56 protein-coding genes and 1 riboswitch (1 of these 57 cut by a window edge) are annotated in these 55,837 nt (G+C 73.1%); of the genes, 32 read left to right on the forward strand and 24 right to left on the reverse strand.

Annotated elements, in window-relative coordinates; genetic code table 11:
- From AAT21_RS38630 to AAT21_RS04995, 3 genes are all read right to left on the reverse strand, one after another.
- Positions 1-551 (reverse strand): TerD family protein (locus AAT21_RS38630; protein ID WP_235438676.1); only part of this gene is annotated, 551 nt, incomplete at its 3' end.
- 44 nt (positions 552-595) lie between these two features.
- A complete protein-coding gene (locus AAT21_RS04990; RefSeq protein WP_046775400.1) occupies positions 596-835 on the reverse strand; it encodes a hypothetical protein in 240 nt (79 codons plus the stop codon).
- Positions 836-1,014: 179 nt separating this feature from the next.
- Complete coding sequence (locus tag AAT21_RS04995; RefSeq protein ID WP_046775401.1) at positions 1,015-2,538, reverse strand: aldehyde dehydrogenase (NADP(+)); 1,524 nt, start codon at positions 2,536-2,538, stop codon at positions 1,015-1,017.
- Between the two features lie 137 nt (positions 2,539-2,675).
- On the opposite strand from AAT21_RS04995, the gene AAT21_RS05000 reads away from it, so the two are divergent.
- From AAT21_RS05000 to AAT21_RS05045, 10 genes are all read left to right on the forward strand, one after another.
- Positions 2,676-3,458 (forward strand): IclR family transcriptional regulator, encoded by a 783-nt coding sequence (locus AAT21_RS05000; RefSeq protein ID WP_046775402.1) that lies wholly within the window; start codon positions 2,676-2,678, stop codon positions 3,456-3,458.
- Positions 3,459-3,596: 138 nt separating this feature from the next.
- Positions 3,597-4,580, forward strand: a complete 984-nt coding sequence (locus AAT21_RS05005; RefSeq protein WP_046775403.1) for a hypothetical protein — start codon at positions 3,597-3,599, stop codon at positions 4,578-4,580.
- On the forward strand, positions 4,580-5,872 hold the full coding sequence (locus AAT21_RS05010; RefSeq protein WP_046775404.1) for a sensor histidine kinase: 1,293 nt from the start codon (positions 4,580-4,582) through the stop codon (positions 5,870-5,872). The genes AAT21_RS05005 and AAT21_RS05010 overlap by 1 nt, the downstream gene beginning before the upstream one ends.
- Positions 5,869-6,552, forward strand: a complete 684-nt coding sequence (locus AAT21_RS05015; protein ID WP_046775405.1) for a response regulator transcription factor — start codon at positions 5,869-5,871, stop codon at positions 6,550-6,552. Before AAT21_RS05010 ends, AAT21_RS05015 begins: the two co-directional genes overlap by 4 nt.
- A 62-nt stretch (positions 6,553-6,614) precedes the next feature.
- On the forward strand, positions 6,615-8,063 hold the full coding sequence (locus AAT21_RS05020; RefSeq protein ID WP_046775406.1) for a peptidoglycan D,D-transpeptidase FtsI family protein: 1,449 nt from the start codon (positions 6,615-6,617) through the stop codon (positions 8,061-8,063).
- A gap of 52 nt (positions 8,064-8,115) precedes the next feature.
- Positions 8,116-8,610 (forward strand): GNAT family N-acetyltransferase, encoded by a 495-nt coding sequence (locus AAT21_RS05025; protein ID WP_327152714.1) that lies wholly within the window; start codon positions 8,116-8,118, stop codon positions 8,608-8,610.
- Positions 8,611-8,725: 115 nt separating this feature from the next.
- Complete coding sequence (locus AAT21_RS05030; RefSeq protein WP_046775407.1) at positions 8,726-9,433, forward strand: DsbA family oxidoreductase; 708 nt, start codon at positions 8,726-8,728, stop codon at positions 9,431-9,433.
- Positions 9,434-9,503: 70 nt separating this feature from the next.
- A complete protein-coding gene (locus AAT21_RS05035) occupies positions 9,504-10,565 on the forward strand; it encodes an aminotransferase class V-fold PLP-dependent enzyme (protein ID WP_046775408.1) in 1,062 nt (353 codons plus the stop codon).
- A gap of 30 nt (positions 10,566-10,595) precedes the next feature.
- A complete protein-coding gene (locus tag AAT21_RS05040; protein ID WP_046775409.1) occupies positions 10,596-11,726 on the forward strand; it encodes an amidohydrolase family protein in 1,131 nt (376 codons plus the stop codon).
- A gap of 202 nt (positions 11,727-11,928) precedes the next feature.
- Positions 11,929-12,909, forward strand: a complete 981-nt coding sequence (locus tag AAT21_RS05045; RefSeq protein ID WP_046775410.1) for an SCO1860 family LAETG-anchored protein — start codon at positions 11,929-11,931, stop codon at positions 12,907-12,909.
- A 112-nt stretch (positions 12,910-13,021) separates the two neighbouring features.
- Here AAT21_RS05045 and AAT21_RS05050 read toward each other — a convergent pair whose 3' ends face one another.
- Positions 13,022-14,254 (reverse strand): CapA family protein, encoded by a 1,233-nt coding sequence (locus AAT21_RS05050; RefSeq protein WP_079025427.1) that lies wholly within the window; start codon positions 14,252-14,254, stop codon positions 13,022-13,024.
- A gap of 193 nt (positions 14,255-14,447) precedes the next feature.
- On the reverse strand, positions 14,448-15,869 hold the full coding sequence (gene cobC, locus AAT21_RS05055; RefSeq protein ID WP_235438677.1) for an Rv2231c family pyridoxal phosphate-dependent protein CobC: 1,422 nt from the start codon (positions 15,867-15,869) through the stop codon (positions 14,448-14,450).
- 128 nt (positions 15,870-15,997) lie between these two features.
- On the opposite strand from cobC, the gene AAT21_RS05060 reads away from it, so the two are divergent.
- Complete coding sequence (locus AAT21_RS05060) at positions 15,998-16,723, forward strand: ZIP family metal transporter (protein WP_046775411.1); 726 nt, start codon at positions 15,998-16,000, stop codon at positions 16,721-16,723.
- 11 nt (positions 16,724-16,734) lie between these two features.
- Here AAT21_RS05060 and AAT21_RS05065 read toward each other — a convergent pair whose 3' ends face one another.
- The 7 genes from AAT21_RS05065 to AAT21_RS05095 form a co-directional block, all read right to left on the reverse strand.
- A complete protein-coding gene (locus tag AAT21_RS05065; protein ID WP_046775628.1) occupies positions 16,735-18,159 on the reverse strand; it encodes a cobyrinate a,c-diamide synthase in 1,425 nt (474 codons plus the stop codon).
- 11 nt (positions 18,160-18,170) lie between these two features.
- The gene (gene cobO, locus AAT21_RS05070) at positions 18,171-18,770 is read right to left on the reverse strand and encodes a cob(I)yrinic acid a,c-diamide adenosyltransferase (protein WP_046775412.1); all 600 of its coding nucleotides are present in this window, start codon (positions 18,768-18,770) and stop codon (positions 18,171-18,173) included.
- A complete protein-coding gene (locus AAT21_RS05075; RefSeq protein ID WP_046775413.1) occupies positions 18,770-20,887 on the reverse strand; it encodes a putative cobaltochelatase in 2,118 nt (705 codons plus the stop codon). Before AAT21_RS05075 ends, cobO begins: the two co-directional genes overlap by 1 nt.
- A gap of 178 nt (positions 20,888-21,065) precedes the next feature.
- Entirely contained in the window at positions 21,066-22,586 is a 1,521-nt protein-coding gene (locus AAT21_RS05080; RefSeq protein ID WP_046775414.1) for a cobyric acid synthase, read from the reverse strand.
- On the reverse strand, positions 22,583-23,575 hold the full coding sequence (locus AAT21_RS05085) for a cobalamin biosynthesis protein (protein ID WP_046775415.1): 993 nt from the start codon (positions 23,573-23,575) through the stop codon (positions 22,583-22,585). The genes AAT21_RS05080 and AAT21_RS05085 overlap by 4 nt, the downstream gene beginning before the upstream one ends.
- A 37-nt stretch (positions 23,576-23,612) precedes the next feature.
- Positions 23,613-23,764: riboswitch (cobalamin riboswitch) on the reverse strand.
- A gap of 121 nt (positions 23,765-23,885) precedes the next feature.
- Entirely contained in the window at positions 23,886-24,107 is a 222-nt protein-coding gene (locus AAT21_RS05090) for a hypothetical protein (RefSeq protein ID WP_046775416.1), read from the reverse strand.
- A gap of 32 nt (positions 24,108-24,139) precedes the next feature.
- On the reverse strand, positions 24,140-25,408 hold the full coding sequence (locus tag AAT21_RS05095) for an inorganic phosphate transporter (RefSeq protein ID WP_046775417.1): 1,269 nt from the start codon (positions 25,406-25,408) through the stop codon (positions 24,140-24,142).
- A gap of 309 nt (positions 25,409-25,717) precedes the next feature.
- Between AAT21_RS05095 and AAT21_RS05100 the strand changes: the two genes are divergently transcribed.
- Positions 25,718-26,848 carry an alpha/beta hydrolase family protein gene (locus tag AAT21_RS05100; RefSeq protein WP_046775418.1) on the forward strand — a complete coding sequence of 377 codons (1,131 nt, stop codon included), beginning with the start codon at positions 25,718-25,720 and terminating at the stop codon, positions 26,846-26,848.
- Positions 26,849-26,963: 115 nt separating this feature from the next.
- Positions 26,964-28,391: a hypothetical protein gene (locus AAT21_RS05105; RefSeq protein WP_412180297.1), complete on the forward strand. Its 1,428-nt coding sequence runs from the start codon at positions 26,964-26,966 to the stop codon at positions 28,389-28,391.
- Between the two features lie 33 nt (positions 28,392-28,424).
- Here the strand turns inward: AAT21_RS05105 and AAT21_RS05110 are convergent, their stop codons facing one another.
- Together AAT21_RS05110 and ypfJ are read right to left on the reverse strand one after the other, a co-directional pair.
- Positions 28,425-28,820: a VOC family protein gene (locus AAT21_RS05110; RefSeq protein WP_046775630.1), complete on the reverse strand. Its 396-nt coding sequence runs from the start codon at positions 28,818-28,820 to the stop codon at positions 28,425-28,427.
- A gap of 62 nt (positions 28,821-28,882) precedes the next feature.
- A complete protein-coding gene (ypfJ, locus tag AAT21_RS05115) occupies positions 28,883-29,773 on the reverse strand; it encodes a KPN_02809 family neutral zinc metallopeptidase (RefSeq protein WP_046775419.1) in 891 nt (296 codons plus the stop codon).
- A gap of 286 nt (positions 29,774-30,059) precedes the next feature.
- Here ypfJ and AAT21_RS05120 point away from each other — a divergent pair, with 286 nt between their 5' ends.
- The 8 genes from AAT21_RS05120 to amaP all read left to right on the forward strand — a co-directional run bounded on the left by AAT21_RS05120 (position 30,060) and on the right by amaP (position 35,515).
- Positions 30,060-31,658, forward strand: a complete 1,599-nt coding sequence (locus AAT21_RS05120; protein ID WP_030962157.1) for an ABC-F family ATP-binding cassette domain-containing protein — start codon at positions 30,060-30,062, stop codon at positions 31,656-31,658.
- A 395-nt stretch (positions 31,659-32,053) separates the two neighbouring features.
- The gene (locus tag AAT21_RS05125) at positions 32,054-32,275 is read left to right on the forward strand and encodes a helix-turn-helix domain-containing protein (RefSeq protein ID WP_030010789.1); all 222 of its coding nucleotides are present in this window, start codon (positions 32,054-32,056) and stop codon (positions 32,273-32,275) included.
- Positions 32,276-32,432: 157 nt separating this feature from the next.
- Positions 32,433-33,212, forward strand: coding sequence for an enoyl-CoA hydratase/isomerase family protein (locus tag AAT21_RS05130; RefSeq protein WP_046775420.1), 780 nt, complete (start codon positions 32,433-32,435; stop codon positions 33,210-33,212).
- 131 nt (positions 33,213-33,343) lie between these two features.
- Positions 33,344-33,769: an Asp23/Gls24 family envelope stress response protein gene (locus AAT21_RS05135; RefSeq protein ID WP_107081198.1), complete on the forward strand. Its 426-nt coding sequence runs from the start codon at positions 33,344-33,346 to the stop codon at positions 33,767-33,769.
- A 17-nt stretch (positions 33,770-33,786) separates the two neighbouring features.
- On the forward strand, positions 33,787-33,972 hold the full coding sequence (locus tag AAT21_RS05140; RefSeq protein ID WP_046775422.1) for a hypothetical protein: 186 nt from the start codon (positions 33,787-33,789) through the stop codon (positions 33,970-33,972).
- 6 nt (positions 33,973-33,978) lie between these two features.
- Entirely contained in the window at positions 33,979-34,401 is a 423-nt protein-coding gene (locus AAT21_RS05145; RefSeq protein WP_046775423.1) for a hypothetical protein, read from the forward strand.
- On the forward strand, positions 34,398-34,961 hold the full coding sequence (locus AAT21_RS05150) for a DUF6286 domain-containing protein (RefSeq protein WP_046775424.1): 564 nt from the start codon (positions 34,398-34,400) through the stop codon (positions 34,959-34,961). The genes AAT21_RS05145 and AAT21_RS05150 overlap by 4 nt, the downstream gene beginning before the upstream one ends.
- Positions 34,958-35,515, forward strand: coding sequence for an alkaline shock response membrane anchor protein AmaP (amaP, locus tag AAT21_RS05155; RefSeq protein WP_046775425.1), 558 nt, complete (start codon positions 34,958-34,960; stop codon positions 35,513-35,515). The genes AAT21_RS05150 and amaP overlap by 4 nt, the downstream gene beginning before the upstream one ends.
- A gap of 68 nt (positions 35,516-35,583) precedes the next feature.
- On the opposite strand, the gene AAT21_RS05160 is transcribed toward amaP, so the two are convergent.
- From AAT21_RS05160 to AAT21_RS05180, 5 genes are all read right to left on the reverse strand, one after another.
- Positions 35,584-36,339 carry an SDR family oxidoreductase gene (locus AAT21_RS05160; protein WP_046775631.1) on the reverse strand — a complete coding sequence of 252 codons (756 nt, stop codon included), beginning with the start codon at positions 36,337-36,339 and terminating at the stop codon, positions 35,584-35,586.
- A gap of 10 nt (positions 36,340-36,349) precedes the next feature.
- Entirely contained in the window at positions 36,350-37,138 is a 789-nt protein-coding gene (locus AAT21_RS05165) for an SURF1 family cytochrome oxidase biogenesis protein (RefSeq protein ID WP_046775632.1), read from the reverse strand.
- Between the two features lie 177 nt (positions 37,139-37,315).
- Positions 37,316-37,549 (reverse strand): hypothetical protein, encoded by a 234-nt coding sequence (locus tag AAT21_RS05170; protein WP_007263378.1) that lies wholly within the window; start codon positions 37,547-37,549, stop codon positions 37,316-37,318.
- A 99-nt stretch (positions 37,550-37,648) separates the two neighbouring features.
- On the reverse strand, positions 37,649-38,629 hold the full coding sequence (locus AAT21_RS05175; RefSeq protein WP_046775426.1) for a DEDDh family exonuclease: 981 nt from the start codon (positions 38,627-38,629) through the stop codon (positions 37,649-37,651).
- Positions 38,630-38,774: 145 nt separating this feature from the next.
- Entirely contained in the window at positions 38,775-39,440 is a 666-nt protein-coding gene (locus AAT21_RS05180; RefSeq protein WP_046775427.1) for a TetR/AcrR family transcriptional regulator, read from the reverse strand.
- Between the two features lie 115 nt (positions 39,441-39,555).
- Between AAT21_RS05180 and AAT21_RS05185 the strand changes: the two genes are divergently transcribed.
- The 7 genes from AAT21_RS05185 to AAT21_RS05215 all read left to right on the forward strand — a co-directional run bounded on the left by AAT21_RS05185 (position 39,556) and on the right by AAT21_RS05215 (position 46,955).
- Complete coding sequence (locus AAT21_RS05185) at positions 39,556-40,353, forward strand: acetoacetate decarboxylase family protein (RefSeq protein ID WP_046775428.1); 798 nt, start codon at positions 39,556-39,558, stop codon at positions 40,351-40,353.
- A gap of 1 nt (position 40,354) precedes the next feature.
- Positions 40,355-41,239 carry an SDR family NAD(P)-dependent oxidoreductase gene (locus tag AAT21_RS05190; RefSeq protein WP_046775429.1) on the forward strand — a complete coding sequence of 295 codons (885 nt, stop codon included), beginning with the start codon at positions 40,355-40,357 and terminating at the stop codon, positions 41,237-41,239.
- A gap of 12 nt (positions 41,240-41,251) precedes the next feature.
- Positions 41,252-42,640 carry an amidohydrolase family protein gene (locus AAT21_RS05195; protein ID WP_235438678.1) on the forward strand — a complete coding sequence of 463 codons (1,389 nt, stop codon included), beginning with the start codon at positions 41,252-41,254 and terminating at the stop codon, positions 42,638-42,640.
- A gap of 107 nt (positions 42,641-42,747) precedes the next feature.
- Entirely contained in the window at positions 42,748-43,947 is a 1,200-nt protein-coding gene (locus AAT21_RS05200) for an amidohydrolase family protein (RefSeq protein ID WP_046775634.1), read from the forward strand.
- Between the two features lie 242 nt (positions 43,948-44,189).
- Positions 44,190-45,173 carry a sterol desaturase family protein gene (locus tag AAT21_RS05205; RefSeq protein ID WP_046775430.1) on the forward strand — a complete coding sequence of 328 codons (984 nt, stop codon included), beginning with the start codon at positions 44,190-44,192 and terminating at the stop codon, positions 45,171-45,173.
- A complete protein-coding gene (locus tag AAT21_RS05210) occupies positions 45,170-45,856 on the forward strand; it encodes a lysoplasmalogenase (RefSeq protein WP_052757639.1) in 687 nt (228 codons plus the stop codon). Before AAT21_RS05205 ends, AAT21_RS05210 begins: the two co-directional genes overlap by 4 nt.
- Positions 45,857-45,911: 55 nt before the next feature.
- Positions 45,912-46,955, forward strand: a complete 1,044-nt coding sequence (locus AAT21_RS05215; protein ID WP_046775431.1) for a zinc-dependent alcohol dehydrogenase family protein — start codon at positions 45,912-45,914, stop codon at positions 46,953-46,955.
- Positions 46,956-47,037: 82 nt separating this feature from the next.
- Here the strand turns inward: AAT21_RS05215 and AAT21_RS05220 are convergent, their stop codons facing one another.
- Entirely contained in the window at positions 47,038-48,579 is a 1,542-nt protein-coding gene (locus AAT21_RS05220; RefSeq protein WP_046775432.1) for a S8 family serine peptidase, read from the reverse strand.
- Between the two features lie 257 nt (positions 48,580-48,836).
- Here AAT21_RS05220 and AAT21_RS05225 point away from each other — a divergent pair, with 257 nt between their 5' ends.
- The 3 genes from AAT21_RS05225 (at position 48,837) to moaA (ending at position 52,000) form a co-directional block, all read left to right on the forward strand.
- The gene (locus AAT21_RS05225) at positions 48,837-49,202 is read left to right on the forward strand and encodes a DUF485 domain-containing protein (RefSeq protein ID WP_046775433.1); all 366 of its coding nucleotides are present in this window, start codon (positions 48,837-48,839) and stop codon (positions 49,200-49,202) included.
- On the forward strand, positions 49,199-50,833 hold the full coding sequence (locus AAT21_RS05230) for a solute symporter family protein (protein ID WP_046775434.1): 1,635 nt from the start codon (positions 49,199-49,201) through the stop codon (positions 50,831-50,833). Before AAT21_RS05225 ends, AAT21_RS05230 begins: the two co-directional genes overlap by 4 nt.
- Before the next feature lie 177 nt (positions 50,834-51,010).
- Complete coding sequence (gene moaA, locus AAT21_RS05235; protein WP_046775435.1) at positions 51,011-52,000, forward strand: GTP 3',8-cyclase MoaA; 990 nt, start codon at positions 51,011-51,013, stop codon at positions 51,998-52,000.
- A gap of 67 nt (positions 52,001-52,067) precedes the next feature.
- Here the strand turns inward: moaA and AAT21_RS05240 are convergent, their stop codons facing one another.
- Positions 52,068-52,319, reverse strand: coding sequence for a hypothetical protein (locus AAT21_RS05240; protein WP_030962190.1), 252 nt, complete (start codon positions 52,317-52,319; stop codon positions 52,068-52,070).
- 154 nt (positions 52,320-52,473) lie between these two features.
- Positions 52,474-52,815, reverse strand: a complete 342-nt coding sequence (locus AAT21_RS05245) for a DUF3099 domain-containing protein (RefSeq protein ID WP_046775436.1) — start codon at positions 52,813-52,815, stop codon at positions 52,474-52,476.
- Positions 52,816-52,990: 175 nt separating this feature from the next.
- On the opposite strand from AAT21_RS05245, the gene AAT21_RS05250 reads away from it, so the two are divergent.
- Complete coding sequence (locus AAT21_RS05250) at positions 52,991-53,269, forward strand: GlsB/YeaQ/YmgE family stress response membrane protein (protein WP_046775437.1); 279 nt, start codon at positions 52,991-52,993, stop codon at positions 53,267-53,269.
- A gap of 101 nt (positions 53,270-53,370) precedes the next feature.
- Here AAT21_RS05250 and tyrS read toward each other — a convergent pair whose 3' ends face one another.
- Together tyrS and AAT21_RS05260 are read right to left on the reverse strand one after the other, a co-directional pair.
- Complete coding sequence (gene tyrS / locus AAT21_RS05255; RefSeq protein WP_046775438.1) at positions 53,371-54,639, reverse strand: tyrosine--tRNA ligase; 1,269 nt, start codon at positions 54,637-54,639, stop codon at positions 53,371-53,373.
- A gap of 52 nt (positions 54,640-54,691) precedes the next feature.
- Positions 54,692-55,837: the 3' portion of a metallopeptidase TldD-related protein gene (locus AAT21_RS05260; protein WP_046775439.1), read on the reverse strand. 246 nt of this gene lie beyond the right edge of the window; only the last 1,146 of its 1,392 coding nucleotides appear in the window; its start codon lies off the right edge, out of view — the gene reads right to left on this strand; its stop codon occupies positions 54,692-54,694.

A 55,837-nucleotide genomic window follows, 5' to 3' on the forward strand; every position in this document is an offset into this window, starting at 1 on the left:
GGGGGTGCCGCAGGCGCCGGGGGCGCGGGCGGGGCGACGGCCGCCGCGGGAGCCGGTTCCTCGTCCACGCTCACCCCGAAGTCGGTGGCGATGCCGGCGAGGCCGTTCGCATACCCCTGGCCGACCGCGCGGACCTTCCACACACCGCCGCGCTGGTAGATCTCGACGACGACGAGCGCCGTCTCGGTGGCCAGCTGCGGCGGGGTGAACGAGGCGATCACCGAGCCGCCGTCGGCGTTGCGCACGGTGGCGGTGGGCTCGATGCCCTGGAAGGTCTGTCCGGCGGCGTCGGGGCTGGCCGTGACCACGATCCGCTCGATGCCCGGGGGCACCGAGGCGGTGTCCACGGTGACCGAGTCCGGTGCCGCACCGCCACCGGACCGGTAGGTGACACCGGGCCCGGTGGGCTGGTTGAAGAAGATGAAGTCGGCGTCGGAGCGCACCTTGCCGTCCGCCGTGAGGAGCAGGGCGGACACGTCGAGCCGCACCGGCGCAGCCACGTCGACCGTCACGCGGACGGCATTGAGCGGCAGGTTGGATCCAGGGGTCATAGCGGTCATGCCCGGAGAACGACCAAAGGGGCTTTGCCGTTCCCTTACCCTCGCGGGATATTTCCGCGCCGGTTGCGGGGGTGGTTCTTCGCGGTGCGCTCGTTGCCGAACTTGTACGAGCCGGTCCACCGGGCCATCACGAGCTGCGGATCCGCGGCCTCCACTTCGGCCAGGAAGGCGGCGGCACGGTCCCCTCGCAGGGTGGCGGCGGTGCGGCCCCGGTGGGTGATGACGACGTGACCGTCGCCCCGTCGGTCGTAGGTGAACCCGTGCGGTTTCGGCATGGCCCGCAGCCTGCCCCGCCGGGGGCGGGGCGGGCAACGGGTTTGTTCGTGCGCCAGTGCGCCAGTGCGCCAGTGCGCCAGTGCGCCAGTGCGCCAGTGCGCCAGTGGGCCAGTGCGCTCGTGTGTTCGTTTTTTCGTGCGCGCAGGGCGGCCGGGACCCTGGGCCCGGCCGCCGGGGGTCAGTCGCCCGTGACCCGGCGGGGGAGTCCCAGGGGGTTGGCCTCGCGCAGCTCGGCCGGCAGCAGCGCGTCCGGCACCGACTGGTAGGCCACCGGCCGCAGCCAGCGCTCGATCGCCGTGCCGCCCACGGAGGTGGAGTGCGAGGTCGCGGCCGGGTACGGCCCGCCGTGGTGCTGGGCCGGGGCCACCGCGACCCCCGTCGGCCAGCCGTTGACCACGATCCGCCCCGCCAGCCGGGTGACCTGCCCGATCAGCGCGGCCGCCGGGCCCGGGGCGCCCTCGGTCTCGGCGGCCGACAGCTGGAGGGTGGCGCTCAGGTTCCCGTCCAGCAGTTCGAGAACCGCGCCCGCCTCGGCCTGCCCGCCGTACCGCACGACGACGGTGACCGGGCCGAAGCACTCCTCCAGGAGGAGGTCGTGCCCGTCGCCCGCGAGGAGGTCCCCGGCCCGTACGGTCAGGTAGCCCGCACCCACCGTGTGCTCGCCGCCGGACCCCGGCGTCACGGGGGCCTCGACGCCGGGCAGCGCGGCCCGCTCACGCACCCCGGAGATGAAGTTCTCCCGCATCCGCCGGTCGAGGAGCACCCCGGGCTCGGTCTCGCCGAGGGCCTTGGTGAGCTCGCCGGTGATCCGGTCGCCGTCCGCGCCGTCGGGCACCAGGACCAGGCCGGGCTTCACGCAGAACTGGCCGACGCCGAGGGTCATCGAGGCCGCGAGACCGGAGCCGATCTCCTCGGCGCGTTCGGCGGCCGCTGCCGGGGTGACCACGACGGGGTTGAGGGAGCCCAGTTCCCCGTGGAAGGGGATGGGCACCGGCCGGGCGGCGGCGGCGTCGAACAGCGCCCTGCCGCCCCGGACGGAACCGGTGAATCCGGCGGCGGCGACCAGCGGGTGGCGGATCAGCTCCAGGCCGGCGTCGAACCCGTGGACCACGCTCACCACCTCGGGCGGGAGCCCGTTCGCGACGGCGGCCCGGCGCAGCAGCGAGGCGCACAGCTCGGAGGTGGCGGGGTGGTCGGGGTGCGCCTTGACCACGACCGGGCAGCCCGCGGCCAGCGCGCTCGCGGTGTCCCCGCCGGGGACGGAGAAGGCGAGCGGGAAGTTGGAGGCGGCGTAGACCGCGACCACGCCGAGCGGCACCTTGTAGCGGCGCAGCTCGGGGCGGGGCGGGCTGAGCGAGGGATCGGCGCGGTCGATCCGGATGTCGAGGTAGGACCCCTCGTCGACGGCGTCGGCGAAGGCGCGCAGCTGGCCGGTGGTGCGGGCCAGTTCGCCGGTGAGCCGGCCCGGGCCCAGTGCCGTCTCGGCGTCGGCGGCCTCGATGACGTGGGCGGCGGCCTCGTCGAGCAGCGCGGCGGCGGTGCGCAGGAACGCGGCACGGACGGCGGCGTCCGCCAGCGGTCCGCGGGCGGCGTGGGCGGCCCGTACGGCCTCGTCCACCTCGCGGGGTGTGGCCTCCACCGCAACCTGTTCGCGTTGCTTCCCGGTGCGGGGGTCCACACTCCAGACTGGTGTCGTTGTCATGGCCCACTGCCTCCTGGATCGTTCAGTATTCTGAACGTGGTTCCGGTGGATGAATGATCACATCTGCTGCGGACTCTATTTCCGGGTCCTCCGCGTGACAAGAGCCGACAAGTGGCGACCAGAGGGGAAGCAGGCGTATGACGACGACCGAGCAGGGGATCCCTGCCCAGGCCGCGCCGGTCAAATCGGCGGTCCGCACCGTCCTGCTGCTGGAGCACTTCGCGGCGCGGCCGGGGCTGCACAGTCTGGCCGACATCCAGAACGACCTCTCCCTGCCCAAGTCCAGCCTCTACATGCTGCTGCGCACCCTGGTGAACCTGGGCTGGGTGGAGACCGACGCGACGGGCACCCGGTACGGCATCGGCGTACGGGCCCTGCTGGTCGGCAGCTCGTACATCGACGGCGACGAGGTGGTCGCCGCGGCCCGGCCCACCCTGGACCGGCTCTCCGACGACACGACGGAGACCATCCACCTGGCCCGGATCGACGGAACGAGCGTGGTGTACCTCGCCACCCGGCAGTCCCAGCACTACCTGAGGCCCTTCACCCGGGTCGGACGGCGGCTGCCCGTGCACTCGACGGCGCTCGGCAAGGCGCTGCTCGCCACGCACTCGGACGCGGAGGTACGGGCGCTGCTGCCGCGGCGGCTGGAGGCGGTCACCGAGCACACCATCACCGACCGGGAGCAGCTCATCGAGGAACTGGAACTGGTACGGGAGCAGGGGTACGCGGTGGACCGGGAGGAGAACACGCTCGGACTGCGCTGCTTCGGGGTGGCCGTGCCGTACCGGACGCCGGCCCGGGACGCGGTGAGCTGTTCGGTGCCGGTGGCCCGGCTGACGCCGGGGCACGAGCAGGTCATCAAGGCGGCGCTGTTCGAGGCGCGCGACCGGCTGTCGGTGGTGACGCGCCGCATGTGACAGCGTGTGCGAGGCCGCGGGTCCGGGAGTCCGGGAGGTTTCCCGCCGGGGAGCCCGTGAGGCTCCTCCCCCGCACGGGGGAGGCGGTTCCCCTTCGAGGGGGAGGTGGCGGGCCGCCGCGCACGCGACCGTGGGGACATGACCACACGAGGCGTTCACACGACGTACGAACCGCAGTCCTCCGCCCCGTCGCAGGGGACCGGGAGGCGCGTCCTCGCTGCAGCGGCCCTGGCGGCCACGGTGCCGTATCTGGCGCTCAAGGCTGCCTGGCTGTCCGGCAGCCGGATCGGGATACCGGACGGCAGCGTGCTGCTGGAGGCCGGCCTGTTCCTCACCGTGGCCAATGCCGTCACGCTGGCCATGGACGCGGCCGTGATCGTGCTCGTCCTGGTGCTCACCAGACCCTGGGGGCTCAGAACGCCCGCCTGGATGCTGACCGTTCCGGTGTTCACCGCCACGGGCCTGCTGACCCCGATCCTCCTCGGCTTCCCGGGCCAGCTGCTCGTACGGGCCCTCGGGTTCGGGATCGGTCCTCAGGAGGAGGCCGCGCGGGAGCCCTTCCTGGATTCCTGGGTCTTCATCGTCGTGTACACGGGATTCACCGTCCAAGGACTCGCCCTGGCCGGACTGTTCGTGCCCTATGCGCGCAGGCGCTGGGGCCGGCGGTGGCAGGGCGTGGTGGGAGAGCGGCTGCCGTCGCCCACGGGGGTGGTGGCGGCAGCCGCGGTCCTGTGCGCCCTGGCCCTGGGAGCGCTGTACCTCTCCTGGGCCTTCGGCGGCACGGCCGGGCTGAGCGCCGAGCGGGCCGAGGCGTATTCGGCGGAGAGCGCCGTGGGCTCCGTCGCCCACGCGATATGTGCGCTTGCCGCGGGAGTGGGCACGCTGCTCCTGACCCGCGGCCGGACGCTGCGGGCACGGTGGCCGCTCGGGCTCACCTGGGTCGGCGCCGCCGCGACCCTGGCCTGGGGAGCCTGGATGCTGATCGCCTCGCTGGGCCCGCAGGTCGACGGCGGCGAAGCACCCTCCACCGCCGGGCAGCTGATCTACGCTGGCCAGATGATCACCGGAGCGCTCGCCACCGCCGTCCTCACCCGGTTCCTCATATCCCGACGCGCGAGCTGATGCGCGAGGGCCTGGGCCGGCTGCTGGGTGAGCGGGCCCGGCTGCGGTGGCTCCACCAGATCCTCGGCGGCGCCCTGCTGATGCCGTACTTCCTCCTGGCCTCGGTGGGGGTCGGCTCGGCGGCCGGCGGAGCCAACGCCCTGTCCTCCCTCCCGCTGAGCCTCGCCGCCTACGCGGCGGCGCTCCCGCTGGCGGCCGTCACCGGGGTGTACGGGCTGGTCCGGCCGCTGTCGGTGACAGCCGTGCGGGCCATGTGCGCGGTGCCGGGGGAGCGGCTCGCCGAAGGGCCCGCGCGGACCTGGGCCGCGCGGGGGCGGGCCTCCGCCTGGTGGACCCTGCACCTGGGGGTCGGAGCGCTGGTCAGCGGGATGACCCTGGCGGTGCCGCCCATGGCGGTGGTGCTGCTCGTCCTGCCCTTCGTCAGCGGCCTGCGTGAAGTCCGGCTGGGATTCGGCTGGTTCGGCACGGGCGTCGAGACGTACACGGCGCCCCTCCTCGGGATCGGCCTGCTGGCCGCTCTCGCGGTGTGCGCGGCCGCAGCGGGGGAGCTGCTGGCCCGGCTGGCTCCCGTACTGCTCGGGCCGACGGCGGCGGACCGGCTGGCGGCGGCCGAGGAGCGGGCCGCCGACCTGGCGGTGCGCAACCGGCTCGCCCGGGAGCTGCACGACGCGGTCGGGCACGCGCTCAGCGCCGTCACCCTCCAGGCGGCCGCCGCCCGGCGGATGCTGGAGCGCGATCCCGAGTTCGTCCGGGAGGCGCTCGCGGCGATCGAGGACACCACCCGGCGGACGGTGGGCGAGCTGGACGCCGTCCTGGGCCTGCTGCGGGAGGGGGATCCGGCCCGGCCGGACGGCGCGGCCGCCCCCGCCCCCACCCTCGCCGCCGACCTCGACGGCCTGCTCGCCCGCACCCGGGCCGCGGGAACCACCGTCACCGCACACCAGGACCCCGGGCCCGCGGAGGACTGGCACCGGCTTCCGGAGATCACCTCGCGCGAGGCCTACCGGATCGTCCAGGAAGGCCTCAGCAACGCCCTGCGCCACGGCGCCGGCCCGGTGGATCTTCGGATCCTCGTCCGGGCCGGCCACGACACCGCACCGCGAGAACTGGAGATCACCATGACCAATCCGCCCGCCGGGCCCGAGGACCGGGAGCGCCGCACCACCGGCGGCCGCGGGCTGCGCGGCTCCGCCGAGCGGGCCGCACTGCTCGGCGGCAGCGTCGAGGCGGGCCCGCACGGGGACCGGTGGCGGCTGCGCGCGGTCCTCCCGCTGGCCGGAGGCGACCGATGACCGCGGCCGCCCCGGCGGACCGGCCGCCGCTGCGCATCGTGCTCTGCGACGACGAGCGGATGGTCCGCACGGCGCTGCGGGTCATCATCGAGGCCGAGGCGGACCTGGAGGTCGTCGGCGAGGCCGCCACCGGCGCCGAGGCGGTCCCGCTGGTGCGCTCCCTCGCCCCCGACGTGGTGCTGATGGACGTCCGGATGCCCGAGATCGACGGCATCCGGGCCACCGAGCAGATCCTGGCCACCATGGCCGAGCCGCCCAGGATCGTGGTCGTCACCACCTTCGAGAACGACGCCCACGTCTATGACGCGCTGCGCGCCGGAGCCGTCGGCTTCATCCTCAAGCGCGCCGACCCCGACGAGCTGATCGGCGCGGTCCGGCTCGTCGCCCGCGGCGACTCGCTGCTCTTCCCGGCCGCCGTCCGCTCCCTCGCCGCCACGCACGCGTCGGCCCCCGCCCCCGTCGCCGCCCCCTGGGTCGCCAGGCTCACCGACCGCGAGGCCGACGTCCTGCGCCTGATGGCCACCGGGCTGTCCAACCACGAGATGAGCGAACGGCTCGGGGTCGGACCCCAGACGGTCAAGACACACGTCGCGTCGGTCCTCACCAAGACCGGCTCCCGCGATCGCACCCAGGCGGTCATCGCGGCCTACGAGGGAGGGTTCATCATGAAGAAACGCTGAGAACTCGGCCATAATCAGGGCAGAGCGGAACGGCGAGGGCCGCCGGGGCGTCCTTCCGTTCGATGAACAAAACGATCAGGCGTGCGTCGGTCTTCTGTCTGCTCCTGGTGCTGGCCCTGCTGGTCCGCGTCACCTGGGTGCAGGCGTACCAAGGCCAGGCCCTCGCAGACGACAAGCACAACCGCCGCAATCTCATCGGGCAGTTCGAGAACCCGCTGGGCAACATCATCGTGGGCGGGGAGGCGATCACCGGCTCGGAGAAGACGGGAGGCAAGGACTTCGGCTACAAGCGGACCTACGTCGACGGCCCCCTCTACGCGCCCGTCACCGGCTACAGCTCGCAGGCCTACGGCACCAGCATGCTGGAGGGCATCTACAAGAACGTCCTCAACGGCTCCGACAGCCGGCTGAAGACCGTGATGGACACGCTCACCAACAAGCGGGCCGACCCCGGCAACGTCCTCACCACGATCGACAAGGACGTCCAGAAGGCCGCCTACGACGCGCTCCAGGGCAAGCAGGGCGCCGCCGTGGCCATCGACCCCGTCACCGGCGAGATCCTCGCCGTCGTGAACAACCCCTCCTTCGACCCCGGCAGCATCGCCGGCGCCAACGACCAGAAGGCCTGGGACGCGCTCTCCGCCGACCAGGGCAAGGCCATGGAGAACGTGGCCCTGCGCAAGCCCCAGGCGCCCGGCTCCACCTTCAAGCTGGTCACCCTCGCCGCGGCGATCGAGAACGGCCTGGTCACCGACATCGACCAGCAGACCGGCATCGCCGACCCGTACACGATCCCCGGCACCCGCACCCCGCTGCCCAGCGAGGCGGGCTCCGCGGCCTGCAACAACGTCTCGGTGCGCACCGCCCTGCGCCTGTCCTGCAACAACGTGTTCGCCGAGCTCGCCTCCAAGCTCGGCCAGGACAAGATGCGCGCGACCGCGGAGAAGCTCGGCTTCAACACGCAGATCGACACCCCGGTCCGCACCAACCCGCCGAGCAAGTACCCGTCCAAGAAGATGTCGATCGACCAGGTCGCGCAGACGGGCATCGGACAGTTCGACGTCCAGGCCACCCCGCTGCAGATGGCGATGGTCACGGCCGCGATCGAGAACGGTGGCAAGCTCGTCGCCCCGCACATGGTCTCCGAGGTCACCGACGCGGGCGGCAACATGCTGGAGAGCTTCAAGGACCCGAAGTCCCAGCAGGTGATGAAGGAGCGGACGGCCTCGATGGTCCGGGACGCCATGCGCACCGTCGCCACCGAGGGCGGCGGCAAGCCGGCTCAGGTGCCGGGCGCGGAGGTGGGCGGCAAGACCGGCACCGCCCAGCGCGGTGTGAACAACAGCCTCGCGCCGCTGGCCTGGTTCACCTCGTACGGCAAGGCGAACGGCAAGCAGATCGCCGTGGCCGTGGTGATCGAGAACTCCGACACCGACCGCTCCGAGATCGGCGGCGGCAAGCTGGCCGCGCCGATCGCGCAGAAGATGATGCAGGCCTGGCTGAAGAAGTAGGCGAGCGGGGCTCCGTGCCCGACGCGCCGGGAACCGACGTGGTTCCCGGCGCGTGTCCGTCTTCATGATCAGGAATGCGCGACCCGCCGACCTCGACGCCATCGCCGCCCTCCACACCAGGGCCCGCGCCACCTACTACCAGGGCCACATACCCGAGGAGGCCTATGCGGGGGAGGCCGAGCTGGCCCGGACCCGCGAGGGCTGGACCCTGGCCGTCGCCCGCGACGCCACCGAGGGCGGGGTGCTGTGCGCCGAGGAGGACGGCGAGCTCACCGGGGTCGCCGCCTACCGCACGCAGGACGGCGAGACCACCCTCACCCAGCTGCACGTCGACCCGGTCCACTGGCGCCGGGGGACCGGGGGCGCCCTGCACGCCGCCTGCGTGGAGGTCTGGCGGCGCGCCGGCGTCCGCCGGGTCCGCTTGGAGGTCTACGAGCACAACCTCCGGGCCCAGGCCTTCTACACGGCCCAGGGCTGGCTCCCCGACCCGGCCGGCACCCCGGCGGGCAGCCACCGCACGCTCTGGCTGGACATCGCCTGCCGCTGATGCCGTCCGCCCCACCCGCGGCGTCCGGGGAATGGGACGGCCGGGCGGATGGTTCACACCACTGATGGTTGAACAGCAAACCGTCCCCTCAGTGACCCCGGAGAGAAGAAGGATCATGCGCGTCGAGATCTGGAGCGACATCGCCTGCCCCTGGTGCTACATCGGCAAGGCCCGTTTCACCAAGGGGCTGGCCGCGTTCGCGCACCGTGACGAGGTGGAGGTCGTCTTCCGGTCCTTCGAGCTCGACCCGGGCAGCCCCAAGGGCGTGACGGCTCCCGTCGTGGAGATGCTCGCCAAGAAGTACGGCCGCACCCTCGACGAGGCGCGCGGCATGGAGGAGCACGTCGCCGCGAGCGCCCGCGCCGAGGGGCTGACGTACCGGACCGAGGGGCGCGACCACGGCAACACCTTCGACATCCACCGGCTGCTGCACCTGGCCGACGCCAGGGGCCGGCAGGAGGAGCTGCTCGACCTCGCCTACCGGGCCAACTTCGCCGAGGAGCGCTCCGTCTTCGACCCCGGGGTGCTGGTCGCGCTCGCGGTCGAGGCCGGACTGGACGAGGAGGAGGCGCGCGCCGTCCTCGCCGACGACTCCGCCTATGCCGACGAGGTCCGCGCCGACGAGCGCGAGGCCGCCGAGCTGGGTGCGAACGCCGTGCCGTTCTTCGTCCTCGACCGCCGTTACGGGATCTCCGGCGGACAGCCGGCCGAGGTGTTCACCCGGGCACTGGAGCAGGCGTGGGCCGGGCGCGAGGTGGAGGAGCCGGTCCCCGGGGCCGACGCGTGCGAGCCCGACGGGGCGTGCGCCGTCCCGCAGGTATAAGCATTGCTTGGAGTGGGCGGGTAAAACTCGGCAATGGACTTTGGGTCGTTCCTGGCGCAGAGTTGACGGCATGGATCTTCCGATCGCCGAAGCGACCCGTGCCGAGTTCGCCCACTCCACCACCTATCTCAACTCCGCGAAATGCGGGGTCGTCCCGCGTTCCGCCGTCGCCGCGATGAAGGAGCTCGCCGAGGGGGCGGGGGCCGGGATCCCCGCCGGATTCGGCGACTTCGACCGCGTGAACCGCGCCCGCGCCTCCTTCGCCCGCCTGGTCGGGGTGGATGCCGACCGGGTGGCCGTCGGCTCGGCGGTGGCCACCCACGTCGGCCTCGTCGCGGCCTCGCTGCCCTCCGGCGCCGAAGTGCTGTGCCCGGAGGACGACTTCGCCTCCGTGATCAACCCGTTCGTGGTGCGGGACGACCTCAAGGTGCGGTTCGCACCGCTGGAGTCCCTCGCCGAGGCCGTCGGCCCGGACACCGCCCTGGTCTCGCTGAGCGCCGTACAGTCCGCGGACGGGCGCAAGGCCGACCTGGCGGCGGTCCGCGCGGCGACCGCCGCGCACGGCGCCCGGATGCTCGTGGACGCCTCCCAGGCGGCGGGCTGGCTGCCCTTCGACGCCACGCCGTACGACTACACGGTCACCGTCGGCTTCAAGTGGCTGCTCGGCGTCCGCGGGGCCTCGTTCCTGACCGTGTCGCAGGAGGCGCAGGAGGCGCTGACCCCGCTGCACGCCGGCTGGGTGGCCGCGGAGTCCATGTGGGACGCCGTCTACGGCCCGATGCCCGAACTGGCTGCTTCCGCACGGCGGTTCGACGAGTCCCCGGCCTTCCTCGCCTACCACGCGGCAGAGGTCTCGCTGGCCCTGTTCGAGCGGATCGGCATCGAGGCCGTGCACGCCCACGACACCGCCCTGGCCGCCCGCTACCGCGCCGGACTCGCGAGTCTCGGCCATGAGCCCGTACCCGGTGACGCCGCCATCGTCTCCGTGCCGGGCCTCGCCGGCCGGCAGCCGGCCCTGGAGGCGGCCGGCATCCTCACCTCGGCCCGCGCGGGCCTGCTGCGGGCCGCGTTCCACCTGTACAACACGGAGGCGGAGGTGGACCGGCTCCTGGACGCCCTCTCCGCCTCCTGAGGCGGCGGGGGCCGCACGTACAGTGCCGCCATGAGCGATGTGAGCGATGTGAGCGGTCAGACCGGCTCGGGCGGCTCGGGTGATGTGCTGCACGTGAAGGGGCGGGTGCTGATCGGGCCCGACGAGGTCCGCGACGAGCTCTGGGTCGTCGGCGGGCGCGTCTCCTACGAGCGCCCGCCCGGCGCCCGCGAGGTCACCACCGTGACCGGCTGGGTCCTGCCCGGGCTGGTCGACGCGCACTGCCACGTGGGGCTCGACGCCCACGGGCCGGTCGACGCCGGGACGGCCGAGCGCCAGGCGCTCACCGACCGCGACGCGGGCACCCTCCTGATCCGCGACGCCGGATCGCCCTCGGACACCCGCTGGATCGACGACCGCGAGGACCTCCCGAAGATCATCCGGGCGGGCCGGCACATCGCGCGCACCCGCCGCTACATCCGCAACTACGCCCACGAGATCGAGCCGGCCGACCTCGTCGAGTACGTCGGCCGCGAGGCACGGCGCGGCGACGGCTGGGTGAAGCTGGTCGGCGACTGGATCGACCGCGACGCCGGCGACCTGACGGCCTGCTGGCCGCGCGCCGAGGTCGAGGCGGCCATCGCCGAGGCGCACCGGCTGGGCGCCCGGGTCACCGCCCACTGCTTCGCCGAGGACTCGCTGCGCGACCTCGTCGAGGCCGGCATCGACTGCATCGAACACGCCACCGGCCTCACCGAGGACACCATCCCGCTGTTCGCGCAGCGCGGGGTCGCGATCGTCCCCACCCTCGTCAACATCGCGACCTTCCCGAAGCTCGCGGCGGGCGGCGACGCGAAGTTCCCCCGCTGGTCGGCCCACATGCGCCGGCTCCACGAGCGGCGCTACGACACCGTCCGGGCCGCTCACGACGCGGGCATCCAGGTCTACGTCGGCACCGACGCCGGGGGTTCCCTGCCGCACGGGCTGGTCGCGGCGGAGGTCGCCGAGCTGGTGAAGGCCGGGATCCCGGCCCTGGAGGCCCTCTCGGCGACGGCCTGGGCGGCCCGCGAGTGGCTCGGCAGGCCGGGGCTGACCGAGGGCGCACCGGCGGACCTGGTGGTCTACGACGCCGACCCGCGGGCCGACGTACGGGTCCTGGCGCAGCCGCGGCGGGTGGTCGTCGACGGCAGGGTCAGGGCCTGAACACGGCGGCACGAACGCGGTGCGGTGAGCGGGGCCGCAAATCGAAACCCAGCACGGAAACCACCCTTTGGGGTGAAGTGACCTCAGGTGGCTGCCCCGTCACCCACATTGAGTAAGGATTCCCAGGGTCGAAGCCGTCGGCGCGTGCGATGTCCCCCATTGGCCGCGCGACGGCACCCAACTCCCCGGGGGTTCCAGGACCTTGAACAGCAACACCTTCCGCATGCCCGCGGCCGTTCTGCTCGCCACGGGGGCGGTCGCCCTGCTCACCGCACCGCCCGCCTCCGCCACCGCAGGCACCCCCGGCGGCGGAGAGGGCAAGGCCGGCGCCGTCGTCCTGCGCACCGGACTGGACGTGGGACTGCTCAACAAGACCGTGCACGTCCCGATGAAAGCCACCCTCAACGAGGTCAGCGCCCCCGCGACCGCGCAGAAGACGGCGCTGACCGTCACCCTGGACGGGGTCGAGGGGAACAAGCCGGTCAGCGTCCTGAACGCGACCGTCGCCACCTCCAAGGCCACCGCCGACAAGAACGCGGCGGCGGCCGAGGTCAACCTGGCCAAGGCCCGCGTGCACGTCCCCGGGCTCCCGCTGCTCTCCCTGATCGAGGTGGAGAAGGTCACCTCCAAGGCCGTCTGCGAAGCCGGCAAGAAGCCGGTGGCCAGCGCCAACGTCCTGGGCACGGTGACCGCGCTCGGCAAGAAGGTCAACCTGTCGGCGGGCGGTCCCACCAAGGTCGAGGTCCCCGGAGTGGGCATGGTCAGTATGGAGCTGTCCGGCACCGAGACCACCTCCAGCACGGCCGCCGCTGCCGCGCTCCGGCTGAAGGTGGCGGTGAACCCGCTGAACCTGAACGTGGCCCAGGTGGACGGCGAGATCGTGCTGGCCGAGGCGCACTGCGAGTCCCCGAAGGGCCCGGCCCCGACGACGAAGGCGCCCGAGCAGCCGGGGCAGCCCGGGCAGCCCGACATCAAGACCCAGACCGGCACCGGCACCGGCACCGGGAACGGCACCGGCGGCGCCACCACCGGCTCGGGCACCGGCTCGGGCGGCACCCCGGACGCCAACCTGGCCGAGACCGGCGGCGGTTCGCTCACCCCCTTCATCACGGGCGGTGCGCTGACCCTGCTCGCCCTCGGCGGCGGAGCGCTCTTCCTGACCCGCCGGGGCAGGGCCCAGTAGGACCACCGGGCGACCAGGCCCGACCTGGTTCCCGGCCCGGGCCTCGGCCCGCCGTCCGGCGCGGCCGCGTCCGGCACCACCGCCACCCGGCGAGCACATCGGAGGGGAGTGCTCAACGGGTGGCGTGGGTGAGCCCCTGATCACCCGCGCCACGTGACATCACGGCGTCGGTGACCTGCCGGTCGATCCGTGCGTACGCGTCGCGCTTCGCGGCCGGCAGCGTCTCGTCCGAGGCCGCGCAGGAGGCGCAGACGACGCGGAACGGCGGGCCCATGTCCGAGTACTGCGTGAGGTACTCGGCCTTCACCACTTCCCAGCGGCCCGGCCGGTCCGCCGCCGGGGCGAAGGTGAAGCGGGGCACCGAGGACTGGTTGCCGCGCAGCTTGTCGGCCGGGACGAAGCTGGCGACCTGGTCGCCCATGCCGAAGACCACCCAGGTGCCGTTGATCTTCTCGTAGGGCTGCGGGACGTGGTTGTGCGTGCCGATGATCAGGTCGATGTCGGGGAGGCCGTCGGCCGACCGGGAGGCGGTCAGGGCCTGCGCCAGCTCCGTCTGCTGCTGGTCCGGGGCCGTCTGCCATTCGGTGCCCCAGTGGACGCTGAGCACCACGACGTTCGCCCCGCCCGCCCGGGCCGCGCGGGCGTCGGCGACGATCCGGTCCTTGTCGATCAGGTTCACGGCCCACGGCTTGTCCCGGGGGAGCGGGATGCCGTTCGTGCCGTACGTGTACGACAGCTGGGCGACCTTCGCGCCGCCCGCCGAGAGCAGGGCCGGGGCCTTGGCCTCCTCCGCGCTGCGCGCCGAGCCGACGTGCGGGATGCCGACCCGGTCGAGGTGTTCCAGGGTGCGGGCGAGGCCCTCGTAGCCGTCGTCCAGCGTGTGGTTCGAGGCGGTGGAACACCCGTCGTACCCGGCGTCCTTGAGGGCGTCCGCCAGCTGGTGCGGGGCCTTGAAGGTGGGATAGCCGGTGTAGGGCCCGCCGGGGCGCCCGTACGGTATCTCGTGGTGGCATATCGCCAGGTCGGCGGCGGAGACCAGGGGTTTGACCCCGGCGAGTATCTTCCGGAAGTCGTACTCCCCGGCCCGGCCGGCGTCGTCCCCCGCCCGTTGGACGATGGACGGGTACGGGATGATGTCCCCGGTCGCCACCAGCGTGAACGGCTGTCCCGCGGGCGCGGCGGCGGCCGTCGGCGGGGGTGTCGCGGCGCGGTCCTGTCCGGCGCCCAGCCGCTGCCGTGCGGCGGGTGCGTCGTCTCCGTCGAGCAGCTGCGGTACTGCGTACAGGGCGCCGCCCACGATCACCAGTCCGGCCAGCGCTGCGCCTGCCGCGGCGGATGCCTTCATTGCCTGCCCCCGTTGTCCGTGCCCCGATGCGGGGATCCTCGAACGGCCCCGCCCCCGCAGCCATCGTAGGGGGGCCGTTCGAGTGAACCCGGCACCGGAACCCCCGGGAACACGCAGGTCAGGCGGGTGTGCCCGAGGCGATCTGGAGGCCGCCCCCAGGTCGGCCCGAGGCCGGCGCGAGGTCAGCGGGCGGTCAGCGGGCGGTCAGCGCGAGGGCCCGGTCCAGGGCCTGCAGCAGCCGGCCCGTCGTCGCCCGGTCGCGCACCGCCAGCCGGAGCCAGGTCCGGTCCAGCCCGGGGAAGGTGTCCCCCCGCCGGACGGCGAAGCCGAGGGCCCGCAGCTGGGTGCGGACCTCCGCGCCGTCCGCCACCCGGATCAGGACGAACGGACCCTCCGCCCGGCCCACGACCGTCACCTCCTCGAACTCCGCGAGCCCGGCCAGCAGGTGCGCCCTGTCCACCGCGATCCGCCGCGCCGCCTCCTCCGCCTCGGCCAGCGCCGCCGGAGCCACGCAGGCCTCGGCCGCCACCAGGGCGGGCGTCGACACCGGCCACAGCGGCTGCGCCGCCGCCAGCTTCGCGATCACCCCGGGCTCGGCCAGTACGTAGCCGATCCGCAGCCCTGCCAGGCCCCACGTCTTCGTCAGGCTCCGCAGCACCACCAGCCCCGGCAGGTCCGTCCGGCCCGCGAGGGCCTCCCGTTCGCCCGGGACCGCGTCCATGAACGCCTCATCCACCACCAGGGTCCGGCCCGGCCGGGCCAGCGCGGCCAGGGTCGCCGCCGGGTGCAGGACGGACGTCGGATTGGTCGGGTTGCCGACGACCACCAGGTCCGCGTCCTCCGGCACGGCGGCCGGATCCAGCCGGAACCCGTCCTCGGCGCGCAGCACCACCCGCTCGACCTGATGGCCGGCGTCGCGCAGGGCGGCCTCCGGCTCGGTGAACTGCGGATGCACCACGACCGGCCGTACGGCGCCCAGGGCCCGCGCGATCAGCACGAAGGCCTCCGCCGCCCCCGCCGTCAGCAGCACCCGCTCGACCGGCAGCCCGTGCCGGGCCGCCACCGCCGCCCGGGCGGCGCGCCCGTCGGGATACGCGGCGAGGTCCCCGAGACAGGCGGCGATCCGCTGCTTGAGCCACTCCGGCGGCGTGTTCGCCCGTACGTTGACCGCGAGGTCCTCCAGGGCGGAGCCCGCGTCCGCCACCTCGGCGTCCCCGTGGTGGCGCAGGTCGTGGGCCTGCGCCGTGGCCACCGCGCAGGTCGCCGACAGTGAGCGGCGCTTGGGCACGAGGAGCTCCCCGCCCGCCACGAGGGCGGCGGCCTCCGCCACCGAGGGGGTGCCGGTCGCGGCCCGCGCCGCCTCCGAGGGGTGCGGCACGGGGACGGCGGCCAGCCGGTCCGCGGGATAGCCGACGACAGGCACGCCGAAACGTTCCGCCGCCCCGGCGATCCCCGCCTCGCCCGCCTTCGAGTCCACCGTGGCCAGCGCCGTCACCGCCGCCGCGGCCAGCCCGGCGCCCCGCAGCGTCTCCTCGACCAGCGCGCAGACCTCCTCGACGGACACTCCCGCCCGCCCGCCGACCCCGACCACCAGCTGCGTCGTGTACTCGCCCACCGCGGGGCCTCCCTCCGTAGTCACGGTCACCGGCACTTCACCGGACACCGGTCAGTCGTCAACACTGCGACGCCCGCCGCCCGCGTGCGGATGTGCGCACGGGCCGGGGAATCTGTATTCAGGGGCACATGGCCGTGATCGTGGCGTTGGGCGCGTTCCTGATGACCCTGCTGGGCGGTTGGACGGCGCAGCGCGTCACCGACCGCCGCCACCTCGTGCTGGGGCTGGCGGGCGGGCTGATGCTCGGCGTCGTCGGCCTCGACCTGCTCCCCGAGGCCCTGCACGCGGCGGGCGGCGAGGTCTTCGGCGTCCCGCTCGCCCTGCTGCTCTTCGTGGCCGGCTTCCTCGTCGCCCACGTCGTCGAACGGCTGCTGGCCGTCCGTCAGGCCGCGCACGGCGCCGAGAACGGCGCGCGCGTCCCGCAGGTCGGGCTCACCGCGGCCGCCGCGATGGTCGCCCACAGCCTCGCCGACGGGGTGGCGCTCGGCGCGGCCTTCCAGGTCGGCGGCGGAATGGGCGTGGCCGTGGCGCTGGCCGTGATCACCCACGACTTCGCCGACGGGTTCAACACCTACACCCTCACCAGCCTCTACGGGAACGACCGCCGCAAGGCCCTGCTGATGCTCTTCGCGGACGCGGCCGCCCCGGTGGTGGGCGCCGCGTCCACTCTGCTGTTCACCCTTCCGGAGGAACCCCTCGGCGCGTACCTCGGGTTCTTCGGAGGCCTCCTGCTCTACCTCGCGGCCGCCGAGATCCTGCCCGAGGCGCACCACAAGCACCCCGCCCTGTCCACGCTGATGTGCACGGTGGGCGGGGTGGCCGGGATCTGGCTCGTGGTGGGCATCGCGGAGTGAGCCGGCGGGGTTCACGGCCGTGCTGCCGCGGCATCCCGTACGGCCGCCGTCCCCGCGGCCGCGGCCTCGGCGAAACGGCGGGCGACGGACGGCTCCGCCGCCCAGTGCGTGTGCAGGTAGCTGGCGTGCACACCCCGCTGGACGAAGCCCTCGACCCGGCGCTCCGGGTGGGTGAACCCCCACGCCGGAGCGGCACCGGCACCCGGCTCGATCACCGTCCGGTGGAACTCGTGCCCGCGCAGCCGGGTCCCGGCCGCCGCGAGCGAGCTGTCCGACACCGCCACCGCCTCGCGGTACCCCAGGGTCAGCCGCTCGGACATCCGCGCGTCCGCGTCGAGCACCCCGCACATGGGCTTCCCGTCCAGCGACCGCGCCAGGTACAGCAGCCCGGCGCACTCTGCCGCCACCGGACCGCCCGACGCGGCGAAGGCCGAGACCGCCGCCCGCAGCGGCTGGTTGGCGGACAGCTCCGGCGCGTACACCTCCGGGAAGCCGCCGCCGATCACCAGGCCGGCGGTACCGGTCGGCAGGGCCTCGTCCTTCAGGGGATCGAAGGTGACGACCTCCGCCCCTGCGGCGGTGAGCAGCTCGGCGTGCTCGGCGTACGAGAACGTGAACGCCGGGCCGCCGGCGACCGCGATGACGGGCCGGCCGTGCGGTGCGGTGCCGTTGCCGGGGCTCTGCCCCGCACCCCGCGCCTCGAACGCCGGCGAGGCCGGATCCGGCGACCACGGGTCGCAGGACAGCGGCGGGGCCGTCCGGGCCAGCGCCATCAGCGCGTCCAGGTCACAGCCCGCCCGCACCTGCTCGGCCAGCGCCGCCACGGCGGCCAGCGCGTCGGCGTGCCGCTCGGCCACCGGTACCAGACCCAGGTGCCGGGAGGGGGTGGCCACCTGCGGGGCCCGCCGCAGGACACCGAGCACCGGCATCCCCGCCTCCTCCAGCGCCTCCCGCAGCATCACCTCGTGCCGGTCGGAGCCGACCTTGTTCAGGATCACGCCACCGAGGCGCACCTGCGGGTCGAAGGACGCGAAGCCGTGCACCAGCGCCGCCACCGACCGCGACTGCGAGGACGCGTCGACCACCAGCACCACCGGCGCCCGCAGCAACTTCGCCACCTGCGCCGTCGACGCCAGCTCGCCCCGGCCCGCAGCCCCGTCGTAGAGCCCCATCACGCCCTCGACCACAGCCAGGTCGCACCCGGCCGCCCCGTGCGCGAACAGCGGGGCGACCAGCTCCGGCCCGCACATGAACGCGTCGAGGTTGCGTCCCGGCCGGCCGGTGGCCAGCGCGTGGTAGCCGGGGTCGATGTAGTCGGGCCCGGCCTTGTGCGGGGACACGGCGAGGCCGCGCTCCGCGAAGGCCGCCATCAGGCCCGTGGCCACGGTGGTCTTGCCGCTGCCGGACGACGGCGCGGCGACGACCAGCCGGGGCATGTCGAACGAGGTCACCACTCGATGCCCTTCTGGCCCTTCTGGCCGGCGTCCATCGGGTGCTTCACCTTGGTCATCTCGGTGACCAGGTCCGCGAACTCCACCAGCTTCTCCGGTGCGTTGCGGCCCGTGATCACCACGTGCTGGGTCCCGGGACGGCCGCGCAGCACCTCGATGACCTCGTCGACATCGATCCAGCCCCAGTGCATCGGGTAAGCGAACTCGTCGAGCACGTACAGCCTGTGCGTCTCGGCGGCCAGATCGCGTTTGACCTGCTCCCAGCCCTCCTTGGCCGCCTGCTCGTTGTCGAGCTGCGCGTCCCGCTGGACCCAGGACCAGCCCTCGCCCATCTTGTGCCAGACGACGCTGCCGCCCTCGCCGGAGGCGCCGAGCACCTTCAGCGCGTTCTCCTCGCCGACCTTCCACTTCGCCGACTTGACGAACTGGAACACCCCGATCGGCCAGCCCTGGTTCCAGGCGCGCAGCGCCAGCCCGAAGGCCGCCGTGGACTTGCCCTTGCCAGGCCCGGTGTGGACGAAGACGAGCGGGCGGTTGCGGCGCTGGCGCGTGGTGAGTCCGTCGTCCGGAACGACGGACGGCTGTCCCTGAGGCATTACGCGGCCCTCCTGGTGGTGTGGGAAGCGGAAGTGGTCACTGCGGTACGTACGTCCTTCACGAGCCCGGCCAGCGAGTCGGCCCGCAGCCCGTCGAGGGTGACGGCCGGACCGCCGAGGTCGGCGGCCAGCGTTCCGGCCAGTCCCAGCCGGACCGGCCCCGACTCGCAGTCCACGACGACCGACGCGACCCCCTCGGCGGCCAGCAGCCGGGCACTGCGCGCCGTCAGCTCGCGCGGGTCGCCGCCGAGGGCACCGGCCGAGGTGGCCCGCCCGTCGGTGACCACGACCAGCAGCGGGCGGCGGCTCGGATCCCGCAGCCGCTCGATCCGCAGCACCTCGTGGGCCTTCAGCAGCCCGGACGCGAGCGGCGTGCGGCCGCCGGTGGGCAGCTTCTCCAGCCGGGCGGCGGCCGTGTCCACCGAGGAGGTGGGCGGCAGCGCCAGCTCGGCGGCGGCGCCGCGGAAGGTGACCAGGCCGACCTTGTCCCGGCGCTGGTAGGCGTCCAGGAGCAGCGACAGCACGGCGCCCTTGACCGCGCTCATCCGCTGCCGGGCGGCCATGGACCCGGAGGCGTCGACCACGAAGAGGACGAGGTTTCCCTCGCGGCCCTCCCGGGTGGCCTGACGCAGGTCGTCCTTGCGGAGCACCAGGCCGCGCCCGGCCCGGCCGCGCGCCTTCTGGTGCGGGGCGGCGGCGTGCACGGTCGCCGCCAGGTGCAGCTTCGTGAGCTGGCCGCGGGGGCGCTGGGCGCCGGTGGTCCGGCCATGGGCGGTGCGGGCGCGCGAACGCCGCCCGGCGGCGCCCTCGCCGAGCCCCGGCACGCTCAGCATCCTGGTGCGGAACGGCTCGTCGGCCCGTACGGCGGCCTGCTCGGGCCCGCCGGCCTCCTGGGCGGAGGGCTGCGGGGCCGGCTCGGGGGACTCCGCCGGGGGGTCGGGGGTCTGCGCCGGGGGCTGCGCGTCCTGCCGGCCGTCGCCCTGCGGGGGCACCCCGCCGCCGCCGTCGGGGCCGCCGCCGTCGGGGCCGCCCTCGGGACCATCGGGACCGGGGTCCGGCTCCGGGTCCGGGTCGGGCTCCGGACCGGGCTCGTCCTGCGGGTCCTCGTCGGGGAACCGGTCGAGGATCTCGTCCAGCCTGTCCTCGTCCAGTCCCGGTGCGTCGAAGGGGTTGCGGCGCCGCCGGTGGGGGAGCGCGAGCAGCGCGGCCTGGCGTACGTCCTCCTTCAGTACGGTGGTCCGTCCGGCCCAGGCGGCCAGTGCGGTCGCGGTCCGCGCCATCACGATGTCGGCCCGCATGCCGTCGACCTCGAAGCCGGCGCAGGTCGCGGCGATCTGCAGGAGCGCGGTGTCCCCGAGGCTCACCTGCGGCAGCAGGGCCCGCGCGGCCACGACCCGGTCGCGGACCGCGCTCTCGTCCCCCGACCAGCGGGCGGCGAAGCCCGCGGGGTCGTCCTCGTAGGCGAGCCGGCGGCGGACGACCTCCACCCGCTGGGCGGGCTCGCGGGAGGCGGCGACCTCCACGGTCAGCCCGAAGCGGTCGAGGAGCTGCGGCCGCAGCTCGCCCTCCTCCGGGTTCATGGTGCCGACGAGCAGGAAGCGGGCCGCGTGCCGGACGGAGACGCCCTCGCGCTCCACGTAGGAGGCGCCCATCGCGGCGGCGTCGAGAAGGACATCCACCAAATGGTCATGGAGAAGGTTCACTTCATCCACGTAGAGGATGCCGCGGTGGGCGTCGGCGAGCAGGCCCGGCTCGAAGGCCTTCACGCCCTCGGCCAGGGCCCGTTCGATGTCGAGGGCGCCGACGAGACGGTCCTCGGAGGCGCCGACGGGCAGTTCCACCATGCGGGCGGCCCGGGCGGCGCCGGGGCCGGACCCGTGCGGACCGTCGGGGCAGCCCGGGTCCGGCGCGGCGGGCGCGCAGGAGAACCGGCAGCCGGGCACCACGTCGACGGCCGGCAGCAGCGCGGAGAGCGCGCGCACGGCGGTGGACTTGGCGGTCCCCTTCTCGCCGCGCACGAGCACCCCGCCGACCGCCGGGCTCACGGCGTTCAGCAGCAGCGCCAGCCGCAGGTCGGTCTGGCCGACCACCGCGGTGAACGGATAGGGCGTGCTCATGCGTTGCCTCTCTCTGTGCGGATGTGGGTCTGCGTGCGGGCGTCGTTGCCGGCGTGCGGGTCGGCCGGGGGCCGTGGGCGGGCTGCCGCTGCGCGGGGTCGTCCCGCACCACCCGTCCCCGGGACTCCGCCCCGGACCGGGGCGGGGTGGGGCGGAGCCGCCCGCAGGGCGACCGCCTTCACGGGGCGCCCGGCGGGAGGAAGGGCAGGCCGGTGGGGGCGCCGGCTTCGATCAGACTCAGCAGCGCTCGTGTGTCGGCGTGTTCCTCGATCAGGTCGCCCAGTACGTCGAGCTGTTCCTCGCGCAGCACGGCGAACGAGGTGTCCGGGGCCGGGACGAACCGCCGCCCCGCGGCCGCCGCCACCTCCCGCAGGAACGCCCGGCGGAAGCCGTCCGACTCCAGCGAGCCGTGCCAGTGCGTGCCCCAGACCGCGCCGACGCGGCACCCGTCCAGGAAGGCCTCGCCGCCGAGCACCTCGGCCACCCCGTGGTGAATCTCGTACCCGTCGACCGGCTCGCCGAGCGCGGTCCCGGTGGGCCGGGCCAGGGTCTTCTCGCGCGCGAAGCGCACCCGTACCGGCAGCAGCCCGAGGCCCTCCACCGAGCCCGCCTTCGACTCGACGTCGTCCTCGATGTGCTCGCCCAGGGCCTGGAAGCCGCCACAGATGCCCAGGACCGGCCGGCCCTCGGCGGCCCGCCGCGCCAGCGCGTCCGCGAGTCCGCGTTCGCGCAGCCACGCCAGGGCCTTCACCGTGCCGCGGGTGCCCGGTACGACGACCAGGTCCGCGTCGGCGAGTTCCTCGGCACGGTCCACGAACCGCACCACGACCCCGGGCTCGGCCGCGAGCGCGTCGACGTCCGTGAAGTTCGACATCAGCGGCACCGCGCACACGGCGACCCGCAGCACGTCCTCGCCCACGGGCGGCGCCACCACGGACTCGCGCACGGCGCCGCGCAGCGAGACCCGCAGGCCGTCCTCCTCGTCGATGCCCAGCCCGTGCCGGAACGGCAGCACCCCGTAGGTCGCCCGTCCGGTGAGCCCGCGCAGCATCTCCATGCCCGGCTCCAGCAGCGACACGTCACCGCGGAACTTGTTGACCATGAAGCCGGCGATCAGCTCCTGGTCCTGCGGGGAGAGCAGGGCCGTCGTCCCGAAGAAGGACGCGAAGACCCCGCCGCGGTCGATGTCGCCGACCACGACCACCGGGAAGCGCGCGGCCCGCGCGATGCCCATGTTCACGATGTCGGTCCGGCGCAGGTTGATCTCGGCCGGACTGCCCGCCCCCTCGCAGATCACGGCGTCATACGTGCCCCGGAGCTGCTCCAGGCAGTCCGTGACGATGCCGAGCAGCTGCTCCTGACGTCCTCCGTGGTAGCCGCGCGCGCTCATCTCCCCGACCGGCTTCCCCAGCAGCACCACCTGGCTGCTGCGGTCGCTGCCGGGCTTGAGCAGCACCGGGTTCATCAGCGCGGTCGGCTCCACACGGGCCGCCTGGGCCTGCATCGCCTGGGCGCGGCCGATCTCGGCGCCCTCCCGGGTGACGAAGGAGTTCAGCGACATGTTCTGCGCCTTGAAGGGCGCCACCTTCACGCCCTGGCGGGCCAGCCAGCGGCAGATGCCCGCCGTGACCACGCTCTTGCCCGCGTCCGACGTCGTACCGGCGACCAGCAGTCCGCCGCCGCGCCTCGTGCCGCTCATGCGCGTCCCCCTCGTACCTCTCGTGCCCCTCGTGCCCCTCGTGCCCCTTGTACTCGTCCCACCAGCAGCCGGGCGGCCACGCAGGCGCCCAGGGCCAGCCACGTCACCTGCCGTGACAGCCGTACTGCCCGCTCGATGTCGGCGACCTCCACCGGCCGACCAGCCGCGCCGTTCAGTACGGCCCGGTGCTCGACCCGGCCGCCGTAGGCCAGGGTGCCGCCCAGTCTGACGCCGAGCGCCCCGGCGAAGGAGGCCTCGACGGGTCCGGCGTTGGGGCTCGGGTGCGCGGCGGCGTCCGCGCGCCAGGCGCGCACGGCCCCGCGCCGGTCGGGGCCGGCGACCACGGCGGCCAGGGCCGTGAGCCGGGCGCCGGGCCAGCCGGCGAGGTCGTCGAGCCGGGCGGACGCCCAGCCGTAGCGCAGGTGGCGGGGGGACTTGTGGCCGACCATCGCGTCGAGCGTGTTGACGGCGCGGAAGGCCAGCAGGCCGGGGACCCCGGCGACGGCGCCCCACACCAGGGCCCCGACCACGGCGTCGGAGGTGTTCTCGGCGACGGACTCCACGACGGCACGGGCCATCTGCTGCCCGTCCAGGGAGTGCGGGTCGCGGCCGCACAGGTGCGGCAGCCGCTCGCGCGCCACCTCGACGTCCCCGGCGGCGAGCGCGCCGCCGATGGCACGGGCCTCACGGCCCAGCGAGGTGCCGCCCACGACGGCCCAGGTGGCGGCGGCGGTCAGGGCGATACGGGCGGCTGCGGGGCGGGAGCGCAACGAGCGGGCGGCCAGCGCGCCGACGGCGGTCGCGCCCCCGGCGCACAACAGGGTGTGCAGGACGCCGCGGGCGCGGTCGTCGCGCCACAGGGAGCGCTCGACTGCGGCGGCTGCTCGTCCGAAGGCGGCCACGGGGTGCCCTCGGCGGGGATCACCGAGGATCCGGTCGCCGATCAGGCCCGCCGTGGCGCCGTACGCGAAAACGCGATCGGCACGCATGGTGGCAGGTATGTCCTCACTCAGGGTCCGCGCCCTGGTTCGACGTGTCCGGCGGCGAGAGTTCCTGGCTCCCGGGACGCACGCGGCGTGCGCTCCCCGGTGACAGTGGCGGGACCGCGCCGGAATTACACCGGACTTCCTCTCCATGCCGCCGTATTGGCTCGGGCAGTCCACCACGCACCCGGAAGGCCCGTCAACTCGCCGTTGACCTGCGGCGCGGCAGGGCCGGGAGATGCGAAAGCTCCCCCCGGGACGAACCCGGGGGGAGCTTTCACGATGTTTCACGCCGTGCCCGCGCTGTCGCGGGGGGTCAGGCGACGATCAGGTAGATCCCGTACGTCACGGCGGCCGTGACGAGCGCGAAGCAGAGGTACGCGCCGCTGCGGGCCAGGGTGGCACTGCCGCCCTGCTCGGTGGCGGCCTCGTGCTTGGACAGGCCCACCAGGCCCAGGGTGAAGAGGGCCACGAGGGCGACGGTGGCGAAGAGGCTGACCCCGAAGACGGAGCCCAGCGCTTCCCAGTCGATCTTCATACTGCCGATTCCTCTGTGTGTCTCTGTCTCGGTCAGACCGCGGCGGCCGGAGCCGCCGGGGTCTGCGTCGCGGCCGGGATGGTGGCCTTGAGGTCCTCGTCCGTGACCGCGGCGGCCGTGCCGGCGGCGGCGACGGTCGGCGGGACGGTGACGGCGGCGATCGCCGTGGTGACGACACCCGGCTCCTCGGTGCCGGCCGGCGCGACCTCGTTGACGTTGGTGTGGTCGACGACCTGGCGGCGCGAGATGAGCCAGATGGCCAGGCAGGAGCCGACCAGGAAGACGGTGACGGCGGCGATGCCGATGTCACCGGCGCGCATGACCAGCTCGGCAGCGGCCGAGACCAGCGCGGCGGCCGGCAGGGTCAGGCCCCAGGCGACGAACATGCGGGTCGCGGTGGACCAGCGGACCACACCGCCCTTGCGGCCCAGGCCCGCACCCATCACCGCACCGGAGCACGAGTGGGTGGTGGAGAGCGAGAAGCCCAGGTTTGAGGAGGCGAGGATGACGGACGCGGCCGAGGTCTGGGCGGCGAAGCCCTGCTGCGGCTGCAGGTCGGTCAGGCCCTTGCCCATGGTGCGGATGATGCGCCAGCCGCCCAGGTAGGTGCCGAGCGCGATGGCCACACCGGCGGAGACGATGACCCAGACCGGCGGGTTCGCGTCGGGCGCGATGGCGCCGCCGGCGATGAGGGCCAGGGTGATGATGCCCATCGTCTTCTGCGCGTCGTTGGTGCCGTGCGCGAGGGAGACCAGACCGGCCGAGGCGATCTGACCGGCGCGGTACCCCTTGGCGGAGGTCTTCTCGCCGACCTTGTCCCCCAGCTTGTAGGTGAGCTTGGCAGCCAGGTACGCGGCGATGCCGGCCACCAGCGGGGCGGCGATCGCGGGGATGAGCACCTTGGTCACGACGACGCCGCCGTTGACCGCGCCGAGGCCGGCGGAGGCGACCGCGGCACCGATCAGGCCGCCCATCAGGGCGTGGGAGGAGCTGGACGGGAGTCCGACCAACCAGGTGACGAGGTTCCAGAGGATGGCGCCGACCAGCGCGGCGAAGATCACCTCTGGCTGGATGCCTTCCTCGTTGACCAGGCCCTTGGAGATCGTCTTGGCGACCTCCACGGACATGAACGCGCCGACGAGGTTGAGCACGGCGGACATGGCCACCGCGGTCTTGGGCTTGAGGGCGCCGGTCGAGATGGTGGTGGCCATCGCGTTGGCCGTGTCGTGAAAACCGTTCGTGAAGTCGAACACGAGAGCGGTGATGATCACGATCCCGAGGAGAAGCGTTATGTGCTCCATTTACCCAGGCTTCTGTTTGGCGTCAGTGGCTCGGTGAACGTAGGCAACCTGAGTGAACGGAAGGTGAACTGACTCCGGCGGAGCGGTGTACGGGCACGGGGCGCGATCGGGATATTCGTCCTGATTCTTACGTAGATTTCAGCATAAGTGCAGGCCAAAGCCGGGTGAATGAGCCCCTCCGCACGTCTCCGGGGGTGCTTGCCGCCACTCCTCCGGGCCCCCGGAAGTGACCCGGATCACTCTTCCCGCGTAGACCCGGAGTGTTCTCCTCCGGTGGCCCTCCGGACTCTGTGCGACGAAACTGGAACGGTGCGTACCGTTACTGTGACGGCAGCGGCCGTCACCACGACCCTCATCGGCGCGGGCGCGGCCGCCGTGGCGGCGGGCAGGTACGCCGCCGACGCCGCCCTGCGCCCCCGGCCCGGCATGCCGCTTCCCGGTGGGCCGCGGCTGAGCGTGCACTCCGCGGGCGACGGCAGGATCGCGCTGACCCGCTCGCTCGCCTCCCTGCGCCCCGGCACGTACGGCCTGGCCGCGCCCGGGGTGCACGCCGTCGTCGGGCCCGTCCTCCCCGACGCCGAACACGGCCCGGACACCGTCGTGCGCAGGCTCCTCGCCGTCACCCACGGCAGCCTCGCCCCCGGCACCCGGGTCACCCTCACCCCCCAGGTGCACATCGGCGACCCGCGCACCGCGCTCGGGCTCGACCACGCCGACGTGGACATCCCCGGCGAGCTCGGCGCGCTCCCCGCGTGGTTCGTGCCCGCCGCCCGGGACACCTGGGTGATCACCGTGCACGGACTCGGCTCCGGGCGCGAGCACCCCATGGTGGTCATGCCCTTCCTGCACCGGCACCGGCTCCCCGTCCTGGACCTCGGCTACCGCGGCGACCTCGGCGCCCCCGAACCCCCCGACGGCCTCGGCCACCTCGGCGAATCGGAATGGCGGGACCTGGACGCCGCCATCCGCTACGCCCTGCGCTACGGAGCCCGGCGGGTGATCCTGCACGGCTGGTCCACCGGCGCGACCATGGCCCTGCACGCCGTCGAGCGCTCGGCACTCGCCGACCGGATTGCCGGCCTGGTCCTGGACTCGCCCGTGCTCGACTGGCACACCACCCTGCGCGCCCTCGTCGCGGCGCGCCGCACCCCCGCCCCCGTGCTGCCGCTGGCGGTACGGGCCGCCGAGGGCCGCGCCGGACTGCGCGCCGACCGCCTGCCGCCGGGCGCCGACCCCGGAGCGCTGAAGATCCCCGTACTGATCTTCCACGGCCCGGACGACGCGTTCGCCCCGTGGGAACCCTCCCGCAGGCTGGCCGCCGCCCGCCCGGACCTGGTCACCCTGCACACGGTCAGGCAGGCCGGACACGGGGCGATGTGGAACGCCGATCCCGCCGGTTACGAGGAAGCCCTGCGCCGCTTCCTCACCCCTTTGATGTGAAGGCCGTGTGACGGAGCGGGCCCTCCGGGCGGCTTGTCCCGGTCTGCCCCGGGGCAGGGACGGAAGGAGCCGATTCCGTTTGGGCTTTCGGCCAGTGACGGGCGAGACTGCTTCCGTGACGTCCCGAAAGCCTGATGAGCAGTTGGCTCGCGACTCCAGACTCCGACTCGTCTCCCCGCGCTCCGTCGCCGCGGCGCGCAAGGCGGTGACCGACCGACGCACCCGCCCCGCCCCGCGGCCCCCGGCGGGCACCCCGGCCACCGCCGACCTCGCGAACCGGGCCAGGGCCTCGCTGGCGGACGCCGTACGCCTGACCCGCTGGGCCGAGCGCAACCTCGGCGCGGTGGACGGGGGCCGGCCCGCCCCGACGGGAGCCCTGCCCGCCGCCGACGTCGAACGCGCTGCCGCCGAGCTGGGCCTGACGCACGGCCAGATCCGGGTCGGCTGGGACCGCGCCCGCCTCGCCGGCCTCGTCGAGGTGCACGGCGGCCACGCCCGGCCCGGCTGGCGGCTGCGTGCCTGGGACCGCGACGACACCGCCGTACTGCGCGGCTGGGTCGCCCTCTTCGACGCCTGGTCGCTGGTCCACCCCGCCCCCGCCGACATCGCCCCCGCGGTCGTCGCCGAGGTCGTCGAGGCCATGCCCCAGCTGCTCTCGCTGCTCCAGCTGTCCGCGGGCCCGGTGACCGTCCCCGACCTGCTCGACCTGCTCGGGCAGCGCGTCACCGAACTGCGCGACGAGCGCTGCGAGATCCCCTACGAGGCGGAGCCCGCGGCGGCCCGGCCGGCCGCGGACGCCCCGTGCGCCGAGGCCCCGCCCGTTCCGCTCGCCCGGCTGCTGCGCTGGGCGCTCGGCGGACTCGCCGCCGTGGACGCCGTCACCCTCGGACCCGCCCGGGCCACCCTCACCCCGCTCGGAAGCTGGGCCGTCTGGGTCAAGCTGGAGCAGATCTGCGTCGCGGCACAGAGCCCCGCCGGGAACATCGAGCAGTCCGCCGCAGCCATGCTGCACGGCTGCGCACGGCTCACCCCCGGACCGGCCCGCGCCGAGTACCAGGCCTGGCTCGCCGCCCGGCCCGTCGGCCACGCCGTCGCCGAACTCCTCCAGGCCGCCCGCGGCGAGGACGCCCTGCTGCGCGGCCTCGCCTTCGAGGCGCTGCGCGTGGTGGGCGCCCCCGCCGAGCCCGAGGTGCGCGCCGCCGTGCGCGAGCCCGCTCTGCGCCCGTACGCGCTGCTCTGGCTCGCCGAGCACGACGGGATCGACCCCGACGAGGCGCAGGACGTGCTCACCGCCGAGGAGTCGACCTGGCTCTGGGTGGACACCGCCGCCGCCATCGCCGACCACGGCGAGGCCGATCTGCTGGCACGCCACCTGGACTCGGCCGTCCGCACGACCGTCCCCCGGCTGCTGGACGAGGTCCGTGCGGTCGGCCATCCGCGCACCGTCCAGGTCCTGGTCGCGCTGGCCGCGGCGCACCCGGACCCGGCCTTGGCCAAGGCGGTCCGCCGGGCCGCGTTCCAGGTCCACACCGGCGGCGCCTGACCCCGGCGCTACGCGCGTACGCGCCGCGGCTCCTCAGGCCTGCGGCGCGTACGTACCGAAGCTCCAGATGTTGCCCTCGCCGTCCCGGGCCATGTAGTCGCGGGAGCCGTAGTCCTGGTCGGTGGGGCCCATCAGGATCTCCACGCCGTGCTCGACCGCCCTCAGGTGGTGGGCGTCCACGTCGTCGACCACGACGTAGACCCCCGCGGGGCCGGCGCCCTCCATGGCCTTGTCGAAGGCCCCGCCGGTGCCCTTGCTGCCCAGCATCACCACACCGTTGCCGTACGCCAGCTCCGCGTGCACCACCGAGCCGTCGTCCCCCTCGTACACCGCTACCTGGCTGAAGCCGAAGGCCTCGGTCAGCAGCTTGATGGCCGCCTTCGCGTCGCGGTAGACCAGCGTGGGACAGATGGACGGAACGCCTGCCATGACGATCACTCCCTCTCGTGACGGTGACCCGCGTCACACAGCATGGCAGGCGTCGCCGACGGTCAGCGGAAGGTGTTGCACCGGGCCATGTCGCCCGTCCGGTAGCCCTCGTGGAACCACTGCCTGCGCTGCTCCGCCGAGCCGTGCGTCCAGGCCTCCGGGGTCACCCGGCCCTGGAACTTCTCCTGGATCCGGTCGTCGCCGACCGCCGCCGCCGCGTCCAGCCCGTCCCGGATGTCCTCGTCGGTCAGCCGGGTGATCAGGGGCCGCCCGGTGGACTCGTCCGGGGTCCGCGTCGCGTTGTGCGCCCACACCCCCGCGTAGCAGTCCGCCTGCAGCTCGACCTTGACCGCGTTGCTGTTCGCGCCCGTCCGGCCGTCCTGGGCCCGCTGGAGGGTGCCGGTCAGGTTCTGGATGTGGTGCCCGTACTCGTGGGCCACGACGTAGGCCTGGGCGAAGGGGCCGCCGCTCGCGCCGAACTTCGTCCGCAGCTCGTCGAAGAAGCCCAGGTCCAGGTACACCTGGCGGTCGGCGGGGCAGTAGAAGGGGCCCACGGCCGAGGTGGCCGTCCCGCACGCGGTGTTGACCCGGCCGGTGAAGAAGACCGTCGAGGCCGGGCCGTACCGGCCGCCGCGCCGCGTGAACTCCTGCCGCCAGAAGTCCTGGGTGCTGTTGACCACCGCGACCAGCCGGCAGTCCTCGCGCGTGTTCGCGTCCCGCCCGGTCCGGCAGGCCTGCTGCACCTGGCCGACGGAGGACGCGGCCGGGGCGGGCTCCTCGTCCCCGGAGGACAGCCCCAGCTGCTCCGGCCCCACACCGAAGAGCAGGCCCATGATCAGCGCGATGATGCCGACGAGGCCGCCGCCGACGGTGGCCCTCCCGCCCGGGATGCGACTGCCCCGCACATCCTTGACCTCGGAGGTGTCCAGACCGGCGTTGTCGTCGAACTGCATCCCGCACCGCCCTCCACGAAGCCGGCGCGGCCGCGCGACCGCCCCTGCGGCGAGTATCGGCCCCTTCGTCCCGGTACGCGCCCCGGTTCCCCCTGGTCCCGGCTGGTCCGAACGGGGGACAGGGGGGAGCGGACCACCGGGGCCGGGCGGCCCGGCCGCCGCCCCCGAAACCAGTTGCACACCCCCGGTAGAATGTCTCCCATGGCAAATCTCCTCGCGGATTAGCGGCATCGAAGCCTCGCGTCCTGCCCCCTTCCGCCGTCCCGACCCGCCCTGGAGTATTTCCGTGATCACCGCCACCGGCATCGAGCTGCGCGCCGGCGCCCGCGTCCTCATCGAGTCCGCCTCTTTCCGCATCGCCAAGGGCGACCGCATCGGCCTGGTCGGCCGCAACGGCGCCGGCAAGACCACCCTCACCAAGTGCCTCGCGGGGGAGGGCCAGCCCGCGGGCGGCTCCATCACCCGTTCGGGCGAGGTGGGCTACCTCCCGCAGGACCCGCGCACCGGCGACCTCGACGTCCTGGCCCGCGACCGGATCCTGTCGGCCCGCGGTCTCGACGTCCTCATCAAGAAGATGCGGATGAACGAGGAGCGCATCGCCACCGGCTCCGGCGCCACCCGCGAGAAGGCGCTCAAGCAGTACGAGCGCCAGGAGACCGAGTTCCTCACCAAGGGCGGGTACGCCGCCGAGTCCGAGGCCGCGACCATCTCGGCCGCCCTCAGCCTCCCGGACCGGGTCCTCGGCCAGCCCCTGCACACCCTCTCCGGCGGCCAGCGCCGCCGCGTCGAGCTCGCCCGGATCCTCTTCTCGGACGCCGACACCCTCCTCCTCGACGAGCCGACGAACCACCTCGACGCCGACTCGATCGTCTGGCTGCGCGACTACCTCAAGAACTACCGCGGCGGCTTCGTCGTGATCTCCCACGACGTCGACCTGGTCGAGACCGTCGTGAACAAGGTGTTCTACCTGGACGCCAACCGGTCCGTGATCGACGTCTACAACATGGGCTGGAAGCTCTACCAGCAGCAGCGCGAGGCCGACGAGAAGCGCCGCAAGCGCGAGCGCCAGAACGCCGAGAAGAAGGCCGCGGCCCTGAACTCGCAGGCCGACAAGATGCGCGCCAAGGCCACCAAGACTGTCGCCGCGCAGAACATGGCCAAGCGGGCCGAGCGCCTGCTGTCCGGCCTGGAGGCCGTCCGCGTCTCCGACAAGGTCGCCAAGCTGCGCTTCCCGGACCCGGCGCCCTGCGGCAAGACCCCGCTGACCGCCGAGGGCCTGTCGAAGTCGTACGGCTCCCTGGAGATCTTCACCGACGTCGACCTGGCCATCGACAAGGGCTCCCGCGTCGTCATCCTGGGCCTCAACGGCGCGGGCAAGACCACCCTGCTGCGCCTGCTCGCGGGCACCGAGCAGCCCGACACCGGCCAGGTCACCCCCGGCCACGGCCTCAAGCTCGGCTACTACGCCCAGGAGCACGAGACCCTGGACCCGGACCGCACCGTCCTGGAGAACATGCGCTCCTCCGCGCCCGACCTGGACCTGGTCGAGGTGCGCAAGACGCTCGGCTCGTTCCTCTTCTCCGGCGACGACGTGGACAAGCCCGCCGGAGTCCTCTCCGGCGGTGAGAAGACCCGTCTGGCCCTGGCCACCCTGGTCGTCTCCTCCGCGAACGTGCTGCTCCTCGACGAGCCCACGAACAACCTCGACCCGGCCAGCCGCGAGGAGATCCTGGGCGCGCTGCGCACGTACAAGGGCGCCGTCATCCTCGTCACGCACGACGAGGGTGCCGTGGAGGCGCTGGAGCCGGAGCGCATCATCCTGCTCCCGGACGGTGTCGAGGACCTGTGGGGCCCGGACTACCGGGACCTGGTGGCCCTCGCCTGACCGCCGCCCCGGCGGCGCCGGGAGGCCCCGGAAGGTGCCGGGACGGCGTCCCGGCCCTGATCCAGTTCCTTATGGATCATTCGGCTCAGGGGTGATCCATCATCTGAGTGAGACGGTCTCGTACCGTTGCGCGTCGTACGACGGCCCCGGCCGCACCCACGGAGGTGCGCTACCGGGGCCGTCGGTTTTCCGCGGTCCGGCCCCTGACCAGGAGATTCACGGGCAGGGCGGCGAAGTGTGACGGAAGTCATGCAGCGGAAGGGGAGATTCCGTTCTGCTCGGGTGTCCACGGCCCGGGAAATGCCGTCGTACCGACCTTGCTGAATGGGTGGCCAGGAAGCCGGGGAGGGGTGATCATGAGAAGTCCAGAGCGCACTTCCCACGAGGAGGCACGGGTGGCCGAGACTCTGAAGAAGGGCAGCCGGGTTACCGGCGCCGCGCGCGACAAGCTCGCGGCAGACCTGAAGAAGAAGTACGACTCCGGTGCGAGTATCCGGGCGCTGGCCGAAGAGACCGGCCGGTCCTACGGATTCGTCCACCGGATGCTCAGTGAGTCCGGGGTTTCGCTGCGTGGTCGCGGTGGCGCGACGCGCGGCAAGAAGGCGGCTACGGCCTGACCCCGGTCCATCGGATCCAACGCTCCAACGGCTTCAAGGCTCACATGATCCGACGTTTCCTTCGGTGACCCCCCGGTCGGCCTCCCGGCCGACTGGGTGGTTACTGTGCAGTCACTTAGGCCGAGCTTGCGGCCGACTGCACACCGGAGGCACACGGATGGCTCTGCTCGACAAGGACGGCGTACGACTCATCGTCGACGACACGGTCGCCACGGTGACACTGACCAATCCGGCCAAGCGAAATGCCCAATCCCCCGCGCTCTGGCGGGCTTTGGCCGAGGCGGGCAGGTCGTTGCCGGGCACCGTCCGGGTCGTCGTGCTGCGCGGCGAGGGCAAGTCCTTCTCCGCCGGACTCGACCGGCAGGCGTTCACCCCCGAAGGCTTCGAGGGCGAGCCGTCCTTCCTCGATCTGGCGCGCGGTTCCGACGAACGGCTCGACGCCACGATCTCGGAGTACCAGGAGGCTTTCACCTGGTGGAGGCGTAACGACATCATCTCCGTCGCCGCCGTGCAGGGGCACGCGATCGGCGCCGGCTTCCAGCTCGCACTCGCGTGCGACCTGCGCGTGGTTGCCGACGACGTGCAGTTCGCCATGCGCGAGACGAGCCTGGGCCTCGTCCCCGACCTGGCCGGCACCCAGCCGCTGGCCTCCCTTGTCGGGTACGCCCGCGCGCTCGAGATCTGCGCGACGGGCCGCTTCGTGCACGCCGAGGAGGCGGAGCGGGTCGGTCTCGCCAACCTGGTGGTTCCGGCGGACGAGCTCGACGCCGCCGTCCAGGACCTGACCACCGCCCTGCTGGCCCCGCCGCGGGACGCCGTGATCGAGACCAAGACCCTGCTGCGCGCCGCGCAGACCCGGACGTACGACGACCAGCGCGCCGCCGAGCGCGCCGCCCAGGCCCGTCGCCTGCGGGACCTGGCGGGCCTCTCGGACTGACTCGCTCCAGCCCCACCGTGTGCCGGAAGGCGCCCCGGGAGCACGCCGAACGGCGTAGTCCCGGGGCGCCTTCCTGTCTCCGCGGGCCTACCGTGGAGCGGAGTGAGTCCGTACACGTGAAGGGACACGCGATGACCGACACCGCATCAGGGGGCTCCCACAAGGCACCCGGCGACCGGGGGCGCACGACCATCGCGGACGGGGTGGTCGAGAAGATCGCCGGACTGGCCGCCCGGGAAGTGGTCGGCGTGCACGCCCTGGGCACCGGCCTCTCCCGTACGTTCGGTGCCGTCCGGGACCGGGTCCCCGGCGGCGACAAGGCCGCGGTCACGCGGGGGGTCAAGGCCGAGGTCGGCGAGGTCCAGACCGCCCTCGACCTGGACATCGTCGTCGACTACGGCGTGTCGATCCGTGACGTGGCACGGGCCGTCCGTGAGAACGTCGTCTCCGCGGTCGAGCGCATGACCGGCCTGGAGGTCGTCGAGGTCAACATCGCCGTGGGCGACGTCAAGCTGCCCGACGAGCCCGACGAGGAGCCGGAGTCCCGACTCCAGTAGCCGAGAGGAGCCTCCACATGAGCATGGCGGTCGCCTGCATGCTGGCCGGCATGGCCCTGGGATTCGCCGGCTATTTCGGCGGATTCGGTGCCTTCCTGCTGGTCGCGGCCCTCGGAGCCGTGGGCTTCGTCGCCGGTCGCTTCCTCGACGGGGACCTGGATCCCGGGGACCTCTTCCGCCGCCGCGAAGACCGGCGGAGGTGAGCCGCGATGAGCCCCCTGCCACAGGCCACCCCGCCGGGCCCGACCCCGCCGGGCCCCACCGCGCCGCCCGCCGGCGCGCGGACCGCCCCGGCCGCGGTGGCCGCCGCCGACCGCGGGGCCACCCGTATCGCCGACCGGGTCGTCGCCAAGATCGCGGCGCAGGCCGCCCGGGAGGCCCTCGCCGGCAGCTCCGGCGCACCCCCGCACGCCACCGTCACCGTGCACCACGACATCGCGCGGGTCCGGGTGGGCGTGGAGCTCGACTACCCTGGCGACCTCGCGGCCCAGTGCGCCGCCGTACGCAGCAGGGTCGTACGCCGTGTCCAGGAGTACGCGGACATGTCCGTGCCCGAGGTGGACATCGACATCGAGCAGCTGCACTCCACCCACACCCGGACCGGCGCCGGGCGGGACCGGCGGCTGCGGTGACCGCGCACCGCTTCCGGTCCGCCCGCCGGATCCCCGCGGCCCTGGTCGCCCTGCTCGTGATCGGCGCGGCCGGCCTCCTCCTCTACGACCTGGCCGCCGTACGGGCCGACCGTCCCGCCATGGCCTGGCGCCGCGAACTCGCCCACCGGCTGGAGGTCCACACCCCGGCCGACCTGGGCGTGCAGGTGGCCGGCGGGGTCCTGGCCCTCGCCGGTGCGGTGCTCCTGCTGCTGGCCCTCACCCCCGGCGTCCGCCGGATCCTGATGATGCGGGGCCCCGACCGGGACGGCGAGCCGGAGGCCGCCCCGCCGCTGCGCGCCGGGATCGGCCGCAAGGACGCCGCCCAGGTCCTGCGGGACCGGGCCATGGAAGTGCCCGGGGTGCGGTCCGCCCGGGTCCGGATGGGCCGCTCCCGTGTCCGGGTGCGGGCCACCTCCCACTTCCGTGAACTGGACGAGGTACGGGCCGACCTGGACGCGGTGATCGCCGTCGGCATCGAGGAACTGGGCCTCGTGCACCCGCCGCGGCCCCGTCTGCGGGTCAGGAGGCGAGCGGATTGACCGGGATCGTGAACCGGACCCTGCTGGCGGTGGCCGGCGTGGTGCTGCTGGCGGCCGGGGTCGTCCTGCTGACCGCCGCACCCCCGCTGAAGGGCCGCGCCGAGCCCCTGCTGACCGCCGCCGACCGGCGCCGGTACCTGCATGCCGAGGGCTGGGCCTGGTGGGTGCTGATCGCCGCCCTCGTCGTGTGCCTGCTGCTGGCCCTGTGGTGGCTGCTGGCCCAGCTGAAGCGAGCCCGGCTGCGGACGGTCGCCGTGGACACCGGGGACGGCGCCTTCGCCCTGCTCCGCGGGCGCGCCCTGTCCGACGCCGTCGCCGCGGAGGCCGGAGCACTGGACGGCGTCGCCGGCTGCCGGGCCGTCCTGCGCGGGCGGCGCGGCTCGCCCGCCCTGCGGGTGGCGGTGGAGCTGGAGCCCCACGCCGTCCCGGCCGACACCCTGGCCGGACTGGCGGGGCCGGTGCTGAGCCACGCCCGGGCCTCCGCGAACCTCCCCGGACTGCCGGCGGAGGCCCGCTTCAAGGTGACCTCCCACCGCGCCCGCCGCGTCAGCTGACGACCGCCGCGTGGCGTCGGCTCACGACCGTCGCGGCAGCCGCCGCCGGACGGCGCCGCGACGGAGGCTCAGAAGCCGTGCCGGGAGCCGCCGTCGACCGGGAGCATCACGCCCGTCAGGTACGAGGCGGCCGGTGAGAGGAGGAAGGCGGCCGTGCGGCCGAACTCCTGCGGGGTGCCGTACCGCCGCAGCGGGATGCGGGACTCGTTGCCCGCACGGGAGGCGTCGGCATCGCCGGACAGCGCGTCGAGCTCCCGCACCCGGTCGGTGTCGATGCGGGCCGGAAGCAGGCCGACGACGCGGATCCCGCGCGGACCGAGCTCCACCGAGAGGGACTTCGCGAACCCGGCCAGGCCCGGGCGCAGGCCGTTGGAGATGGTCAGGCCGGGGATCGGCTCGTGGACCGAGCCCGACAAGACGAAGCCGATGACCCCGCCCTCGCCCAGTACCGCGGCGGCCGCCCGGGCCAGACGTACCGCACCGAGGAAGACCGACTCGAAGGCGGCCGCCCACTGCTCGTCGGTGCTGTCGACGGCGAAGCCCGGGACGGGGCCGCCGACGCTGATGAGGATGCCGTCGAAGCGGCCGAAGCGTTCCTGCGCGGTGACGATGAGCCGTCCGGCGGCCGCCGGGTCCGCGTTGTCCGCGGCCGCGGCGGCGGCGTTCGGGCCGAGTTCGGCGGCGGCCTCGGCCACCCGCTTCTCGTCCCGGCCCGTCACGAGGACCTTCGCGCCGTCGGCGATCAGTTCCCGGGCGGAGGCGAAGCCGAGGCCGCGCGAGGCCCCGGTGACGATGTAGACACGGTCTTTCAGTCCAAGATCCATGCCCGACACGCTACGCCGTCGCGGGCTCCTGCTCGGTGGCTTCGGCCCGGGCCGCGGCCTCCTCGCGGTCGCGCTTCTCGCGCCGTACGAGGACCAGCCAGCCCACCGGCACCGCGGCGGCGAACAGCCACCACTGGACCGCGTACGCCATGTGGGCGCCGATCGAGTCGTGGTCGGGGTCGGCGACGGTCTCGGGACCGCCGTCCGGAGCCGGATCGGTCAGCTCCAGGTACCCGCCGAGGACCGGCCGGCCCAGGGACTCCGCCTGCTGCCCGCTGTTGATCAGCATCACCTGACGGTCGGGCAGGCCCTTGCGGTCCTTGATGCCGCTGCCGCCGCTCGTCTCGTCGGCCTTCAGCCGGCCGGTGACGGTGACCTCGCCCGCGGGCGCGGCCGGCACCGGCGGGTAGGCGCGCGGGTCGCCGCCGCCCGCGACCCAGCCGCGGTCGACCAGCACCACCCGGCCGTCGGCGAGGACGAGCGGGGTCACGACGTGGAAACCGACCTTGTCGTCGTTCGAGGTCCGCATCCGTACGACCACCTCGTGTGCGGAGTCGTACGTGCCGGTCGCCGTGACGGCGCGCCAGAAGTCGGCGCGGGGGACCTTGTGGCCGGGGGAGGTGACCTCCGTCATGGGGACGGGCTTCGCCCGCAGGTTCGCCTCGATCAGCTGGTTCTGCGCGACCCGGTGCACATGGCGGTGGTACTGCCAGAACCCGAGCTTGATCATCACGGGGATGAGGACGAGGGCGATGAGGGTGAGGCACACCCACTGCCGGGTCAGCACAAAGCGGTACACGCCCACGACGGTACCCCGGCCGACGAGGACCCCGGTGGCCGGGTGGCCCTCCGGGGTCGCGGGGTGGGGAAGGCGGCTGTGGAGAGGGGCGCCGGGCCGGGACGGCGGCGGCCGGACGTGGCCGCCGGGCCGGGGCGGCGGCGGTCAGACGTGGCCGCCGGGCCGGGGCGGCGGCGGTCAGACGTGGTCGACGATGCCCACCTTCCCTTCCGCGCGGGCGCAGTGCCCGCCGCAGTACCACTGGCCCTCGACCTCGACGCCCTGCCCGATGATCTGGACGCGGCAGTGCTCGCAGATGGGCGCCATGCGGTGGATGGCGCAGGAGAAGCAGTCGAAGACGTGGACCGCTCCCTGGGCATGAACCTCGAAGGACATGCCGTAATCGTTTCCGCAGACCTCACAACGTGCCATGCGCGGCATGCTGCGCACGGCGGAGCGGCGGAACAAGATCCACCCTGGTGAGTCGCCGCGCGGACACCCGCCCGGCGCAACGGCCGGCGGCCGGTCCGCTCATTCCCCGGCGGGGGCCACGTCCCGCAGCAACTGCGTGAAGGCCGCCTCGTCGACGACGGGGGTGCCGAAGGACTTCGCCTTGACCGTCTTCGAGGTCGCCGAGTCCGGGTCGTTCGTCACCAGGAGGCTGGTGAGCCGCGACACACTCGTCGCGACGTGCAGGCCCGCCTCGATCGCCCGGTCCTCCAGCAGCTCCCGCTCCACCGAGGTGTCGCCGGAGAAGGCGACCCGCATGCCCTGCTTGAGGGGCTTGCCGTCCTCGAAGCGCCCCGGGTTGGGATGCGGGCACGCCGGCCGCCTGCGCGAGGGCCGCCAGCTGCCGCCGCCCCGGTACGACGCCTGGTGGCCGACGCGCGGGGCGGCGGCCGAGTCCGACCACTCCGTCAGCGGCCGGCACTCCAGCAGCGGCAGCCGTACGCCGCCCTGCGCCGCCGCGTGCAGCGACGGGCGGAAGGCCTCCGCGAGCACCCGGGCGTCGTCGAGCGCGTGGTGGGCGCGCTGCTGGACCACGCCGAAGTGCGCGGCCAGCGACTCCAGCTTGTGGTTGGGCAGCGGGAGGTTCAGCTCCTTCGACAGGGCGATGGTGCACAGCCGCTGGCGGACCGGCGCGGTCGTCGCCGCACGCGCGTACTCCCGGGCGATCATCTGCCAGTCGAAGATGGCGTTGTGGGCGACCAGCACGCGGTCCGCGAGCCGGCCGGCGAACTCCTCGGCGATGTCCTCGAAGAGGGGCGCACCGGCGAGCACGTCACTCGTCAGGCCGTGGATCCACACCGGTCCCGGGTCCCGCTGCGGGTTGACCAGGCTGTACCAGTGGTCCTCCACGTTGCCCTGTGCGTCGAGCCGGTAGACGGCGGCGGAGACTATCCGGTCGTCGCGCGCGAGCCCGGTGGTCTCCACGTCGACGACCGCGTACCCCTGCGGGTAGGCGGTCGGCCACGTCGTCTCTGCGGTCGTACGGTCGTCGAGCATGGTCACAGAGGATATCGGCACGGACTGACACCGCGGCCCCACCCTGGGTCAGCCCAGGGCGGACACCAGGTCCCCGGCGGCCGTCCGTTCGAGCCGCAACCGTCGAGGGGCCCGGCGGGAAAACGGCCGCGTCGCGGCTCAGCAGCCCGATTCACCGGGCGGTTCCCGGAGCCCGGGGCGCGGTTCCCGGAGCCTGGGGCGGCGGTGCCAGCAGGGCCGTCACCAGGGCACGTACGGACAGCAGGAAGAGCCGCTCCGGATCCGCGGGCCGGGCCAGCGCCCGGGCGAGGGCCGGGTCGTCGGGGGCGGCCGCCGGGTCCCACAGCTCGCTCTCGGCCGGGTGCTGGGCGGGAGAGCGTTCGCGGTTGCGCTCGACCAGGAGGAAGCCGACGATCTGGAACTGCACGGCGCGCACCGCGTCGGCCGCCCGGGCACCACGCAGCCCGGCGGCGTGCACCTCGTGGACGAGCGCCTGCTGCGCCGGCAGGAACATCCGCTCCGTGAGTCCGCGTTCGTGGACCATCGCGATCAGGTGCGGGCGCCCGCGCAGTTCGCGGCGCAGGATCCGGGCCACCGAGAGGATCCGCTCGGACGGGGTGCGGCCGGCCGGCCGGATCGCGCCCATCTCCCGCACGGTCCGCTCCACGAGGGCGTCGAGCAGCGATTCGCGGTTCCCGACGTGCCAGTAGATGGACGTCACCGCGGTGCCCAGCTCGGCGGCGAGCCCCCGCATCGTGAGGGCGGCCGGACCGCGCTGCCTGACCAGGGACGCGGCGGCGTCCAGCACCTCGTCACGGGTCAGCGAGGATCGGGCCATGTCTGCGGTCCGCCGATCTGTTGATGCGTCAGTTCTGGCGCGTGCAAGGGTCTTTACCCTTCATCGGCGGCGGTGTAACTGTGTTACAGACCCGAACCGAGAGGTGGTGCGAGACATGGCACGCGTACGGTACGGAGCGCGCGGCGAGGCCGAGATCGCCGCGTCGCGCGAGAAGAGTTCCAAGCTCCCCGACATCTGGTCCACCGGTGTGGTGGCCCTCTGGGAGACCGATCCGGACGTGGTCGCCGCGGTTCTCCCGCCGCCGCTCGAACCGGCCGAGCGGCCCCTCGTACGGGCCAACATCAGCAGGGTCGACCTGCCCGGCTACCCGCTCGGTGCCGGCTCCGTGGCCGTCGCCGCCCAGCACGACGGGGTGGAGGGCTGGTACCCGCTCGTCATGCCGATGACCCACGAGCGCGCCCTGACCGGCGGCCGCGAGGTCTTCGGCGAACCGAAGAAACTGGGCGAGGTCACCGTCGAGCGCGACGGCCTCGTCGTACGCGCCGCGCTCGCCCGGCACGGCATCGCCTTCGTCGAGGTGCGCGGCGCCGTGGACCGCGCGCTCCCGCTGCCCGAACCCACCCGCAAGACCGACTTCTACTTCAAGTTCCTGCCCGCCGTGGACGGTTCGGGCTTCGACGTGGACCCGGTCCTCGTGCACTGCGTCCGCAACGAGAGGGTCCGCAGGCTGGAGCACGTCACCGGCGACGTCGTCCTGCGCGAGTCGATGTTCGATCCGGTCGCGGACCTTCCCGTCCGCCGCCTCGTGGAGATCACCATCGGCGAGAAGACCACCGACCAGCATGGCCGGGTCGTCGAGCGGGTCAGCGCCCGGGCCCTGCTCCCGTACATCCACCAGCGCTACGACGACCCCCTGCAGATCCTCGACGGCCCGCCGGAAGGGAGCCTGTGAGATGCGCCTCGGACCGGGACAGACGGCCGTCGTCACCGGCGCCGCAGGCGGTATCGGCCTCGCCATGGCCCGCCGCTTCGCCGCGGAAGGGCTGACGGTCGTGCTCGCCGACGTCGAGGAGGCCGCCCTGCGCAAGGCCGCCGGGGAACTCGCCGCGGACGGGGCGCGGGTCCTCGCCAAGACCGTCGACGTCAGCGACCGCGACTCCGTGCTCGCCCTCGCCGACGCGGCGTACGAGGCCTTCGGCGCCGTCCACGTGCTCTGCAACAACGCGGGCGTCGGCTCCGGCGCCGAGGGCCGGATGTGGGAGCACGAGCCCAACGACTGGAAGTGGGCCTTCTCCGTCAACGTGTGGGGCGTCTTCCACGGTATCCAGGCCTTCGTACCCCGCATGATCGCCGGCGGCGCCCCCGGCCACGTCGTCAACACCTCCTCCGGCGACGGCGGCATCGCCCCGCTGCCCACCGCCTCCGTGTACGCCGTCACCAAGGCCGCCGTGGTCACCATGACCGAGTCGCTCTACGCCCACCTCAAGGCGGAGGGCGCGGCCGTCGGCGCCTCCGTGCTCTTCCCCGGACCGCACATGCTGCGCACCGGGCTGTGGGAGTCCCACCGCAACCGGCCCGAGCGGTACGCGAAGGAGCGCCCGCGCAGGACCCCGTACCGCAGCCTCGACCAGTACGAGGCCGCGATGAAGCAGGCCGGCCACGAGGTGAACTTCACCCCGGTCGAGGAGGTCGCGGAGCACGTCGTCGACGGCATCCGCGCCGACCGCTTCTGGATGCTGCCGCCGAGCGAGCACAGCGACCGGCAGATCCGCGCCCGGTCGCAGTCGATGCTCGACCGCACCGACCCCGCCTACCTGGAGAGCTTCATCCTCGACTGAGGAGCGTCCGCCATGAGCGACAGCACGAGCGAGACCACGAGCGACAGCCCGAGTGAGACCGTGAGCGGCACCCCGAGCGGCACCCCGAGCGGCACCCCGGGCGGCACCACGAGGGACGCCCCGTACGAAGACCCGTACCTGATCATCTCCTCCGACTGCCACGCGGGCCTGCCGACGGAGCAGTACCGTCCCTACCTCGACTCCCGATTCCACCGCCAGTTCGACGAGTTCCTCGGCCAGCGCGACGCCCGCCGCGCGGAGGCCACCCGGCTGGGCGTCCGCAACGAGGCCTTCGCCGAGAAGTGGTTCCACGATCACGAGGAGGGCCTCCGGGGAGGCTGGGACACGGGCCGGCGGCTGAAGGAACTCGACGGCGACGGCGTGGCCGCCGAGGTCGTCTTCCCCGACGCGGACGCCGTCGACAGCCAGACCGCAGCCCCCTTCGGCGTGGGCCTCGGACTCTCCGGCGACCAGGACCCCGAGCTCGGCATGGCGGGCGCGCAGGCGCACAACCGCTGGCTGGCCGAGTTCGTCTCGCAGACCCCCGAACGCCACTGCGGCGTCGCACTGCTGCCCATCACGGGTGAGCCGGCCAAGGTCGTCGCCGAGATCCACCGGGCCAGGGAGTCCGGGCTGGGCGCGCTGATGATCCCCGCCATGTGGGTGGACAAGGCGCCCTATCACGACCGCCGCTACGACCCCGTCTGGGCGGCGGCGGCCGAGACACGGATGCCGATCGTCACCCACTCCGGCTCGTCGCCGCGCCACGAGTACGGCGACCACCTGGGCATCTTCGTCTCCGAGGTCACCTGGTGGCCGGCCCGCCCGCTGTGGTTCCTGCTCTGGTCGGGGGTGTTCGAACGGCACCCGGGCCTGCGCTTCGGGGTCGCCGAGTCGGGCTGCTGGTGGCTGCCGAACCAGCTGTGGTTCATGGACCGGCTCTACCTCGGCGCGCACGGCGGCAAGAAGCTCTCGCCCTTCGAGGAGCTGAAGCGGCCGCCGAGCGAGTACCTGGACCGCCAGGTCTTCGTCTGCGCGACCAACACCAAGCGGCGCGAACTGGCCCAGCGCTACGAGATCGGCGTCGACAACATCCTGTGGGGCTCGGACTTCCCGCACCCCGAGGGCACCTGGCCCGACACCCGGAACTGGCTGCGCCGGACCTTCCACGACATCCCGGTCGACGAGACCCGGCGGATGCTCGGGCTCGCCGCGGCCGAGGTCTTCGGCTTCGACACCGCGAAGCTGGCCCCGATCGCCCGCCGGATCGGCCCCACCCCGGCCGCGCTGGGCCAGTCCCCGGACCAGGCGGCGGTGGCGGCCTCCTGGGCACGCTCGCGCGAGGTGGGCCGGCACTGGCTGACGGACCATGACTTCCCGGTCCTGGGGGTCGCGCGGTGACCGGCCATGACGACAACGGCCGGGAGAGCCGCGACAACGGAGGCAAGGGCGGCAGGACCGGCAGGACCGGCAGGACCGGCAAGGGCCGCGATGACGACCGCTACACGGTGATCTCGGCGGACTGCCACGCGGGCGCCGACCTCCTGGACTACAAGCCGTACCTGGAGAAGCGGTACCACGACGACTTCGATGCCTGGGCCGCCACGTACGTGAACCCGTACGAGGACCTCCTCGCGGACACGGCGGACCGCAACTGGAACTCGGCGCGGCGCCTGGCGGAACTGGAGGCCGACGGCATCGTCGCCGAGGTCGTCTTCCCGAACACCATCCCGCCGTTCTTCCCCAAGGCCTCCCTGATGGCGCAGCCGCCGACGGCCGCCGAGTACGCGATGCGCTGGGCCGGCCTGCAGGCCCACAACCGCTGGCTGGCGGACTTCTGCGCGCACGCGCCGGGCCGGCGGGCGGGGGTCGCACAGATCCTCCTCAACGACGTCGACGCGGCGGTGGAGGAGATCCGCCGCACGAAGGAGGCGGGCCTGACGGGCGGGATCCTGCTCCCCGGGGTGCCGCCCGGCTCCACGGTTCCCGAGCTGTACTCGGCCGCGTACGACCCCGTCTGGGCGGTGTGCGACGAACTGGACGTCCCGGTCAACCACCACGGAGGCTCGGCCTCGCCGCCGCTCGGCGACGAACCGGCGGCCCGGGCGGTCTTCATGGTGGAGACCACCTGGTTCTCGCACCGCGCCCTGTGGCACCTCGTCTTCGGCGGGGCGTTCCGTCGCCACCCGGGTCTCAAGCTGGTCCTGACGGAGCAGGGCTCGGGCTGGATCCCGGGTGTACTGGAGATGCTGGACTACTACCACGGCCGCCTGGTCGCGGCCTCCTCCACCGCCGAGTCCAAGTTCGGGGCGGGCCTCGCCGAGGCGATGGGCAAGGGCCCGAGCGAGGTCTGGCGGGACAACTGCTTCGTGGGGGCGAGCTTCATGCGCCCCCACGAGGTGCCGCTGCGGGACCGGATCGGCCTCGACAAGATCATGTGGGGCAGCGACTACCCCCACGACGAGGGCACCACGCCGTACTCCCGCGAAGGCCTCCGCATCGCCTACGCGGGCCTCCCGCAGGACGAGGTCGCCGCGATGGCCGGCGGCAACGCGGCCCGCGTGTACGGCTTCGACCTCACCCTGCTGGACGCCCTCGCGGCCGAGCACGGCCCCCTGGTCTCGGAGATCGCCGAACCCCTCACGGAGATCCCCCCGGACGCCACCAGCCCGGCCTTCGCCAAGGGCGGCTCGGTCCGCGTCTGGTAGCCGCTGCGCTCCCGCCGGGGCGCTTCAGCAGGACCTGAGCTTCCCCGGCGGGAAGAGGCCGCTTCCCAGCACAGGGACGGGGCGGACCTGACCAGGGTGCTCGCCGCCGCACCCGCGACCCGTCAGAGAACCGCCTCGAAACCTGTCATTCCCCACCCTCCCCGAACCGTCGGTAACCTCGATGGATACCGATCGGTAACAACCTCTAGCGGCAGCCCTGAAGGCGCCTCTATGGTGCGGACATGCCGAACCTGCCCGATGTCGTGCTGTGGTCCATACCCGCCTTCGTGCTGCTCACCGTCATCGAGCTGGTGAGCTACCGGCTCCATCCCGACGAGGACGCGGCCGGATACGACACCAAGGACGCCGTCACCAGCATCGGCATGGGGCTCGGCAGCATCGGCTTCGACCTCCTCTGGAAGATCCCGGTGGTCGCGGTCTTCACCGCCGTCTACGAACTGACCCCGCTGCGCGTGCCGTTGCTGTGGTGGACCATCCCCCTGATGCTGCTCGCCCAGGACTTCCTCTACTACTGGCAGCACCGCTGCCACCACGTCATCCGCATCCTGTGGGCCTGTCACGTGGTCCACCACAGCAGCCGGAAGTTCAACCTCACCACCGCCCTGCGCCAGCCCTGGACCAGCGCCACGACGTACTGGTTCTACCTGCCGATGGTGGCCGTCGGGGTGCACCCGGCCGTGGTCCCGTTCTGCTACGGCATCAACCTGCTCTACCAGTTCTGGGTCCACACCGAGCGGATCGGGAAGCTGCCGCGGGCCTACGAGTACGTCTTCAACACCCCGTCCCACCACCGCGTCCACCACGCCTCCCAGGGCGGTTACCTGGACCGCAACTACGGCGGCATCCTGATCGTCTGGGACCGGATGTTCGGCTCCTGGGTGGGCGAGACCGACAAGCCCGTCTACGGGCTCACCAAGAACATCAACACCTACAACCCGCTGCGCGTGGCCACCCACGAGTACGCCGCCATCGCCCGGGACGTACGCGCCGCCCGGAGCTGGAGCGAGCGGGCCGGCCGGGTCTTCCGCGGCCCCGGCTGGCAGCCCGCCACCGCCCCGCTGCCCGCACCGGCATCCGCCCCGGACGACGCCACCGCCGCCCAGGCCAAGGCCGCCGCGCCCGCGAACGCCGCGCGAGCCGTCGCCGCCCAGGCCAAGGCCGCCGCGCCCGCCGCCGACCCGGCCGTACAGGAGAGCACCGCGTGAGCACCGCAGAGTCCACCGGCCGGCCCGCCCCCTCCTGGGCCGCCGGCCGGACGGCGCCCGGCCGGGCCAGGCTCGGCCGCGTCGCCCTCGCCGCCTTCGCCGTGGCCGCCGCCGCGGACCTCGTGTCCCTGCTGGCCGACTGGCACCTCGGGCACGTCATCGCCAAGCCGCTGCTGATGCCGCTGCTGGTCGGGTACGTGATCACGCGCGGCGCGCCCCGGCTGCTGGTCGCCGCGCTGCTGTTCGGCTGGGGCGGGGACCTGGCCCTGCTCTTCGACGCCGAGGCCGCCTTCCTCGCCGGCATGGGTTCCTTCGCCGTCGGACACGTCTGCTACCTCGTCCTCTTCGGCAAGCGGCCGGCGAACCCGCTGCTCGGGGGCGCCTACACCCTGGCCCTGCTCGGCACCGTCGCCCTGCTCTGGGCCGACCTGCCCGCAGACCTGCGGATCCCCGTGGCCGGCTACAGCCTGCTGCTCACCGCCATGGCCTTCCGCTCCAGCGCCCTCGGCCTGCGGGCCGGCATCGGCGGTGCGCTGTTCCTGCTGTCCGACACCCTGATCGCCACCGGCGTCGCGGAATGGCCGCAGCTGCCCCGCCCGGACTTCTGGATCATGGCCACCTACCTCGCCGCCCAGTACCTGCTGGCGACCGGCGCGACCACCCGCGAGGCAGGCGTACCGTAGGACGGCCGCCAGTCGTACAAGACTGAACCATTTCGAGCCGGAGGACTGCACCACCATGCGCGCCACCGTCATCCACGCCCCGCACGACATACGCGTGGAGGAGGTGCCCGACGCTGCCATCCAGCGGCCCGAGGACGCCGTCGTCCGCGTCCTGCGCGCCTGCATCTGCGGCAGCGACCTGTGGGCCTACCGCGGTGAGGCCGAGCGCCGGCCGGGCCAGCGCATCGGCCACGAGTTCCTGGGCGTCGTCGAGGAGACCGGCCCGGCCGTCTCCGGCGTACGCGCCGGAGACCTGGTCGTCGCGCCCTTCATGTGGTCGGACGGCACCTGCGAGTACTGCAAGGAGGGCCTCTACACCTCCTGCGACCACGGCGGCTTCTGGGGCTCGGTCGGCCACGACGGCGGCCAGGGCGAGGCGGTGCGCGTCCCGCACGCCGACGGCACGCTGGTCAAGCTGCCCGCCGAGGCCGTCTCCGACGACCACCTGCTCACCGGTCTGCTCGCCCTCTCCGACGTCATGGGCACCGGGCACCACGCCGCGCTGGGCGCGGGCGTGCGCCCGGGCGCGACGGTCGCCGTGGTCGGCGACGGCGCCGTCGGCCTGTGCGGGGTCCTCGCCGCCCAGCGCCTGGGCGCCGAGCGGATCATTGCACTGGGCCGTCACACCGCCCGTACGGACATCGCCCGGCTCTTCGGGGCCACCGACGTCGTCGCCGAGCGCGGCGAGGCCGCCGAGGCGGCCGTGCGCGAGCTCACCGGCGGCCGCGGCGCTACTTGCGTCATCGAGGCGGTCGGCACCGAGCAGTCCATGCGTACGGCGGTGAACGTCACCCGCGACGGCGGCGCCATCGGCTACGTCGGCGTCCCGCACGGCAGCGGCACCGGCCTCGACCTCGGCGTCATGTTCGACCGCAACATCACCCTGCGCGGCGGTGTGGCCCCGGTCCGCGCCTACATCCCGGAGCTGCTGGAGGACGTGCTCAGCGGGGTGATCGACCCGGCGCCCGTCTTCGACCGCGCCGTGTCCCTGGACGAGGTCCCGGACGGCTACCGCGCCATGGACGACCGCAGCGCGCTCAAGGTACTGATCAAGCCCTGACCGGGGCGAGGGGGACGCCGCAGTGACGGACGGGCCGGGCGGGGAGTTCCCCCGCCCGGCCCGTCCGTCACGGTGAGCCGTACTACTTCACGGCCTTCAGGGCGTCCACGACGCCGTAGCCGTAGTAGCCGGTCTGGCCCCACTTGGCCTGGCAGGTGGTGGCGTTGATCAGCGCGCCCGTGGCGTCGTAGATCTGCGCCGGGCACGTGGCCTTGGTGGACTGCGCCTTCAGCATCGACTGGAGCTGGGAGGGCGTGGCCGACGGGTGGGCGCTCTTGAGCAGCGCCGCGACGCCCGCGACGTGCGGGGCGGCCATCGAGGTGCCCTGCTTGTACCCGTAGCCGCCCGGGACGGTCGACAGCACGCGTCCGTTGGCGTCCGGGGTGGCCGGGACCTGCCACTTGTCGCCGCCGGGGGCCGCGACGTCCACGACTCCGAGGCCGTAGCTGGAGTAGTAGGAGCGCAGGCCCTTGTCGCCGGTCGCGGAGACGGTGACCACGCCCGGCAGCTGCGTGGGCAGGTCCAGGCAGACCTTCGGGTCGATGGTGCGGGTGACCGGGGTGGTGTCGTTCGGGCTGGTGGTGTCCTCCAGGGTGGCCGCGGCCAGGTCCTGGTTGGAGTTGCCGGCCGAGGCGACGTGCAGGGTGCCCTTGCGCTCGGCGTACTTGGTGGCCCGGCCGATGGCCTCCACCAGCGCCTTCTGGTCGTCGTCGGTCTTGCAGTTGAAGAGCCACGGGTCGACGTAGTAGCTGTTGTTGGTCACCTCGATCCCCTTCTCGGCGGCGAACATGAAGCCGCAGACGACCGCCTCGGTGTAGAAGAGGCTGGTCCCGGGCTCACTCACCTTGATCGCGGCTATCTTCACGCCGGGCGCCACACCGCTGATGCCGACGCCGTTGCGCGGGGCGCCGATGGTGCCGGCCACGTGGGTGCCGTGGTCGCTGCCGTCCGGGTACGGACGCCAGGCGCCCTCGGTGGTGTCGGCGACGCCGCCGACGCAGTTGGCGGACTGGCCCTTGGAGAAGTTCGGGGCGAGATCGGGGTGGGTGTCGTCCACACCCGTGTCTATGACGCCCACGGTGACGTCCTGGCTGCCATCGTTGATCTTGTGAGCCTCGTCGGCCTTGATCGTCCGCAGGTCCCACTGGTTGGGCTCCAGGGGCTCCTGACCCTCCTGGGCCTGCGCCGCCGCCTTGGCGGCGTCCGCCTCGCTCAGCCGCTGGGTCGCACCCTCGTCGGTGGTCTGCACCGCCTGCATCGGGGCCGTCCGGGTGGCGCCGACGGACACGAACAGCCCACGCTGGGCGCGCAGCTGCTTGGCGAAGTCCGGGTTCTGGGAGTGTGCGACGACGACCCCGATCTGCTCATAGGCCGTCACCACCGTTCCGCCGGCCCGCTCGATGGCCTTCTTCGCCGCCTTCACCGTGGCGTAGGCGTTCAGGTTCGCCACGTAGGACAGCTTGGGGCCCTCGGCCGTGGCCTTCGGAGCCGTCGCCGTGCCCGCGGCGCCGTCCAGCGAGGCGGCGGAGGCCGACACCGAGGGCAGCAGGGCGAGCGAGGCGGTGAGCGCCAGGCCGACCGGTACGGCGAGGGCACGCCGGCGGGCGGATCCCAGATGAGCCATGGGTTCTCCAGATCATCGTGAAAAAGCCGTCCGCGCGCGGTCGCGCCGGACGGGTCCATGACAAGTGAACCTAGTGCCGCCGTTCCCCTTTCCGCCATCAGTTCGAGAAATCAGTTCCGGAAGAATCCCCGGGCGTTGAACCGTCCCGACACGCCGGCCGTGCCGTTGACAGAGGGGGCTCAGCGCCATCGACCCCCCACACGGAGGTTGCTTTGTCCGTCGTCCCCACCGCACCCGCGTCACAAGGAGATTCCCCCGTGACCACCGAAGCAGCGCCGCCCCCGGGCAGCGCGGGAACGCCCCTGGCGGGCCCCACGGCCGATGAGTTCGTGAGCGTCCAGCAGAGCCCCGAGTTCACCGAACTCCGCCGCTCCTACCGCTCCTTCGCCTTTCCGCTCACCGTGGCCTTCATCGCCTGGTACCTGCTCTACGTCCTGCTGTCCAACTACGCGGGCGGCTTCATGGGGACCAAGGTCTTCGGCAACATCAACGTCGCCCTGGTGCTCGGCCTCGCCCAGTTCGCGACGACCTTCCTCATCGCCTGGCTCTACGCGCGCCACGCCGCCGCCAAGCTCGACCCCCGGGCTGCGGCCATCAAGGCGCGGATGGAGGCCTCCGAATGAGCGGAGCGCACCACCTGACGACGGTCACGGTCGCGGCCGGCGCCTCCGAGCACCGCCCGCTCATCATCACCCTGTTCGGGCTGTTCGTCGTCGCCACCCTGATCATCACGGTCTGGGCCGGACGCCAGACCAAGGACGCCGCGGACTTCTACGCGGGCGGCCGCCAGTTCACCGGATTCCAGAACGGCCTCGCCATCTCCGGCGACTACATGTCCGCCGCGTCCTTCCTGGGCATCGCCGGAGCGATCGCCCTCTTCGGCTACGACGGCTTCCTCTACTCCATCGGCTTCCTCGTCGCCTGGCTGGTCGCCCTGCTGCTCGTCGCCGAGCCACTGCGCAACTCCGGCCGCTACACGATGGGCGACGTGCTCGCGTACCGGATGCGCCAGCGGCCCGTCCGCACCGCCGCCGGCACCTCCACCATCGTGGTCTCGATCTTCTACCTGCTCGCCCAGATGGCCGGAGCCGGCGTCCTCGTCTCCCTGCTCCTCGGCATCACCAGCGACGGCGGCAAGGTGGCGGTCGTCGCGCTCGTCGGCGTCCTGATGATCGTCTACGTGACCATCGGCGGCATGAAGGGCACCACGTGGGTTCAGATGATCAAGGCGGTCCTGCTGATCGCGGGCGCCCTGCTGATCACCCTCCTGGTGCTGGTGAAGTTCAACTTCAACGTCTCCGACCTGCTGGGCAAGGCCGCCGAGAACAGCGGACAGGGCGCCAAGTTCCTCGAACCGGGCCTGAAGTACGGCAAGGACGCGACCTCGAAGCTGGACTTCCTCTCCCTCGGGCTCGCCCTCGTCCTCGGCACCGCCGGCCTCCCGCACATCCTGATCCGCTTCTACACCGTGCCCACCGCGAAGGCCGCCCGTAAGTCCGTGAACTGGGCCATCGGCATCATCGGCGCCTTCTACCTGATGACCATCGCCCTCGGCTTCGGCGCCGCGGCCCTGCTGGAGCGCGCAGACATCCTGGCCTCGAACAAGGCCGGCAACACCGCCGCACCCCTGCTGGCCCAGGCCGTGGGCGGCGGCGCGGACTCCACCGGCGGCGCCGTCCTGCTCGCCGTCATCTCCGCCGTCGCCTTCGCCACCATCCTCGCCGTGGTCGCGGGCCTCACCCTCGCGTCCTCCTCGTCCTTCGCCCATGACCTGTACGTGAACGTGATCCGCAAGGGCAAGGCCACCGAGCAGGAGGAGGTGCGCGCCGCCCGCTGGTCCACGGTCGTCATCGGCGCCGTCGCCATCGGCCTGGGCGCGCTGGCCCGCGACCTGAACGTGGCCGGCCTCGTCGCGCTCGCCTTCGCGGTCGCCGCCTCCGCCAACCTGCCGACGATCCTCTACAGCCTCTTCTGGAAGCGCTTCAACACCCAGGGGGCGCTCTGGTCGATCTACGGCGGGCTGGTCTCCGCCGTCGGCCTGGTGCTCTTCTCCCCGGTCGTGTCCGGCAAGCCGACCTCGATGTTCAAGGACGCCGACTTCTTCTGGTTCCCCCTGGAGAACCCGGGCATCATCTCCATCCCTCTCGGCTTCCTCCTGGGATGGCTGGGAACCGTCCTGTCCAAGGAGAAGGCGGACCCGCAGAAGTTCGCCGAGCTGGAGGTGCGCTCCCTCACCGGAACAGGGGCGCACTGACATCGTCCGAACACCCAGCGTGGCCGTGTCGTAGGGACCTACGACACGGCCACGTTACGTCTCGTTCATTTGGGCATCACGGAACGACACATGCGTCACGTAGTCTCGAAATAGAACGCGTGGAGTAGCTCCAATGTCGCGCGTATGTCTACTTCCGGACAGGGGAGGGGGCCCACAGTGCTTCTCGACACCTATGGCCGCGTGGCCACTGACCTGCGCGTCTCGCTCACCGACCGGTGCAATCTGCGCTGCACGTACTGCATGCCCGAAGAGGGCCTCCAGTGGCTCGGCAAGTCCGACCTGCTCACCGACGACGAGATCGTCCGGCTGATCCGGATCGCCGTCACGCAGCTCGGCATCACCGAGGTCCGCTTCACCGGCGGTGAACCGCTGCTGCGACCCGGCCTGGTCGGGATCGTCGAGCAGTGCGCGGCCCTGGAGCCTCGCCCCAAGATGTCGCTCACCACCAACGGCATCGGTCTGGGGCGCACCGCGCAGGCCCTGAAGGCCGCCGGCCTGGACCGGGTGAACGTCTCCCTGGACACCCTGCGGCCCGAGGTCTTCAAGACCCTCACCCGCCGCGACCGGCACAAGGACGTCATCGAGGGCATGGCCGCGGCCCGCGAGGCCGGCCTGACCCCCGTCAAGGTCAATTCCGTGCTCATGCCGGGGCTCAACGACGACGAAGCCCCCGACCTGCTGGCCTGGGCCGTGGAGAACGAGTACGAGCTCCGCTTCATCGAGCAGATGCCCCTCGACGCCCAGCACGGCTGGAAGCGCGACGGCATGATCACCGCCGGGGACATCCTGGAGTCCCTGCGCACCCGCTTCACGCTCACCGAGGAGGGCGCCGACGAACGCGGCTCCGCCCCGGCCGAGCGCTGGGTCGTCGACGACGGCCCCGCCACCGTCGGCGTCATCGCCTCGGTCACCCGCCCGTTCTGCGGCGCCTGCGACCGCACCCGGCTCACCGCCGACGGCCAGGTGCGTACGTGCCTGTTCGCCACCGAGGAGTCGGACCTGCGCTCCGCGCTGCGCTCGGGCGCCCCGGACGAGGAGATCGCCCGGCTGTGGAAGGTGGCGATGTGGGGCAAGAAGGCCGGCTCCGGCCTCGACGACCCGTCCTTCCTCCAGCCCGACCGCCCCATGTCCGCGATCGGCGGCTGACCCCGCCGCTGCCGAAGTGGCGGAGGCCGCTCGGTGGCAGCCGGTACGCACCGGCCGCCACCGCGGGTCAGCGCGGGCGCTCGGAGCCCTCCGGCTGCACCCACTCGTCGAGCTTCACGACGTCCTTGAGGAAACCGCGGACCCCCAGGAACTGCGAGAGGTGTTCGCGGTGCTCCTCGCAGGCCAGCCAGGTCTTGCGCCGCTCCGGCGTGTGCAGGGTCGGGTTGTTCCACGCGAGGACCCAGACGGCCGCGTCACGGCAGCCCTTGGCCGAGCAGGTGGGGATCTCTTCGGGGGCGGGGGAGTCGGAGGAAGTCACGACCTCACCCTAGAGGGTGAACCGAACGTCGCACGGAAGGGCGACGCCGAGCAGCCACGGGGGGAGCTGCCCGGCGTCGGTCCGTCGCTCCGACGGGGGATGCGGAGCGCGTGAGCAGTATGTCACGCAGGACCCGGTGCGGTGCACCGGAACTTCATGATTGATCTGAGGTTTTCTTGAGGTTTCCCGCGTCCAGCGCCGGGCGGACGGGAGACGGGACGAAATGGGAGGGCAGCGACGGCGCCGACTCGCGGCCCGCGTTGGCGATGACCACGGCGATGTAGGGGAGCAGGGCCCCGGCCACCAGCGTCACGACGGCCACCGGGCGCGACACGTTCCACAACACCACGGTCGCGATGACCGACAGGGTCCTGACGGCCATCGAGATCACATAGCGGCGCTGACGGCCCCGCACGTCCTCGGCGAGCCCCATCCGGGCGCCGGTGATCCGGAAGACCTCGGCCCCGTTCCGCTTCTGCCGCTTCACCCGTTCCATGTCCTACCACCCGATCGCCGGCCGGGCCTTCCCCGGCCCGGACCCTTCCACGGTACGCGGCCCCCGCCGCCGAGGGGACAGCGGGACCCCCGGGAGCGCCGCCCGAAATGCGTGGTACGCCGGACGGGCCGACACTGGGCGCACGTGCGCACACCGCGCCAGGAGGAGGCTGGACATGAGCTGGTTGTGGGCGATCATCGTCGGTTTCGTGCTCGGGCTGATAGCCAAGGCCATCCTGCCGGGCAAACAGCACCAGCCCCTCTGGCTGACCACGCTGATGGGCATCATCGGCAGTGTCGTCGGCAACGCCGTCGCCGGATGGATCGGGGTCGCCGACACCCGCGGTATCGACTGGACCCGCCACCTGCTGCAGCTCGCGGGCGCGGTCCTCTTCGTCTTCCTGGGCGAGATGGCCTACAAGGCGATGCGCGGAGGCAGCCGCCAGATGACCTGAGCCGCCGCCGGGGCACCAGCGGTGCCCGCGGCACATGACGGAGGGGCCGGCCGGACCGTGACGTCCGAACCGGCCCCTCCGCCGTGCGCGTACGGGACGGGTCAGGCGCCGGTGACCTCGACCGCCGCCAGGTTCTTCTTGCCCCGGCGCAGGACCAGCCAGCGCCCGTGCAGCAGGTCCTCCGTGGCGGGGACCGCGTCCTCGGCGGTGACCTTCACGTTGTTCACGTAGGCGCCGCCCTCCTTCACGGTCCGGCGGCCGGCCGACTTGCTCGCGACCAGACCCGTCTCCGCGAAGAGGTCCACCACCAGGGCCGGCTCCGCCACCTTGGCGTGCGGCAGCTCGGACAGGGCTGCGGCCAGCGTGGCCTCGTCCAGCTCCGCCAGGTCGCCCTGGCCGAACAGCGCCCGCGACGCGGCGATCACGGCGGCGCACTGGTCGGCGCCGTGCACCAGCGCGGTCAGCTCCTCGGCGAGCGCCCGCTGGGCGGCGCGCGCCTGCGGCCGCTCGGCGGTCTGCGCCTCCAGCTCCTCCAGCTCCTCACGGGACCTGAAGGAGAGGATCCGCATGTAGGTGGAGATGTCCCGGTCGTCCACGTTCAGCCAGAACTGGTAGAACGCGTACGGGGTGGTCATCTCGGGGTCGAGCCAGACGGCCCCGCCCTCGGTCTTGCCGAACTTGGTGCCGTCCGCCTTGACCATCAGCGGGGTCGCCATCGCGTGGACGTGCGCGTCCGGCTCGACCCGGTGGATCAGGTCGAGGCCGGCCGTCAGGTTGCCCCACTGGTCCGAGCCGCCCTGCTGCAGGACGCAGCCGTGGCGCCGGTACAGCTCCAGGAAGTCCATGCCCTGGAGCAGCTGGTAGCTGAACTCCGTGTAGCTGATGCCCTGGTCCGACTCCAGCCGCTTGGCGACCGAGTCCTTCGTCAGCATCTTGTTGACCCGGAAGTGCTTGCCGATGTCCCGCAGGAACTCGATGGCGGACATGCCCGCCGTCCAGTCCAGGTTGTTGACCATGACCGCGGCGTTCTCGCCCTCGAAGGACAGGAACGGCTCGATCTGCGAGCGCAGCCGGTTCACCCACTCCGCGATGACCGCGGGGTCGTTCAGGGTGCGCTCGGCGGTCGGACGGGGGTCACCGATCTGACCGGTGGCCCCGCCGACCAGCGCGAGCGGCCGGTTGCCCGCCAGCTGCAGCCGCCGCATCGTGAGCACCTGCACCAGGTGGCCGACGTGCAGCGAGGCGGCGGTCGGGTCATAGCCGCAATAGAACGTGACCGGACCGTCCGCGAAGGCCTTGCGCAGCGCTTCTTCGTCGGTGGACTGGGCGAAGAGCCCGCGCCACTTCAGTTCGTCGACGATGTCCGTCACGGTCTCTCGACTCCTTACGATTTGTGGAAATGCCGTGCTCAGTCTAGGTGGGTCAGACGCCCTTGCTCACCGAACTCATGTTGAAGTCCGGGATGCGGACAGGCGGCATCGCGGCCCGGGTGAACCAGTCGCTCCACTCGCGCGGCAGGGTCCTCTCCGTCCGGCCCGCCTCCGAGGCCCGCGACAGCAGGTCCACGGGGGACTCGTTGAAGCGGAAGTTGTTCACCTCGCCCACGACCTGGCCGTTCTCCACCAGGTAGACGCCGTCCCGGGTCAGGCCCGTGAGCAGCAGCGTCGCCGGGTCCACCTCGCGGATGTACCACAGGCAGGTCAGCAGCAGGCCCCGCTCGGTGTCCGCGACCATCTCGTCGAGGGACTTCTCGCCGCCGCCGTCCAGGATCAGGTTCCCGAAGCCGGGGGAGACCGGCAGCCCGGTCAGGCCGGCCGTGTGCCGGGTCGTCGACAGCCGGGCCAGCTCGCCCTCGCGGATCCACTCGGTCACCGGGACCGGCAGGCCGTTGTCGAAGGCCGAGACGTCGTCGCCGGAGCTGTGCGCGATGACGAACGGCGCGGACTCCAGGCCCGGCGCGTTCGGGTCGCTGCGCAGGGTCAGCGGCAGGTCGGTGAGCCGCTCGCCGAGCCGCGTGCCACCGCCGGGCTTGGAGAAGACCGTACGGCCCTCCACCGCGTCGCGGGCCGACGCCGACCACATCTGGTAGATCAGCAGGTCCGCCACGGCCGTCGGCGGCAGCAGGGTCTCGTACCGCCCGGCGGGCAGGTCGATCTTCCGCTCCGCCCAGCCCAGGCGTACGGCGAGCTCCGCGTCCAGCACGGTGGGGTCCACGTCCTTGAAGTCCCGCGTGCCGCGGCCGGCCCAGGCCGAACGCCGGCGGTCGGGGGACTTCGCGTTGAGCTCCAGGGTGCCGTTGGGCTGGTCGTGGCGCAGCCGCAGGCCCGTGGAGGTGCCGACGTACGTGGAGACCAGCTCGTGGTGGGCGAAGCCGTACAGCTCCCGGCCGCCCGCCCGGGCCCGGGCGAAGGCCTCGCCGAGGGCCGGGGCGAAGTCCGCGAACACGGCGGAGGTGGTCTCGGCCGGGGCGTCGGTGAAGTCCGGCGAGGCCGGGGTCCCGGTGACCAGGGGCTGGGCGTCCTCGGCGGGGCCGGCGCCGCGCGCGGCCGCCTCGGCGGCCCGCACCAG

Source organism: Streptomyces yangpuensis (assembly GCF_001005295.1).
Taxonomy (GTDB): domain Bacteria; phylum Actinomycetota; class Actinomycetes; order Streptomycetales; family Streptomycetaceae; genus Streptomyces; species Streptomyces yangpuensis.

Excerpts from the sequence above, each read along its gene's own strand:
- AAT21_RS04990 (WP_046775400.1), bottom strand. The coding sequence starts at position 835 with ATGCCGAAACCGCACGGGTTCACCTACGACCGACGGGGCGACGGTCAC.
- AAT21_RS04995 (WP_046775401.1), bottom strand. The coding sequence starts at position 2,538 with ATGACAACGACACCAGTCTGGAGTGTGGACCCCCGCACCGGGAAGCAA.
- AAT21_RS05000 (WP_046775402.1), top strand. The coding sequence starts at position 2,676 with ATGACGACGACCGAGCAGGGGATCCCTGCCCAGGCCGCGCCGGTCAAA.
- AAT21_RS05005 (WP_046775403.1), top strand. The coding sequence starts at position 3,597 with ATGACCACACGAGGCGTTCACACGACGTACGAACCGCAGTCCTCCGCC.
- AAT21_RS05010 (WP_046775404.1), top strand. The coding sequence starts at position 4,580 with ATGCGCGAGGGCCTGGGCCGGCTGCTGGGTGAGCGGGCCCGGCTGCGG.
- AAT21_RS05015 (WP_046775405.1), top strand. The coding sequence starts at position 5,869 with ATGACCGCGGCCGCCCCGGCGGACCGGCCGCCGCTGCGCATCGTGCTC.
- AAT21_RS05020 (WP_046775406.1), top strand. The coding sequence starts at position 6,615 with ATGAACAAAACGATCAGGCGTGCGTCGGTCTTCTGTCTGCTCCTGGTG.
- AAT21_RS05030 (WP_046775407.1), top strand. The coding sequence starts at position 8,726 with ATGCGCGTCGAGATCTGGAGCGACATCGCCTGCCCCTGGTGCTACATC.
- AAT21_RS05035 (WP_046775408.1), top strand. The coding sequence starts at position 9,504 with ATGGATCTTCCGATCGCCGAAGCGACCCGTGCCGAGTTCGCCCACTCC.
- AAT21_RS05040 (WP_046775409.1), top strand. The coding sequence starts at position 10,596 with ATGAGCGATGTGAGCGATGTGAGCGGTCAGACCGGCTCGGGCGGCTCG.
- AAT21_RS05050 (WP_079025427.1), bottom strand. The coding sequence starts at position 14,254 with ATGAAGGCATCCGCCGCGGCAGGCGCAGCGCTGGCCGGACTGGTGATC.
- AAT21_RS05060 (WP_046775411.1), top strand. The coding sequence starts at position 15,998 with ATGGCCGTGATCGTGGCGTTGGGCGCGTTCCTGATGACCCTGCTGGGC.
- AAT21_RS05065 (WP_046775628.1), bottom strand. The coding sequence starts at position 18,159 with ATGCCCCGGCTGGTCGTCGCCGCGCCGTCGTCCGGCAGCGGCAAGACC.
- cobO (WP_046775412.1), bottom strand. The coding sequence starts at position 18,770 with ATGCCTCAGGGACAGCCGTCCGTCGTTCCGGACGACGGACTCACCACG.
- AAT21_RS05075 (WP_046775413.1), bottom strand. The coding sequence starts at position 20,887 with ATGAGCACGCCCTATCCGTTCACCGCGGTGGTCGGCCAGACCGACCTG.
- AAT21_RS05080 (WP_046775414.1), bottom strand. The coding sequence starts at position 22,586 with ATGAGCGGCACGAGGCGCGGCGGCGGACTGCTGGTCGCCGGTACGACG.
- AAT21_RS05085 (WP_046775415.1), bottom strand. The coding sequence starts at position 23,575 with ATGCGTGCCGATCGCGTTTTCGCGTACGGCGCCACGGCGGGCCTGATC.
- AAT21_RS05090 (WP_046775416.1), bottom strand. The coding sequence starts at position 24,107 with ATGAAGATCGACTGGGAAGCGCTGGGCTCCGTCTTCGGGGTCAGCCTC.
- AAT21_RS05095 (WP_046775417.1), bottom strand. The coding sequence starts at position 25,408 with ATGGAGCACATAACGCTTCTCCTCGGGATCGTGATCATCACCGCTCTC.
- AAT21_RS05110 (WP_046775630.1), bottom strand. The coding sequence starts at position 28,820 with ATGGCAGGCGTTCCGTCCATCTGTCCCACGCTGGTCTACCGCGACGCG.
- ypfJ (WP_046775419.1), bottom strand. The coding sequence starts at position 29,773 with ATGCAGTTCGACGACAACGCCGGTCTGGACACCTCCGAGGTCAAGGAT.
- AAT21_RS05130 (WP_046775420.1), top strand. The coding sequence starts at position 32,433 with ATGGCTCTGCTCGACAAGGACGGCGTACGACTCATCGTCGACGACACG.
- AAT21_RS05135 (WP_107081198.1), top strand. The coding sequence starts at position 33,344 with ATGACCGACACCGCATCAGGGGGCTCCCACAAGGCACCCGGCGACCGG.
- AAT21_RS05140 (WP_046775422.1), top strand. The coding sequence starts at position 33,787 with ATGAGCATGGCGGTCGCCTGCATGCTGGCCGGCATGGCCCTGGGATTC.
- AAT21_RS05145 (WP_046775423.1), top strand. The coding sequence starts at position 33,979 with ATGAGCCCCCTGCCACAGGCCACCCCGCCGGGCCCGACCCCGCCGGGC.
- AAT21_RS05160 (WP_046775631.1), bottom strand. The coding sequence starts at position 36,339 with ATGGATCTTGGACTGAAAGACCGTGTCTACATCGTCACCGGGGCCTCG.
- AAT21_RS05170 (WP_007263378.1), bottom strand. The coding sequence starts at position 37,549 with ATGGCACGTTGTGAGGTCTGCGGAAACGATTACGGCATGTCCTTCGAG.
- AAT21_RS05180 (WP_046775427.1), bottom strand. The coding sequence starts at position 39,440 with ATGGCCCGATCCTCGCTGACCCGTGACGAGGTGCTGGACGCCGCCGCG.
- AAT21_RS05185 (WP_046775428.1), top strand. The coding sequence starts at position 39,556 with ATGGCACGCGTACGGTACGGAGCGCGCGGCGAGGCCGAGATCGCCGCG.
- AAT21_RS05190 (WP_046775429.1), top strand. The coding sequence starts at position 40,355 with ATGCGCCTCGGACCGGGACAGACGGCCGTCGTCACCGGCGCCGCAGGC.
- AAT21_RS05195 (WP_235438678.1), top strand. The coding sequence starts at position 41,252 with ATGAGCGACAGCACGAGCGAGACCACGAGCGACAGCCCGAGTGAGACC.
- AAT21_RS05205 (WP_046775430.1), top strand. The coding sequence starts at position 44,190 with ATGCCGAACCTGCCCGATGTCGTGCTGTGGTCCATACCCGCCTTCGTG.
- AAT21_RS05215 (WP_046775431.1), top strand. The coding sequence starts at position 45,912 with ATGCGCGCCACCGTCATCCACGCCCCGCACGACATACGCGTGGAGGAG.
- AAT21_RS05220 (WP_046775432.1), bottom strand. The coding sequence starts at position 48,579 with ATGGCTCATCTGGGATCCGCCCGCCGGCGTGCCCTCGCCGTACCGGTC.
- AAT21_RS05230 (WP_046775434.1), top strand. The coding sequence starts at position 49,199 with ATGAGCGGAGCGCACCACCTGACGACGGTCACGGTCGCGGCCGGCGCC.
- AAT21_RS05245 (WP_046775436.1), bottom strand. The coding sequence starts at position 52,815 with ATGGAACGGGTGAAGCGGCAGAAGCGGAACGGGGCCGAGGTCTTCCGG.
- AAT21_RS05250 (WP_046775437.1), top strand. The coding sequence starts at position 52,991 with ATGAGCTGGTTGTGGGCGATCATCGTCGGTTTCGTGCTCGGGCTGATA.